This is a genomic window from Cognatiyoonia koreensis (assembly GCF_900109295.1).
GTDB lineage: Bacteria > Pseudomonadota > Alphaproteobacteria > Rhodobacterales > Rhodobacteraceae > Cognatiyoonia > Cognatiyoonia koreensis.
The window spans coordinates 969334-1027004 of record NZ_FOIZ01000002.1; the positions used below are offsets into that span (position 1 = coordinate 969334).

The following is a 57671-nucleotide window of genomic DNA, read 5'->3' on the forward strand; positions in this document are numbered from 1 at the left end:
CTTGCGCTGATCGGCTGCCAAATCATCCAAAGGTGCCTACCTAAAAGTCGATGGCGATGCCTTTTTTTTCCCAGTCGCCGTAGCGAACGGGCTCGGGACCATCGCGGCCACCCAATTCTGGTGGCAATTGCATTTCCTTGGCTTTCTTGCGGCGTTCCTCGGCTTCTGCAAGGGCGCGCTGGGCTGCGGCTGGAAGATCGGACTCATTCTGGCTCATGGTTGCGTCCTTGTGGGGCATATCACTCTGATATACCTCCGGGATCGATCCAGACAAGAGTGACACCATGACACAAACCGGGATGCCTGCCCGTCGCGCGGCGCACCAGATGCTGCAGCAGATCACCACTGAAGGGCGATTGCTGTCCGAATTGCTGGGGTCGGGCGTGCTTGATCAACTGGCCCCCGAAGACCGGGCGACCGCGCAACGATTGGTTACCGAAACACTGAGGGGGCTCGATCGGGCAGATCGACTACTCAAGCCGTTCCTGCAAAAGAACCCGCCGATATTCGTGCGCAATGCCCTGCGCCTCGGTGCAATCGAACTCGTCGGCGGGGGTGCGGCCCACGGCGTCGTGAATGCCTATGTCGAAATCGTTGGTCGTAACAAGCGTACGCAGTCCCTGAAGGGTTTGGTGAATGCAGTCTTGCGCAAGGTGGACCCCGCGGCATGGGAACAGCTACCCGTCCCTGTGACTCCGCCGTGGCTACGGCAACCGCTGGTCGCGGCCTGGGGACGCAAGGCGATGAATGGCATCGAAAAGGCTCATTTTGCGGGTGCACCGCTTGATCTGACGGCGAAAGCGGACGCAAAAGCCGTTGCGGCAGCGGTAGACGGCGAGGTTCTGCCGACGGGCAGCGTGCGTGTCGCGGATGCAGGACAAGTATCGAAACTGCCGGGTTTCGTCGAAGGGAATTGGTGGGTGCAGGACGCAGCCGCGGCTTTGCCAGTCAAACTGCTTGGCGATGTGCAAGGTCAGCGCGTGCTTGACCTATGCGCCGCGCCGGGCGGTAAGACGTTGCAACTTGCTGCGGCTGGCGCGGCGATCACCGCAGTCGATCTGTCGCCAACACGCATGGCCCGCGTCGAAGAAAACCTGAAACGGACGGGTCTCAAGGCAGAAACAATCGTGTGCGATGCACGCGCGTTCAAGGCTGATCCATATGACGCTGTGTTGCTGGATGCCCCGTGCTCGGCAACCGGAACGATTCGCCGCCACCCTGATCTGCCGCACGCAAAGGATGGCGCGGAATTCGGCGCGCTGATCGCGCAGCAGGCGATCCTGATCGACCATGCGGTGACATTGGTCAAGCCGGGGGGGCGGCTGGTTTTCTGCACTTGTTCGCTTTTGCCCGACGAAGGCGAAGTGCAGGTCGAAGAGGCACTTGAGCGTCATCCTGAGCTCACCGTGGATCGTGCAGCACTCGCGCGGCCTGGCATCGACCCCGACTGGATAACCGAGGAAGGTGGACTGCGCCTGCGCCCCGATTACTGGGCGGAAGCGGGCGGGATGGACGGGTTCTATATGGCGGTTCTGTCAAAGCCTGCGTGACTTGATCCACCGGTTTGGCTATTCTTCGCGCAACAATAAGCGTGAATCGCGCAGACCCGAGGCAACAGTTTGACCCAATCGCAGACCTGGCGTGCTCGTCGCACGGCCTTTATGCATCGTTATCATGCGCGTCGCGCGGCGCGGGCAAAGCCTGCGACGGGGTTCGTGACTCAGCCCGAACCACGTACGATCGGGCATTTTGCACGTGGGCGACAGTTGATTGCGGGCAATTACTTGTTCGCAGGCACTCTGACAGAGGCAAAAGACGCTTCAATCTGGGAAATCGATCAGTCTTCGCCAATGGTGCGCGAGGAATTGCATGGATGTAACTGGCTGGACGATCTGGCAGCCGTCGGGGACGCCAAGGCGCGGGCCTCCGCGCAGGCTTGGGTGAACGATTGGATTGACCGATATGGCACGGGGACAGGTCCCGGATGGTTGCCGGGCCTGACCGGCCGGCGGTTGATCCGTTGGATCAATCACGGGATCTTCTTGTTGCGGGGGCAGAAAAAAGAACGCTCGGAGGCGTTCTTTCGCTCGCTAGGTCAGCAGACGTTGTTCCTGTCGCGCCGCTGGCGGGTGACACCACCGGGTTTGCCCCGTTTCGAGGCGCTGGCCGGGATGATCTACGCAGGCCTAGCACTGGAAGGAATGCGAGAGCATGTCGCGCCGGCAATGCGTGCACTTGCCGCCGACTGCAGGACAGAGATCGACGCAGATGGCGGCATCGCCACCCGTAATCCCGAAGAGCTTTTGGAGGTAATGACCCTTCTGAATTGGGCGATTGCGGCATTTGCCGAGGCCGGACAACAACCGCCGCCACCAGTTCTGGACGCCATTGATCGCATCGCACCGACCTTGCGTGCACTGCGTCATGCCGATGGCAGTCTGGCGCGCTTTCACGGTGGCGGGCGTGGACTTGATGGGCGTCTGGATCATGCGCTTGCGACATCCAACGTAAAAACACCGCCCGGTGAAGGGCTGCACATGGGCTTTGCCCGCATAAATGCGGGCCGGATGTCGATCATTATCGACGCAGCGCGACCGCCCACTGGCCTGTTCTCTGCAAACGGTCACGCATCGACACTGGCGATGGAACTGACAAGCGGACGCCGCCCGATCATCGTGAATTGCGGGTCCGGGCGCAGTTTTGGACCTGAATGGCGCAGGGCCGGAAGGGCAACACCCAGCCACGCGACGCTCGGGATCGAGGGGTATTCATCCTCACGCCTCGGTCAGGCGTCGGGTGCGCTCAGCAACGGGCCGGAAATACTTGTCGATACGCCAACGCTGGTGCGCTGCGAAACATCCGAATTGCCGGACGGACGGCGGATCGAATTATCGCACAACGGCTTTCAACTGACCCATGGGCTTACGCACGCCCGTATTCTGGATATCGCCCATGACGGGCGCGGCATCGTGGGCGAGGATATGCTGACGACGCTCTCAAGCGATGACCAGCGCCGCTTTGACAGCGCATTGGACCAGTCAAAGCTACAGGGGATTCCCTATGCCGTGCGATTCCACCTGCATCCTGACGTTGATGCGACGGTCGATCTGGGTGGAACAGCGGTATCGCTGGCGCTCAAATCCGGGGAAATCTGGGTGTTTCGCTATGACGGGATCGGCCGTATGGACCTGAAACCGTCGGTTTATCTGGAAAATGGGCGATTAAAGCCGCGTGCGACACGACAGGTGGTTTTATCTGGACGCGCAATGTCCTATGCGACGCGCGTCTGCTGGTCACTGGCCAAGGCGCAGGACACCCCCGACGTTGTCCGCGATCTGGCCCCAAGATGATCGGCGCTATCTTTGGGGGCCAAACATGACCGACCTGCATCCGATCCGCCGCGCACTACTTTCTGTTTCCGACAAGACGGGGTTGATCGACCTCGGTAAGGCGCTTGCCGGGCACGGGGTCGAATTGCTCTCCACCGGCGGCTCTGCAAAGGCGCTGCGCGATGCGGGCCTGGACGTGAAAGATGTGGCCGACGTGACAGGCTTCCCTGAAATGATGGACGGACGTGTAAAAACGTTGCACCCCGTCGTCCACGGCGGGCTACTGGCGCGGCGTGATCTGGATGGCCACGTCGCGGCGATGAAAGAACACAACATCGGCGGAATCGACCTGTTGGTGGTGAACCTGTATCCATTCGAGGAAACCGTCGCGAAAGGTGCGGATTTCGATACCTGCATCGAAAACATCGACATTGGTGGACCCGCGATGATCCGTTCAGCAGCCAAAAATCACGCGTTCGTCAATGTGGTGACAGACGTCGTTGATTACGCGGCTGTGCTTGCGGAAATGGACGCAAATGGTGGGCAGACGACGCTGGGACTGCGTCAACGTCTGGCCCAGACCGCCTATGCCCGCACTGCCGCATATGACACGGCTGTCAGCACATGGATGGCCAAGGCGATTGATACAAGCGAACCACGCCGCAGGTCGTTTGGCGGCACGCTTGCGCAATCGCTCCGCTACGGCGAGAACCCGCATCAGACAGCCAGCTTCTATACAGACGGCACCGAAAGTCCGGGCGTTGCGACGGCTGTGCAACATCAGGGCAAGGAACTGTCCTATAACAACATCAACGACACTGATGCGGCCTTTGAACTGGTCGCCGAATTCGATCCCGCAGACGGGCCTGCAGTTGCGATTATCAAGCACGCAAACCCCTCCGGCGTCGCACGCGGCGCGACATTGCTTGATGCCTACAAGAATGCATTCGACTGTGACCGCACATCTGCGTTTGGCGGGATTGTCGCGCTCAATCAGCCGTTAGACGAAGCCACGGCAAAAGAGATCAGCGGGATATTCACAGAAGTTGTCATCGCCCCCGGTGCGTCCGATGCGGCAAAGTCCGTGTTCGCCGCAAAAAAGAACCTGCGTCTGTTGACGACAGACGGATTGCCCGACCCGAAAGCGGGCGGGCTGACGTATCGGCAGGTCGCTGGCGGGATGCTGGTGCAGGACAAGGACGTCGGATTTGTCGGACTGGACGATCTGAAAGTCGTGACCAAAGTCGCACCAACAGATGATCAGATGGCTGACCTGTTGTTCGCTTGGAAGGTCGCCAAGCACGTCAAATCAAACGCGATTGTCTACGTGAAGGACAAGGCGACGGTTGGTGTCGGTGCGGGACAGATGTCGCGACTTGATAGTGCGTTGATCGCCGCAAAAAAGGCAGAGCGCATGGCCGAAGCGATGGACCTGCCAGAACCCCTGACCAAAGGGTCAGCGGTCGCGTCCGACGCGTTCTTTCCATTCGCTGACGGATTGCTGGAAGCGGTCGCCGCTGGTGCAACCTGTGTCATCCAACCCGGTGGGTCTATGCGCGATGACGAGGTGATCGCAGCAGCAGACGACGCTGGAATTGCGATGGTCTTCACCGGCATGCGTCACTTTCGGCATTAAGGAAAAATGATGCGCATAGTCTTCTGGACAGGGTTTTGGGTATTTCTGGCCGATCAGATCACCAAGTTCTTCGTGCTCTACTGGATCAAACTGCCAGAACTCCCAGGAGAGCGTCTAGACGTCTTTCCGCCTTTCTTGGTTTTGAAAATGGCACGCAACCGCGGTGTCAACTTCGGGCTTTTTGCCGACTATGACATGCGCTGGGTACTGATCGCTGTCGCGTTCCTGATCTGCGGCGGTGTGCTGTGGTGGCTGCATAAATCCGGGGGAACAAAATGGACCTACATCGCCGCTGGTGTCTTAATCGGTGGCGCGCTTGGCAATGTTGTGGACCGGCTGCTTTACGGGTGGGTGGCGGATTTCCTGAACATGTCGTGCTGTGGCATCCATAACCCCTATGCGTTCAACATCGCTGACATAGCGATTTTTGCCGGGGCGGTGCTGCTGGCATTTCTGCCCGAACCAAAGACACCAAAGCGCCCCAAGAAAAAGGCGGCGTGACGAAGCAGTCGGGTTGAGCTACACAAACCTGCGAGACGACGAAGGAAACGCGATGCGTGGCATAGTTTTGATTGGTGCAGCCCTTGCCCTCGCGGCATGCTCCGGCGGTGGTGGATTGCGGGACCTGCGGACAGACACAGGTGGGCCCGATGAATTCTCGGTCGTGCCCGGTGCGCCGCTCGAATTGCCTGAAACGCTGACATTGCCACCGCCAACACCGGGCGGAACAAACCGAACAGATGCAGCACCCAAAGCTGCCGCGATCGCAGCACTCGGCGGGTCACCGGCGGCGGCATTTGCAGGTGGAATTCCAGCAAACGATCAGGCGCTTGTCGCGCATGCAGGCCGCAATGGGCTGCAAAGCGATATTCGCGCAGTTCTGGCAACAGAAGACGCGGCATTCCGCGCGCGCCGTGCGCGTCTGAATACATTCAACTTGCTTGGGACGGATCAGTATTTCCGGGCCTATGCGCGCCAGTCACTTGATGCTTATGCCGAATTGAACAGATTCCGCGCAGCCGGCGTGCAAACCCCAACTGCGCCGCCCCGCTAGGGATGGGCTTCCGCGTAAGCTATATCATCACACCGATACAGCCACGCGATGTCGTCGCACCGCTGGGCTTTCGCATCGGGGTCGAAACGGATGCATTGCCCTACGACGAATGGTGGGTCGGCACGCTGAAATCCAACGGCATGACAGTTCTCTGGTCAGAGGCCGAAGAATTCGCTGCATCAGTAAAGTCCGAACTTGCCGCAATGTCCAAGACCGCACCCGTTTACGCCTGCACCGTCAATGAAACGGTCATGTCCTCCGACGCTTCTTGCTATCAAGGCGGGCACAAGGTTTGGCAGGTGACCTGGCATGGCGAAGACGGGATCAACAAGGAAAACCTTGTGGCGACTGGTGCGCTACCAGATGGCTTCAGCGAAATCCGGGATCGCTTGACGGCTCGTCAGGACGCAGAACAGGACGCTGTTGATCATATGTTCGAAATTCCCTTGGAAGCAGTCGCTTCGATTGCCGGGTTCCGGCACGACAATGATCTTACCAACGGCACCTTTGCCCGGTTCTTCCGTATCACGACGGCAGATGATGTTAAGACAATGAAACCTGTAAAACGTAGCCTTCTTGCAAAGATCTTCGGGCGCTGACGCCATCTCACATCCGCGTATGGCCGCTTGAAGCTGCGCACGGGTGACGTAAGTAGACACTGAACGAAACAGCTGGAAGTCTGATTTATGCGATTGATTGCTGCGGCACTGGCTTTGGTTCTGTCCACGATGGCAGCCAAGGCTGAAGAGGTTACCACATTCACGCTTGATAACGGGATGGAAGTCGTCGTTATCGAAGACCATCGTGCGCCTGTCGTGGTGCATATGGTCTGGTACCGGATAGGGTCAGCAGATGAACCGGTCGGTGCATCGGGTGTTGCGCATTTCTTGGAACATCTGCTGTTCAAGGCAACAGACAAGCTGGAATCTGGTGAATTTTCAGCAGTTGTCGCGGCCAACGGTGGATCAGACAACGCCTTTACCAGCTATGACTACACCGCCTATTTCCAACGCGTTGCAGCCGACCGGCTGGAATTGATGATGGATATGGAATCCAATCGGATGAATAACCTGCGGATCACTGCGGCAGACATCGAAACCGAACGCAATGTCGTGCTCGAAGAACGCAACCAGCGCACGGAAAACAACCCTAACGCACTTGCGCGCGAGCAGTTCGCAGCCGCGCTTTATCAAAACCACCGCTATGGCGTTCCGATCATCGGCTGGAAGCACGAGATGGAACAACTCGAACTGGAAGACGCGCTGGACTTCTACGACCTTTATTATTCGCCCAACAACGCCATTCTTGTGGTCGCTGGCGATGTCGACCCCAACGAGGTCAAAGCACTGGCCGAGCAGTACTACGGTGTGATCCCGGCCGAACCGGAACTGCCCGATCGGATCCGCCCCGAAGAACCGCCGCAGCGGGCCGAACGGCGGATCACCTATGTCGATCCGCGCGTCTCGCAACCGTATGTGACGCGATCCTATCTCGCGCCCGAACGTGACGCTGGTGCGCAGGAAGAAGCCGCCGCGCTGGTCTATCTGGCCGAACTTTTGGGCGGGTCACCATTCACATCCGCGCTGGGCATGGCCCTGCAATTTGACACGCAAACCGCCGTCTACACGAATGCGGGTTATTCCGGCAGTTCGCTGGATGACACGTCATTCGGTATCACGGTCGCCCCATCCGAAGGCGTCACGTTGTCAGAGGCAGAGGCCGCGATGGATCAGGTAATCGCGGACTTCATCGAAGCGCCGATAGAGGCCGACAGGCTTGAACGCATCCGTGCGCAAGTCCGTGCCTCTGAAATCTATGCCAAGGACGACGTGTCGGGTCTGGCGCGGCGCTATGGCGCGGGGCTGACCCAAGGGCTGACCATCGAAGATATTCAGGCATGGCCAGACATCCTCCAACAAGTGACCGAAGAAGACATCAAAGCCGTCGCAGCTAAAGTGCTGAACCGCGACCAGTCCGTGACCGGTTGGGTCGTTGCCAGTGAAGAGTATGCAAAGTGATGAAACGTCTTGTCCTGACCTTATGGTTCGTCGTTATCGGTTCCGTCGCTTTTGCAGAAATCGACATCAAGACGATCACATCTGACGGCGGCATCGACGCATGGCTTGTCGAAGAACCTTCGATCCCATTCGTCGCGCTTGAAATCCGTATTCGCGGCGGCACGTCCCTTGATGCACCGGACAAGCGCGGCGCGACAAACCTGATGATGGCACTGATCGAAGAAGGTGCCGGTGATATGAACGCCCAGGAATACCAGACGAAACTGGAAAGCCTCGCGGCCAGTTTTTCCTTCAGAGCCTATGACGACAGCCTGTCGATTTCCGCGCAGTTCCTCACCGAAAACCGTGACGAAGCTCTTGCGCTCCTGCGCGAGGCGCTGGTGAACCCGCGGTTTGATCAGGATGCTATCGATCGCGTCCGCGCTCAGGTCATTGCCGGTATCGCAAGTGACGCCAAGAACCCCAATCGGATTGCAGGTGCCACACTGAATGCGGCCGCTTTCGGTGACCATCCCTATGGGACAAACCCGGACGGCACCGTTGAAAGCGTAGGGGCGTTGACGCGCGACGATCTGATCGCCGCCCATCAGGCGACGATGACCAAGGACCGCGTTTACGTGGGGGCCGTCGGTGATATCACCGCTGCAGAACTGGGTCCGATCCTTGACACGCTGCTCGGCGACCTTCCCGAAAACGGCCCGGATTTCCCTGCTGACGTGCCATTCGGTCTCGAAGGCGGCGTCACCATCGTCGATTACGAAACGCCGCAATCGGTCGCCCTTTTCGGTCACGAAGGAATCAAGCGCGACGATGAGGATTTCTTCGCCGCCTACATCATCAACGAAGCTTTGGGCGCTGGTGGATTTGAAAGCCGTCTCATGGAAGAGGTGCGCGAAAAGCGCGGTCTGACGTACGGCATCAGCACGTTCCTCGTACCGAAATTCCATGCGGAAATGTATCTGGGGCAAGTTGCGTCTTCCAACGATACGATCGCACAAGCTATCGAGGTCACGCGCGCTGAATGGGCCCGTATGGCCGAGCACGGCATGACGCAGGAAGAACTCGACAGCGTCAAAACCTATCTGACAGGGGAATACCCGCTGCGCTTTGACGGGAACTCCGAAATCGCGTCAATCCTCGTTGGCATGCAGATGACGGATCTGCCACCTGACTATGTCGTCAACCGAAATGACTACATCGAGGCGGTCACACTGGAAGACGTGAATCGCGTTGCTGCAGAACTGCTGCGGCCGGAAGACCTCCATTTCGTTGTCGTCGGGCAGCCGGTAGGGCTGGAAGCGACTGAATAACCGCCGCTTTTCCACTCTCGCAGAATCGGAACAGGACATGCTACACCTTGTGGCATGTCCTTTGCTGACCCCCAGATAAAGCCCCAACCTGTCATCCGACAGCTTGATGAAGCCGCCATCAACCGCATCGCTGCGGGCGAGGTCGTCGAGCGTCCGGCATCCGCCGTCAAGGAACTGGTGGAAAACGCTGTTGATGCAGGCGCGACCAGGATCGAGGTTGTCATCGCTGACGGGGGAAAAACCCTGATCCGCGTGACCGACAATGGATGTGGCATCGCGTCGAATGATCTGCCGCTCGCCCTTTCCCGCCACGCGACATCGAAAATCGACGGGTCGGACCTTCTGAATATCCACTCCTTCGGTTTTCGGGGGGAGGCACTTCCGTCGCTCGGCGCTGTTGGTCGCCTGACGATCACAAGCCGCGCGCAAGGGCAGGACGCCGCCGTCATATCGGTAGATGGCGGCAGGATGTCCGCTGTCAAACCTGCCGCTGTGACTGCTGGCACAATCGTCGAGCTACGTGATCTGTTCTATGCGACACCGGCGCGATTGAAATTCCTGCGCACCGACAGGGCTGAAAATCAGGCGATTACGGATGTGGTCAAACGGCTGTCAATGGCAGAACCGTTCGTGACATTTATCCTGCGCGATGTCTCGGGCGGGGACAGTCGCACCGTTTTCCGCACAGACAGTGAAACTGGAGATCTGTTCGACGCCCTGCACGGGCGTTTGCGTTCAGTCTTGGGCCGTGATTTTGCAGAGAACGCGCTGGCAATCGATGCAGAGCGTGACGGGTTCCACCTGACCGGCTATGCCGCGTTGCCGACCTATTCCCGTGGTGCCGCCGTTGCGCAGTTCCTTTTCGTAAACGGCAGGCCGGTCCGTGACCGCATGCTTCTTGGCGCTTTGCGCGCTGCTTACATGGATGTTCTGTCGCGGGATCGGCATCCGGTGGCGGCACTGTTCGTGGATTGCGAACCGGAACTGGTCGACGTGAACGTGCACCCGGCTAAATCAGAGGTGCGGTTTCGCGATCCCGGGGCGGTGCGCGGCCTGATCGTCTCGGGCTTGCGACATGCCTTGGCGGGGGCAGGGCACCGTGCGTCAACAACCGTGGCAGGAGCAACGTTGGGCGCGATGCAGCCCGCACAGACGGAACCACGCATTTATCAGATGGACCGGCCAGCACCCAGCTTTACCGCCCGCTCTATGACCTTCCAGTCCGGTTTCGCAGAAGCACCTTCGGCGCGGATCGAACCGGTGGTCGAAGACGACGTTGACCAACTCCCGCTTGGCGCGGCCCGCGCACAGGTCCATGAAAACTATATCATTGCCCAGACCGAAACGGGCATCGTCATAGTCGACCAGCACGCCGCGCACGAGCGCTTGGTCTATGAGAAACTGAAAGCACAAATGGCCGACAACGGTGTGGCAGCGCAGGCGCTTCTCATACCCGAAATCGTGGATCTGGACGCCGCAGAAGCTGCCGATCTATTGGCGCTTTCGGCAGAGCTTTCACAACTCGGGCTGACAATCGAACCATTTGGTGGCGGGTCGATCGCGGTCCGCGAAACCCCCGCTATTCTAGGCGAAGTGAATGCAGAAGCGATGATCCGGGACATTCTGGATGAATTGGCTGACCAAGGCGACAGCGCCAGCGTCAAAACCAAGATTGAGGCCATCCTATCGCGTGTCGCCTGTCACGGGTCGATCCGGTCGGGCCGCCGTATGCAGGGCGCTGAAATGAACGCGCTGTTGCGCGAAATGGAAGCGACGCCCCTGTCGGGGCAGTGCAATCACGGTCGACCCACCTATGTCGAATTGAAACTGTCAGATATCGAAAGGCTCTTCGGGCGCACATGATCCAGATCGGTGACCAGTCCTTTGACCAAACCACAGTCATCATCGCCGCGATTTTGGCGGCGATCATAATTCTGTTCATGGTGCTCTTGATCATGGTTGTGCGTCGCGCTGGTCAATCCGCAGAAGCAGTCAACTATGTTGCCGGGCAGGTAGGGCGACTGGCGCAAGACGTGCAGGTTCTGGGGCAAGGGCAGAACCAGCTTGCTGGCAATATCCAGACAGTCAGCGACGCGCAGGCCAACGCGCAGGTGCGTGTCATCCAGACGATGGAAACGCGGCTTGCCGAAGTGCAGGCGCAGATGGCGGACCGATTGGCCGACAACGCAGTCAAATCCGCGCGTTCCCTGTCCGACTTGCAAGAGCGGATGAAGGAAACGTTGACCGGCAGTTCTGAAAAAACGACGAAAAGCCTGACAGAATTGCAAGAACGGCTCGCGACGATAGACAAGGCACAAACCAACATCGAAAAGCTCTCAGGCGACGTTTTATCGTTGCAAGACATCCTGTCCAACAAGCAACGGCGCGGGATGTTCGGGGAAATCCAGCTGACGGATATCGTTGGCAAGGCTCTGCCCAGCGACAGTTTTGCATTGCAGGCCACGCTTTCAAATGGAAAGCGGGCCGATTGCCTTGTCCATTTGCCCAACCCTCCTGGTCCGATCGTAATCGACGCGAAATTCCCGTTCGAGGCATACGAGGCGCTTGCGGCAGCCGAAACACCGGATGCGCAGAAGGCCGCCCTGCGCAATCTCGGGTCAGCGGTACGAGTCCACATCAAGGCGATATCCGAGAAGTACATTATCGAGGGTGAAACAGCGGACGGCGCAATCATGTTCTTGCCGTCAGAGGCGGTCTATGCGGAACTGCATGCGCGCCTACCGGAAGTCGTGCGCGAAGGCTTCGCCGCCCGCGTGTGGATCGTGTCGCCCACGACCTGTATGGCAACGCTGAACACGATGCGCGCCATTCTGAAAGATGCGCGTATGCGCGAACAGACCGGGGAGATCCGAAAGGCGCTTCGCATGCTGCATCGCGACGTCGAGATCATTGGCGAAAAGGCGGGAAAGCTCGAAACGCATCTGCGGCAGGCGGGCGAAGATGTTTCCGGTGTTCTGACGGCGGCAACGCGGGCCGGCAAGCGAGCAGACCGGCTGGACAACTTCGACTTCGAAGAATTGTCACCAACGTCAGATGATAAGGTCGTTCCCCTTGCGCAACCAAAACCCTAAGGGCAAAGTCCCACGAAATAGTTTAAAGGTAATTCAGATGCAGAAGCCTGTTTTGTGCGCTTTGGCTCTTTCCGGATTGGCCGCCTGCTTTGGTGAACCACTGACCTGGAAGCAGAACCCGGTCGTCGTCCAGCGCTTCTATGCCGAACAGTTTCAGGATCAGCCATTTGACGTCGGACCGGTTTCAGTTCTTTCGGAAGAGCGTGGAAAGCTGCGGACCTACCTGCTCACGCCATGCCGAAATGGCACACGTGTTTGCGGCGCGCACGTTGGATCCGTATCCAAGACGCCTGATTTTACAATTGTTTCAGGGGCCTATCCTGGACGTACTTTCTACCTCTCGCCGGGTGGTGATGGCTATTTGCTCGTGAACGGGCGCACCATCTCGCTTGCGTGGAACGAATAATTCAACGACCGGGGTGATGGCATCGTGCCATGGGCCCTCTTTCCCGATTGTGACGGCAATCGCGCCGTGTTTTTTGCTTTTTTATGACCACAGAGATTACGAGTGACAGAGTTTACGGAAACCGCAAGAGACGTGTCTGAACAGTTATTGGAACGATCTGGGACAGCAATGCTTTCGGGTGAATTTGAGGAGTTTTTGAGCTGCTTCGAGTTGCCGAACGAAATCCATACCTTTGACGGGTCGCAAATACTCAAGACGATAGAAGACGTGCGTAGGGTCTATGACAAGGTGCGCTCGTTTTACGTGCTGGAAAACGTCACTGACCTTGTGCGCCGTTGTGTCGAAGCAGAGTTTCAGGATGAAACCACAGTTTCTGCCGTCCATGAATCCCGACTTCTAAGCGGTGACCGTCAGATCAACGAACCCTTCGCGGTCTTTTCTATTATCAAGTTCACAGTGGGCGGCTGGAAACTGGTGCGCAGTGACTATGCGGTTGATCATCCACCGGCACTAATCGCCGCACTGTGTCAGCGTTAAACACCCGCTCACACAAAAAAGGCCCGCAATGCGGGCCTTTATTGACCAGTAACCGACCCACTAAATCCGCATGAATTTCTGCGCGATTCTGGGCAGCAAGCTGTTGAACTGCAGTGGCGCATCAGTCGCGGCAAGGCAGATGCAATCCACACCTTCAGCAGCGACGGGCGTGTGAACCAGATCTTCGTTTGCAACTTCGATATCGCCTGCAGCGAAATAATCGTCATCGTCAGCAAATGCACCCTGCAGAACCAACGTCAGTTCGGTGCCATTGTGGCCGTGATCCGGCATTGCCGCGCCTGCAGGGATCTTCAACAACCGTACAGTTGCACGATCCGATGTCTTAAGGATCATCTGGCTGACCCCGCCACCAACCTTGCGCCATTTCACAGCGTCAATGTCGCCTGAAACATAGTCACGCAGTGGCGATGGAAACACACCGCTCTTAACAGCAAGCGAGTTCAAAGGCTCCTCGGCAGGCGCATCGGAAATCAGTGCCATCGTTGCCGCGAGGCTGTTTTCAGCCATTTCGACCGCGTCTGTTTTCATCATCACTTCACCGCCCACAGCATCGTACTCTGCCAAGGCAGCGCGGCAGGTGTCGCACATGGAAATGTGCGAAGCGACGACGACATTGAACGCCTCTGGCAGCGTTCCGGCGGAGTAACCCATGAGAAGATCATTGGTGAGGTGATGTTTGATATTCTTTGTCATTGTACCGTTCATGTCATCGCGTGGCGCAAGCGTTCCAGCGCCAGCCTAATTCTAGATTTAATGGTCCCGAGCGGAAGTCCAGTTTCCGTAGCAATTTCAGAGTGCGACAAATCGCCAAAATAGGCCTTTTCGATCAGGATCCTTTGTTTCTCCGGGAGCGAGGCCAAGGCTGCGCCCAAACGTTCTGTATCTTCTGCCAAGGCCATAACGTCGGCTTGGTCTGGTTCGGCTTCCGGTCCCCAAGGCAATTCCTCGGGTTCCGGCCTGCGGTCCTTGCGTAGAAAATCGATGCGCCGGTTTCGGGCGATCGTAAATATCCACGTCGACACGCTTGCCTTTGCAGGATCAAACAAGTGTGCCTTCCGCCACAGCGTTGCCATGACATCTTGGGCGCATTCTTCAGCGACATCGTGCGCAGCGCCCGACTTCATCAGAAACGACTTCACGCGCGGCGCGAAATAGCCAAACAACTCTGCAAAAGCAGCCTTGTCTTGCTGGTCGCGCACCGCCTGCATCTGGGCAATCCAGAGCAACCGCTGGTTCATTTTTGCGTCCGTCATGTCTCCCGCTTTCAAAGAGCAGCGCTTTGCCCTTGTGTGACCCGTATTGGGGGGTAGCACAACATCCTTGGCATCGGCTGTGATCTCTTCTGAGGCCGTAAACATATGAAATTTACGCAGGTCTTCGCCGGTTGGATCAAAACTTTTTTCAAGAATTATGCATCCGGCTTTCTTCTTCGCCGTATCAAGCATAACAACGACTTGCTGGTGATGGGGAAGACAATAAATGCCATTCGAAACAGGAACAGCAGCGCCGCGCTCGGTGGCTGTGATCGGGGCAGGCATATCAGGCATGGGGGCCGCCCATCTTCTGGCAAAGGACCACCGGGTCGTTCTGTTCGAAGCTGAAAAGCGTCTGGGAGGGCATGCACGTACCAAAATGGCCGGTCCGAACCGGGATGTACCTGTTGATACAGGGTTTATCGTCTTCAACTATGCCAACTACCCGAACCTGACGGCACTGTTCGAGCATCTTGATGTGCCAGTGACCGAAAGCAACATGAGCTTTGGAACCTCCTTCGATGGCGGTCGCTTGGAATATGCGCTTACCAGCGTCGGCTCCTTATTCGCGCAAAAGCGAAACCTCGCGAACCCGAAATTTTTGCGCATGGTTCGTGACATTTTTCATTTTAACAAGCACGGTCTTGCGGCAAGCCAGGAAGACGGTCTGACAATCCGCGGACTTCTCGAGAAGCTTGGTCTGTCTCAGTTTTTCGCCGATCACTACCTGTTGCCGTTCTCTGGGGCGATCTGGTCGACGCCAAAAGAAAAGATCATGGATTTCCCGGCGCACGCGCTGATGAAATTCTTCGACAATCACGCGCTGCTTGGGGCAACCGGCCAGCATCAATGGTATACTGTTAAAGGTGGTTCCTCAGAATACGTCACGCGGCTGGGTGCCGATATGTTCAAGCGTGGCGTCGATATGCGGTTGGGTGCCGCGATCGACGGAGTGCGCCGCACGCCCTTGGGGGTAGAGGTCAAGGCACGCGGTGGCAACTGGGAACAGTTCGACGAAGTTGTCTTCGCGACCCACTCAGACACGACGCTCGCGCTTTTGTCCGATGCCACTGCCCAAGAAAAAGCGACACTCGGTGCCATTCGGTATCAGCCCAACAAGATCGTGCTTCATTCAGACACATCTGTGATGCCGAAACGTAAGCCTGTTTGGGCTTCATGGGTCTACACCGAAGCGGCAGGCAAGACCTGCGACCAGATCGACCTAACCTATTGGATGAATTCTCTGCAAAGCTGGCTGACTGACCGTGACTACATGGTCACGCTGAACACGACACGCGACATCGACCCCAAATTGATCTGGGACGAGGTGTCTCTCGCCCATCCGGTTTACGACAACGCCGCACTCGCTGCACAAGAACAGGCAGCGATAATGAACGGGTCCAATCGAACATGGTTCTGCGGGGCCTGGATGAAGAACGGCTTTCATGAAGACGGGCTTGCCTCTGCCTATGATGTCGTTCACGCGCTCAACGCTGTCGAGCGCCTGAAAGTCGCGGCCGAGTGAGTACTGTCGATCATATCAGCGGCGAGACGTATCACGGGCGCCGCGGCGCAGTGAAGAATGCCTTCCGCTACTCTATCGACTACGTCTTGCTGGATGCAGATGCGGATTTGGAAACGCCAACATTGTTCGGGCGCAACAAGGGCGCGCTGATGTCTGTGCAGAACAGCGACCATGGCGGTCCGCCCAAACATGGCCGCGGTGCAGCTTGGGTGCGGGACGTACTGAAAGCGCATCAATTGCATCTTGCTGGCCGCATTGATTTGCTGGCCCAACCGCGTGTGCTGGGCCATGTCTTCAATCCGGTGTCTTTCTGGCTTTGTCATGACAAGGCAGGCGTTCTACGTGCGGTCATCGCCGAAGTGACGAACACGTTCGGCGACCGCCATTCGTATTTGTGCCATCACGAGGACCTGCGTGAAATCACGAAGACCGAAACCCTTGCCGCGCAGAAAATCATGCATGTTTCACCTTTTCAGCCAATAGATGGCGGATATGTATTCAGATTTGATATCTCGGCCGAACGGGTTCACATCATCATAGACTACGCGCGCGGCAGTGGCGGCGTCATCGCCACCTTGAAGGGCGACCGTAAACCGATCAGCAATCGGTCGATCATCACCGCGGCGTTTCGTCGGCCTTTCGGGTCGCGCCGTGTTCTGACGCTCATCCACTGGCAGGCAATCAAACTTTGGTGGAAAGGTGCGACGTTCCGCAGTCAACCCACGCCGCCAAAGCAAGAGGTCACCCGGTGAGCGCGCTGCGCGACCGACTGCCCGCCTACAGCCTGTTTGCCGCCATTATCTCAGCCGCCGGGCTGCCGATCTATATCTACGCACCGAAGTATTACGCCGATACTTACGGCGTCAGCCTGACGGCACTTGGCACGTTGCTTTTCGTGCTGCGTTTGTTTGATGTCGTGCAGGATCCCTTACTTGGGTGGATCAGCGAACGGTTGCGGCATGGCAAGGCGCTCTGGGTCAGTCTGGGTGCTGTTTTGCTCGCCGCTTCAATGTTCGGTCTGTTCGGCATTGCGCCCCCGATCAGTCCGTTCTGGTGGTTCGCTATTACGATCACTGGTCTTTTCAGCGCATTCAGCTTCCTGACGATCAATTTCTACGCGCAAGGTATCAGCAAGGTCGGCGATGACGACTCCGGACATATCAGGCTGGCTGCATGGCGGGAAACCGGCGCACTTCTGGGGGTGTGTATCGCAGCTGTCGCGCCGACGCTGCTGATGGATGCCACAGACGACCCTTTTGCCGTTTTCGCACTCGGATTCGTCGCGGTGACTGCGCTTGCTACGCTCTACATGTGGCCGGAATGGAAGGGTCGGACAGAAACAGAGCCTTCGCACATTAAAGAAATCCTCAGCGACACATTGGCGCGGCGCCTGCTGATCCTGGCACTTGTGAATGCGACGCCCCTTGCTGTTTCGTCGACGCTGTTTCTCTTCTTTGTCGAAAGCCGATTGGGCGCAAGCGGTTGGGAAGGCCCGCTTTTAGTATTGTTCTTTCTTGCCGCCGCGCTCTCTGCTCCGCTGTGGTCGGCCATATCAAAGCGCATTGGCGCAAAGAGAACACTCTTGACCGCCATGGTGCTTGCCGTGGCGTCATTCGGGTACACACTGACATTAGGGGTCGGGGATGAAATCCAATTCGCGGTTATCTGCGTACTATCAGGAGCAACCATCGGAGCAGACCTGACACTACTGCCCGCGATGTTTGCGCGACGGATGTCCAAAGTATCGCCCAATGGCGGTCAGGGTTTTGGACTTTGGTCATTGGTCAGCAAGTTCACACTGGCCTTTGCGGCGGCGATCTTGCTGCCGCTTCTGGAGAACGCGGGTTTCCGTGCGGGCGCGACCGATTTGCCCGACGAGGCCCTGACGATGTTGACGGTGCTTTACGCCTTGGTGCCGTGTTTATTGAAACTGGTGGCAATTGCTTTGCTGGCCGCCACCAAACTGGAGGATTAAACGCCATGTCGTTTCTTCCCTACGTTCTGATCGGCATGGCGCTTGCGTTCATCGCGGTAATTATGAAGTCGCGCTATGTTTCTTTCTGGGGTCAGTCCATCAGCGATTATCCAGAGGGACCTCAGTTCGATATCCGTGAACGGTTCAACGGCGCAATCCAATGCGAAGGCGTAATCTATGGCCCCACAGGCCGGGTATCATCACGCTTCGTCGCTGAATTTGACGCCGTGTGGAAAGGCAACGTGTGTGTTATGAAAGAGATCTTTCATTACGACAGTGGCAATGTGCAAAATCGTGAATGGAAATTCACCCTTGGCAATGACGGCAAGTTCAATGCAGAGGCTCCGGATGTCATCGGTACCGGTCTGGGCGAACAAAAAGGCTCCGCCGTTCTGCTTAATTACCGCATCAAACTGACCGAAGAGGCGGGCGGCCACGAACTTGATGTCACCGACTGGATGTATCTGATGCAGAATGGTTCGATCATGAATCGTAGCCAATTCCGCAAGTTCGGGTTCAAAGTCGCCGAATTGGTCGCCACAATGCGACCCAAAGAAATATCCTACGCAGGAGAATGATGTGACGCAGTGGCAGGGAAAACGGTATTGGCTCGTGGGTGCAAGCGAAGGGTTGGGACGCGAGGTCGCATTCTGTCTCTCGCGGGCAGGGGCCGAGGTCATCGTTTCAGCCCGTTCCGAAGACCGTTTGAAATCTCTTGTGGAAGAATTGCCAGGAAAGGCATCCTACAAGACGCTTGATGTCATCGATCGCGAGGCCGTTGAAAAGGTCGCTGAAGAAATCGGCGACATTGACGGGTTGGTGTATCTGGCCGGTGTCTATTGGCCGATGAAGGCGCAGGAGTGGGACAACGAAAAAGCTGATATGATGGCGCAGGTGAACTACCTTGGCGCGTCACGCTGCGTCGGGGCTGTCATTGGCCGTATGATCGAGCGTGGCGAAGGCCACATCGTCCTGACTGGTTCATTGTCCGGTTTCCGCGGTTTGCCGGGCGCAATCGGATATTCCGCTTCCAAAGCCGGACTCATGGCGCTTGCAGAATCCATGCAAGCCGATCTGCGCACGTCGCCGATCAAGGTCCAAATCGTCAATCCCGGTTTCATCAAAACCCGCCTGACCGATAAGAACGATTTCAAAATGCCGTTCATCATGGAACCTGAAGAAGCGGCAAAAGAAGTCTTCGAGCACATGAACGACGACACTTTCAAGAAAAGCTTCCCAATGGTCTTCTCTTGGGTCTTCCGCTTGTCGCAGTTCTTGCCGGACTGGATGTATTTCCGGATCTTCGGGTCCAAATAGCGTCGATATACGGTGTTTATCCGGTCTTGTGGACGCCCCGCGTGACAAAGCATGGGCTGGGCGGCCTCATTGACTGAATCAGATAATGGCGCGGCCTGATGCAACGCTGATTTAGGGTTGCCTGCGCGTTGAATGCGGTCAGGTGTCGCAACGAAAAACGCATGCTCCTCCCCAAACCCATGGCGCGCTTGACAGCATTCGCACTGCCTGACCGCAACTGACTTGCGCCAGATCAAAGCGGCCTGACTTCGAATCCCGCACGTTCTTCCAAGATAGAGGGAGAGTGCCATGCTACCGATTTCACCATCGCAGATCGCAGAGGTCATCATACTGGCCCGCGACATGGGCCGCAGCGAAGCAGAATTCGATGGGTTCGTCTGCCGGTTGGCGCAGGATGAACAAGCCGGATTGGTCGCCGTTTTCTGGATTGGACGGGGCAGCTTCGACGTTGACGATCTGGAACTGGCGATTGAAACCGCAGCAAGCGAGGCGACGATCCCGACAGAAGAATACCTCAAAGGCTCACCCCATCTCGCCGACCACCTCGAAGCGGGCTTGGACGCTTTAGGTATCGACGCCACGGACGTCGAAGATGATCTCTACCGTCGCGCCTAGTCTGTCAAGGCGGCGGTTGCGCGTTTGAACACCTCCAATGCGCGGCCCCATACGCCGGACTCAATGCGGTCCAGCGTCATCAAATGCGGCAGCAACTGCGCGGCATAATCTTCGCTGCTTTCGACTGGTAGCATCGACGGCAGATTATCAATCGCCGTGACGTCAAGCGGCGGATTGTCATGAACCCGCAGCGCCGGAGCGTCCCAAGTCGTTGTGCGGTCATAGACCTTGATCGGTGAAAAGTCGCTGTCAGGATCACAGGCGATATCACCGATCACCGTCAGCCGCCTGTCAGCGATTTTCGCGCTTTGGGGCACAAACACAGGGGTACCGGGACGCGCGAGGATACAGTTGAAAAAGATGTCATGCCCAAGGATTTCCGGAAACGGGCCGCCATGCGCCGTTTCATTCATATCCCATTTCGTCGTCGCGACACCCATCTCGCGGCAAAGATCGGCCGCACCGGTGCCGACACGACCCAAAGCCCCAATGATCAGTGCAGTCGGTCGGTTCGTGCCTGCCTGCACCAGCTTCGTTTGCAGATCTGCAATCAAGTGGCCCGCGCTGGGATAGGTTCCAACAGGTCCGGCGATTTTGCCTTGTTGCTGTGCCACCCAGCATTGGATCGCAACAGCAGCACCCGCAAAGCCGGCCCAATACCCGAATGCAGCGACACGTCGCCCGTCCGCGTCCACCAGATACTCAAGATCGAAAAGCGTCCCACCGCCTGCGCAAAAGCGCTTCAAAAGAACCTGACCAGAAGGTTGCCCCTTATAGGCATGACCAAAAAGAATATGGCGATGGGCCAATGGCATACCGTCATCGGGAAGCTCTTTGAGTCCGAATATAATGGCGTCCGCAGGGGCAGTTGGCCAGCTTCCCTCAGCCGCTGTCGCACACCCGACTGCCGCGTAATCGGCCAGCGGGATACACCGCTGACGGCTATCCTCCACTGTAACTTCAAATCCTGCCGCGATCATCTGGGCCGCACCCTGCGGCGTGATCCCGACACGTTCTTCATTCGCGCGCGGTTCGGCCCTGACCCAAAGGTGTGTCATAGCATCCCCGCGTCTTTGACCCACTGGACCGAGTCGCGTGTGGTCATCATGGCAAAATAAACGGCCAGTTTCGGAAAGTCGGCAATGTTGACCCCGTCGCCCTCCAGCCAAGTCAGGACCACGTAAAGATAGGCGTCAGCGGCTGTCAGGCTTTCACCGGTGGCAAATGGAACAAAGGCCAATGTGTCCTCAAGATATTGCGCGCATTCGGCCATCGTTTCAGGCACTTTCGCCCTCATATCGGCAAAGCTGCTGTCTTCGTTCGCCCACCGGCTGCCGCGCATTTTGTGCGCGTGGGCGACATGCATGGTGGACGCCAGATAATACATCAGCTCGCGCATCCGGGCGGCGCGAAACGGATCGCCTGGCACAAGCGCGGGGGCAGCAAATTCCAGGATAGCACCCGTTTCGGTCAGGATGCCTTGCGGGGTTTCCAGTGCCGGAACGCGGCCTTTCGGATTAACTGCGTGATAGGCCTCTTGTGTTTGTTCCGCCTTGGCAAAATCGACCTTGATCGGCTCAAAGTCCCTCCCGGCTTCTTTCAGCCCAATGGCGACGGCGACAGATATGGTGTTCGGTGCATAGTGCAGTTTGAGCATCAGTAGTTCGTCCGCGCAGCCAGCCGATCTGAATGATCCAGATGCGGGGCGCTGTTGAAGGTTGCAAGGATCGGTCCGTGGGGCGTCACATGGATACGATGGACCGAAGTGTTCAGGATCGGCAGCGCAATATGCGCCATGCGCGGGATATCAAGGCCAAGCAAATGGGAAACCGCCCGTGCGATGATCCCGCCCGACGTCACACAAAGGACCCGCTTTCCAGGTTGCGCGGCAAGGTTAAGAACCTCTTCTACCCGGTCGCAGAAATCCTCAAACGTTTCATTGCCCTTGATCCGACCCTCCTGCCAGGCATGCAGGGTCGCCGGGAAATGCACTGCAAAGTCCTCCGGTCCGGTGCGGGGAATTTCTGGGTGCAATGCGTCCATTTCCGCGATGAGGTCGTAATAAGTGATCTCATTCAGGCGCGCGTCGATGATCGGGTCAGCATATCCCAGACCGACCGCCGTTTCGCGCTGTCGCCGCAGCGTCCCGGCATAGACCGCATCAAACGGTCCGTCATGGGCGGCCATCCACTCGCCAAGCCATTTGGCCTGCGTGTGCCCCAGCTCTGTCAGCTGGTCGTAATCCTCTTCGTTGTCGGCCGCAGAATTGGCCTGCCCGTGCCGGACTAATGTGATCTCGCCCATGGTCTCTCCTGTTCGCGTCACAGGGGTAGGCCGTGGGCGCACAGGAGGCAAGCGACCGCACCGCTTCAGACCGGCTTTTTATGAAAAGAAGCACGCGCGGAACTCTTGTTAACGGACCATTCATCATGGATAGTAAGGGTAAGAGCAGAAAACTAAAAAAACCGACAGGACCATCCCATGCGCGCTGCCACGCTGCTTGCCGAAGTGTTTGGATTCGACGCTTTCCGGCCTGGGCAGGAAGAAATTGTCGATGCGGTCACGCAGGGGCGCAACACGCTTGCCATCATGCCGACCGGCGGCGGGAAATCCCTGTGTTTCCAGCTTCCGGCACTTTGCAGGGGTGGCGTCACCGTTGTCATTTCTCCGCTCATTGCATTGATGCGCGATCAGGTGCGCGGCCTGCGCGAGGCAGGGGTCTGCGCCGGGGCGCTGACCTCTGGCAATACAGAAGAAGAGACAGACCAGGTCTGGGCTGATCTGACGGCGGGCAATATGAAACTGCTTTACATGGCACCCGAACGGCTTGCCTCTGGCGGTACGCAACGGATGCTGATGGAGGCGGGCGTCAGCCTGATCGCCGTGGACGAGGCGCATTGCGTCAGCCAGTGGGGGCACGACTTCCGCCCTGATTACCTGCGGATCGGCGAATTGCGTCGCGCGCTTGATGTCCCACTCGCGGCATTCACAGCCACCGCAGATGCCGAAACGCGCGAAGAGATTGCGCAAAAGCTGTTCGACGGTGTTCAACCCGAAACATTTCTGCGCGGTTTTGACCGGCCGAATATCCATCTGGCGTTTTCGGTCAAGGACGGACCGCGCCAGCAGATCCTTGCATTTGCCGCCGCCCGGAAAGGACAATCCGGGATCGTCTATTGCGGCACACGGGCCAAGACGCAGACACTTGCGCAGGCCCTGCGCGAAGCCGGACACACGGCCTGCCACTATCACGGCGGCATGGAAGCGGACGACCGGCGCGAGGTTGAACGGCGTTTCCAGCAAGAAGACGGTTTGATTGTTGTTGCGACAATCGCTTTTGGCATGGGCATCGACAAACCGGACATCCGCTGGGTCGCACATGCGGACCTGCCCAAGTCGATCGAGGCGTACTATCAGGAAATCGGGCGGGCAGGACGTGACGGTGCACCTGCGGAAACGCTCACCCTCTTTGGGCCCGACGACATCCGTTATCGCCGCCAGCAAATTGACGAAGGGCTGGCCCCGCCCGAACGCCGTGCCGCCGATCATGGGCGACTGAACGCGTTGCTTGGCCTGGCAGAAGCTTTGAAATGCCGACGTCAGAATCTGTTGGGATACTTCGGGGAAGACCCGCAACCCTGCGGCAACTGTGACCTCTGCGACAAACCGGCAGAGGTATTTGACGGCACGACACCCGTCCGTATGGCGCTGTCGGCGGCGTTGCGTACAGGCGAATGGTTCGGCGCTGGGCATCTGATCGACATTCTGCGCGGTGTGGACACTCCCAAAGTGCAGGAACGCGGACATGCAGACCTGCCAACCTTCGGGGTTGGCAAGGAATACGACAAGCGGCAATGGCAGGCGATCTTTCGGCAGATGATGGGGCACGATCTTTTGCGACCCGATCCAGAACGCCACGGTGCGCTGCGCATGACGGACAAGGCCCGCCCGATCCTGCGGGACGAAGCGACAATCGAATTGCGCCGCGACACGATCCGCGCTGCAAAAGGTGACGGTCCCAAAGTGCGCCAGATGGTTAGCGAAGAAGATGCGCCATTGCTTTCGGCCCTCAAAGCCAAACGCCGCTATCTCGCTGAACAGGCAGGCGTTCCGGCCTACATCATCTTCAACGATCGCACCCTGATCGAAATGGCTGAAAGCAAACCTGCGAACCTTGACGCGATGGCGCGTGTGGGTGGCGTCGGTGCGAAAAAGCTTGAAAGCTACGGCCGCGCATTCCTCGAAGTCATCAGCGGCGCGCAGGACGAACTGCACCCGGTCCGGCGCAAGCTGGCTGGCCGCAACGAAGGCGACGTCTACGACCGGCTACTTGCAGTTCAGACTGAACTGCAGCGCGGTCCACACGGCGCCGACAAACCGATGAGCATGTCGGCATCCATGCTGGCCAAGGTGGCGCAACTGCGCAGCGCAGACCGCACGCACCTCGAACGTTTGATCGGTGAAAAATATGCCGAACGGTTTGGGGATGCTTTTCTGGAAGTACTCGAAGGCGTGTAACGGGCGCATTTCGCCCGCTTGCTTTCCCGCTGTCCGGCCTATGTGTTACACCGCGCCGCAAAGGAGTTCCGCCCATGCTGACCGTTATTTCGCCTGCCAAATCTCTGGATATGTCGCCCGTTTCCGTGGCCCCGACACAGCCGGAATTTCAGGCAGATGCAGTGCGGTTGTCGAAAACGGCACGAAACCTTACCCTGACCGATCTGAAAGGATTGATGAGCATTTCAGACGATCTCGCACGCCTAAATCGCGACCGGTTCAAGGCCTTCTCAGCCGAACCCGCAGCAGAAACAACAAAGCCAGCGGCACTAGCCTTCAATGGCGATACGTACCAAGGGCTCGAAGCCAAAACGCTGAACGCTGATGATCTGGCATGGGCGCAGGTTCACCTGCGCATCCTGTCGGGGCTCTACGGGCTTTTGCGCCCGCTCGACGCGATCCAACCCTACCGTCTTGAAATGGGCAGCCGCTTGAAGACGCGCCGTGGCAAATCACTCTATGACTACTGGGGCGATACCATTGCCAAGGCGCTGAATGCGCAGGCAGAGGCGGCCGGAACCGACACGTTGATCAACTGCGCATCGCAGGAATACTTTGGCGCGGCGGATCGCAAGGCCCTGAAACTCAAGGTCATCACGCCGCAATTCATGGAAATCAAGGACGACCGCCCGCGGATCGTCAGCTTCTTTGCCAAACGGGCGCGGGGCGCAATGGCGCGCTACATCATTGAAAACCGCATAACCGATGTTGCTGACATCAAAGGTTTCAATACGGGCGGTTACACCTTTGACGGTGATCTCAGCGATGAAAACGGCTGGGTGTTTCTGCGCGATTATCCCGAATCTCAGGCTGCCTAGGTCTGGTAAACCTGACCTAGAAGACAGTTGAAGGAATCCGGACGCCGTGGCACGCTCAAGATGCATTTCAGCATCGGAGTTTTCGCATGGCTTTTCGCACAATTGGCCTTTTGGCGCTTGGTCTTTCATTTCTAGCAGGGGCCGTCAGCGCGGATGGGCCGGTGCCGGAAAAGCGGACGCTCTACGAACGTAACCTCGACTTTGTCGGCAGCGACATTTCCAGCATTTTCGACACGACATTGCAGGCTTGCGAGGCAGCATGTCTGAACGACGCATCCTGCCAGGCATTTACCTTCAACACGCGGTCCAATTCCTGTTTTCCGAAAAGCAGCGTCACTGATGTATCGGTTTATGAAGGTGCTGTTTCGGGCCGCATCTACAAGACCGACCTAGCCGTTCTGGCGAATTTGGATGCGCGGGTCAGCGAACTGGCATTTCTGCAGCCTGGCGACTTCGAACGCGCCCAGGCACAGGTCGCACGTGTGACATCCGGCTTCCGCGATGTGCCACTTGCGGTGCGGCAGGCGCAGATTGTTCTGGCCGAAACCGATGCGTCGGCCGACTGGGCAAGTTTTTCGCGTCTTGCGCGCAATCCGAATAACAGGATCAGCGGTCAGGCGCTGGCGGCCTCTGTGAACGCATATCTTCGCGCATTGACAGACGACGACCGTCGTCAGGCCCTGATCGAAATCGCCTACAATCTTGAACGCAGTGATCGCGGGCGTACCATGATCCCGGCCCTGCGGGCCGCACAGGAAATCCGATTTGAACGCAACACCGAGGTCGACCTTGAAGATGCCATCGGCAAGTATGGTTTCCGCGTCTCGAATACGCAGGTCGATGCCGACAGCGCGTCCCCGCGCATCTGTGCCGAATTCAACGAAGAACTGATCCAGGCGGGGTTCGACTATACGCCATTTGTGCAACTGCCAGACCCTGCGATGGTCGTGTCAGTCAGCGATGGCCAGCTTTGTCTTGAAGGCGTCGAACACGGCAACCGCTACCGTATCGTGCTGCGTGAAGGATTGCCGTCGGTGAACGGCGAAACGCTGTCACGCCAAACGGAGCTTACACTCTACGTCCGTGACCGCAGTGCCGCTGTGCGCTTTCCAAGCCGGGCTTACGTGCTGCCCCGCGTCGGTGACATTGCTATCCCGGTCGAGACTGTGAACCTGTCCGAAATCGACGTTTCCCTCCGCCGCATCGATGATCGCAACATCATACGGACGATGCAGGACGGCTATCTGAACCGCCCGCTCTACGAATATTCGCAAGACCGCATCTCGAACGAAATCGGTGCCGACGTCTGGGAAGGAACAGCGCAGGTCGTTCAGGATCTGAACCGCGATGTAACAACGCGTATTCCCATGGCCGACGTGCTGCGCGGCGAACCGGCCGGGCTCTATGTTCTTTCTGCCGAAATTCCGGGTGCTGACCCTTATGACAATCCGCCTGCTACACAGTGGTTCGTTCTCTCCGACCTTGGCGTCGCCACCTACCTTGGCACCGATGGCCTGACGGCAGTCGTGCGCGGGCTCGGTGATGGTCAAGCCAAGCAAGGGGTAGAAGTCGAACTGCTCTCGCGCGCCAATGCCGTGCTTGGCACAGCAATGACAAACGCCGAAGGCGTCGCGTATTTCGAAGCAGGGCTGACACGTGGTCTGGGTGGCAACGCACCGGCGCTGGTGAATGTGCGCCAAGGCGAAGACTTTGCGTTCCTGTCGCTGACAGACCCCGCATTTGATCTGTCCGATCGTGGTGTCGAAGGGCGCGAACCGTCCCCGCCGATCGACGTCTTTCTAGCCACCGATCGCGGGGCCTACCGCGCCGGTGAAACGATCCATGTAACCGCCCTGATGCGGGATCCGACCACGCAGGCAGTGCCCGGCGTGCCGCTGACAGCAATCCTGACACGTCCTGATGGCGTCGAATATGCCCGCACCACATCCACGGCAGACATGTCAGGCGGTCACGTCTTCGCGATGCCTGTTGCCGGCACGGCTCCGCGCGGCACTTGGCGCATCGCTGTACTGGCCGATGTAGAAGGCGAAACGCTCGCCAGCACAGAGGTGCTGGTCGAAGACTTCTTGCCGGAACGCATTGATTTTGAAATGACACTGCCCGAGGACATCCGCGTCGGTGACACGCCCGACTTGCGCATTGATGCAAAATATCTCTTCGGACCGCCTGCCGGGGATTTGGGTATCGAAGGCGAAGTGCTTTTGCGCGCTGCTCCCAGCCTCGAAGGCTTTGAAGGCTATGAATTTGGCCGATACGACGTACCCGTCGATGGCAGTGTCCGTTATCTCGACGGCGGGACAACTGCGGCGGATGGATCGGCGATCCTTTCGGTGAACATGCCCGAAACGACTGCTGCCCAACCCTTGGAGATGCGTGTAACGGCACGGGTGACCGAAGGGTCGGGCCGCCCTATCGAACGGCAGGAAACCGTACCGGTCATGCCGAACCAGACGATGATCGGGATCAAACCACTGTTCGACGGGACTTTGCCGGAAAACGACGAAGCTCGCTTTCATGTGCTTGCACTGACGCCCGATCTTGAACTGGTGCCGCTTGAAATTCAATGGACCGTGAACAAGGTGCGCACCCGCTATCAATGGTATTCATACGGTGGCGACTGGAACTGGGAGCCGACAACAGAACGCACACAGGTTGCGACCGGTCGGGCAACGCTTGGCGACGCGCCACTCGAGATTGGTGCAGTGGTTGACTGGGGCCGCCACGAGATCATGATCGAAACGCTTGATGCAGACTATCGCGTCGCCGCGACAGATTTCTACGCCGGTTGGTACGCGCCAGCCAGCGCGGGTGACACGCCGGACGTGCTGCAGGCGTCACTCGACGCTGAAAGCTATGCCATCGGGGATACAGCCCGGTTCCGGATCGTACCGCGCTATGCCGGAACGGCTGTGGTCAGCGTCATGGGGGATGGGCTGATCTCGATGCAGACTGCTGAGGTCGTTGAAGGCGAAAATATCATTGATCTGACCGTGACCGAAGAATGGGGGGCAGGGGCTTATGTCACGGCATCAGTCATCCGCCCGATGGATGTGGACGCCGGGCGCAATCCTGCGCGCGCGCTGGGCCTTGGCTATGCGCAGGTTGATCCGGGGAACAAGGCGCTGGACGTCAGCGTGTTGGCACCGGACATCATGGAACCGCGCGGGGACATGAACGTATCGTTAATCGTGGACGGCATCACCGAAGGTGAAAGTGCCTATGTGACGCTTGCCGCGGTCGATCTTGGCATCCTGAATATCACCGGCTTCAACTCGCCTGATCCCAAGGACCATTACTTCGGTCAACGCAAACTTGGCGTGGAGATGCGTGACGTCTATGGCAGGCTGATCGACGGGCTGAACGGAACGCTGGGCACTGTGCGCTCCGGCGGAGATGCGCAGGCCCAGATGGGAACGCAAAGCCCGCCCCCGACAGAGGAACTGGTCACCTTCTTTCAGGGTCCGGTGGAGGTTGGTGCAGACGGGCGGGTTGATCTCAGCTTTGAAATGCCAGCTTTCAACGGAACAATCCGATTGATGGCAGTCGCATGGTCCCAAACGGGCGTCGGCAACGCCGAACACGATGTCATCGTGCGCGATCCGGTAGTGGTCACAGCCAGCGTGCCGCGCTTCATGGCCCCCGGTGATCAAAGCCGGATGCTGATTGAAATCGTGCACACCGACGGGCCTGCAGGCGAAATGGGGCTGAACGTGTCAGCCAGCGGTCTGGGCCTTGCATCGCAACTGCCCGCGACCTTCACGCTCGCACCGGAAGGCAAGCAGGTCTTCGATGTGGCTTTTGCTGCCTTCGATCCGGGGGTGCACGAAATCTCGGTATCCGTGACGACGCCGGACGGCCGCGTTTTGGATAAGACACTGATTGTGCCTGTCGTGTTCAACGATCCAGAAGTCAGCCAGATCAGCCGCTTCAGCCTTGATCCGGGTCAGACGTTCACTTTCGATGACAATGCGTTTGCTGGGATGCAGGCGGGGACAGGTTCGGCGACACTGGCCGTCGGACCTTTGGCTCGGCTAGACGCGCCCGGTCTGCTGAACGCACTGGACCGTTATCCCTACGGCTGCACCGAACAGATCACGTCCCGCGCGATGCCGTTGCTCTACCTCGATAACGTCGCAAACATGATGGGCCTTTCGTCGCGCAATAACGTGGATGAACGGATCGGGACAGCGATCAGCGAAGTGCTGTCAAACCAATCCGCGAACGGCGCTTTCGGTCTATGGAGCCCGTCTTCGGGTGATCTCTGGCTTGATGCCTACGTCACGGACTTCCTGTCCCGCGCGCGTCAGAATGGCCACGCTGTCCCGGATATAGCCTTCCGCAATGCGGTCGATAACCTGCGCAATGCCGTGAACTACTATCCCGACTTCGACCGAGGCGGTGGTGATCTGGCCTATGCGTTGATGGTGCTTGCGCGCGAAAGTGCTGCAAATACAGGCGATCTGCGCTATTACGCCGACCAGAAGTCAGAGTCATTCAGCACGCCGGTCGCGCTCGCCCAATTGGGTGCTGCACTGGCGTTCTACGGTGACCAGCCCCGCGCAGATGCACTGTTCAACCGGGCCGCAAACCGCATCGTCGAACGTTACAACACAGTAGAAAGGGCGACCTGGCGCATCGATTATGGCAGCAACCGCCGCGATACGGCAGCCGTGCTGACATTGGCGGTCGAGGCCGGAAGCAACGCAGTTGACCGCGAACAGATGGTGACCCGTCTGCGCAGTCACGGCAATCGCGTCTCCACGCAGGAAGCAACTTGGACACTTCTGGCCGTTAACGCCCTGACACGGGATGCCAGCGCATCCGGCATCATGGTGGATGGGCAAGCGCCCGATGGTCCGATCGTGCGCGCGCGCGATGCGGGCGACGGGACACAACCAGTTCTGATCCGCAACGATGGCGCATCAGCGACAGAGGTGACAGTGACGACCTTCGGCGTACCGGACGTGCCGGAACCTGCTGGCGGCAATGGCTACAGGATCGAAAGGGTTTACTACAATCTGGATGGGGAACAGATCGACCTGAACGACATCGGGGTCGGCGACCGGATGGTAACAGTCCTGACAGTCATCCCGTTCGGCGAACAAGAAGCCCGGCTGATGATCAACGATCCGCTTCCTGCCGGGTTCGAAATCGACAACCCGAACCTCTTGCAGGGCGGTGATGTCGGCGGGTTGGACTGGCTTGAATCAGCGCGTCACGAAAATGCGGAATTCAGGTCTGACCGGTTCCTCGCCGCGGTCGACTGGCGCAGCGACGACAGCTTCCAGCTTGGCTATATCGTACGGGCGATTTCGCCCGGCACATTCCACCATCCGGCAGCGTCGGTCGAAGACATGTATCGCCCTGAAATGCGGGCCAATACAGATCCCGGCCGCGTGATCATAAACGAGTGACGCGGCTCGTCTTCACCCTTGCGATCGGCCTTTGGCTAATCGGGATCGGACGGGACAGTTTGGACCGCTGGGTCGACACGACCGTCCTGCCGCCGCTGACAGTCGAAGTCAGCGCAGAGGTGCTTGACCGCAACGGTGATCTCCTGCGTGCCTACACCGTCGCAGATGGTCGCTGGCGGATGACACTCGGGCTTGATGCTGTCGATCCAGACTATCTGGCAATGCTGGTCCGCTATGAAGACAAGCGGTTCTATGACCATAACGGCGTAGATATGATCGCGATGCTGCGCAGTGCGGGTCTTGCGCTGAAACATGGTGAAATCGTATCCGGCGGCTCGACCCTGACGATGCAGGTCGCGCGCTTGCTCGAAGACGGACCGACAGGCCAGTGGCGCGGCAAACTGCGTCAGATCAGAGTCGCCTTGGCGTTGGAACGGCAACTTTCCAAAGACGAAATCCTCACGCTCTATCTGAATCGCGCGCCTTTTGGCGGGAATATCGAAGGGGTGCGCGCGGCATCGTACGCCTATTTCAACCGGCCGCCGCGTCGTCTGACACCGGCGCAATCCGCTTTGCTGGTCGCCCTGCCGCAATCGCCCGAAGTACGCCGGCCCGATCGGAATCCCGCAGCCGCGACAACGGCGCGTAACCGCGTTCTGGCACGCATGCTGGCGGAAGGTGTGATCGATGCGTCTACGCAAGAGGCCGCCAGCCGTCATGCAGTCGCGGCCACCAGACACGCATTTCCCGCGATTGCCCCGCATCTCGCGGATCGGGCCATGGCTGAAGCACCGCATCAAACGCACCATGATCTGACGCTGGATCGCCGGCTTCAACTCGCGCTTGAAATCCTTGCTGCGCAGGCGACATCAGGCCGGTCCGACAGGCTTCAAGTGGCAATTGTCGTAGCCGATCACAAGACCGGCGAGATGCTGGCAAGCGTCGGCTCTGCTGCATATCGCGCCGATGGGCGGGCTGGTTTCATTGATCTGACCCGCGCCGTGCGCTCTCCGGGTTCGACACTCAAACCGGTCGTGTATGGGCTTGGGTTCGAACAGGGCATGATCCACCCCGAAACGTTGATCCTTGACCGCCCGACTGTTTTTGACGGTTACGCCCCGCAGAATTTCGACGGTCTCTATCGCGGAGAACTTCGCGTGCGCACGGCCTTGCAATTGTCGCTGAACATCCCCGTGGTCAGCGTGACCGAGGCACTGGGCCCGCACCACTTGATCGCAGGATTGCGCCGTGCAGGTGCCGACCCGCAGGTGCCGGGCGGTGCGCCCGGACTCGCGGTGGCGCTGGGCGGGGTTGGCCTGACACTGAATGACCTTGTCCAGGTCTACGGCGGCATCGCAAACGAAGGCGTCGCGATGGACCTGCGCTGGCGCGAGAGCCCGACCGCAGGATTTGCCCCGCAACAGATCATGGGCGATGTCGCGGCATGGCAAGTCGCAGATATATTGCGCAATGTCCCCCGACCTGTCGGCGTGCAAGGCAGCGGGATCGCTTTCAAGACAGGCACGTCATATGGGCACCGCGACGCGTGGTCGATCGGATTTGACGGGCAACATGTGATTGGTGTCTGGATGGGGCGGGCTGACGGCACGCCCGTGCCGGGAGCATTCGGCGGCGACCTCGCCGCGCCTGTGATGTTCGCGGCCTTCGCGCGGGTTGCACCCGAAATCACTCCAATCGGCGCGCCGCCCCCGGCGACGCTGCTGTTGCCGACAGCGCAATTGCCACTGCCGCTCCAGCAATTTCGTGGACGTCATGTGATTGAACCCGGCGGCGGACCAGAAATCGCCTTCCCGCCTGACGGGGCGGTGATCGAAGGGGTCGATCTGCTGGCAAAGGTCCGTGACGGCGTCGGCCCGTTCACATGGCTGGCTAACGGGACACCCGTGGCAACAACGCGCCACCGCGAACTGGTGATCCACGATCTGGGTCGCGGCTTTTCTGCCCTGACGGTGATCGACGCCCAAGGGCGGACCGACCGGACGCAGGTACAGCTCCGTTAGGTCACAGCCGCTCGATGGCCAGCGCAATCCCCTGACCGCCACCGATGCACATCGTAATCAGGGCTTTGCGTCCGTTGATGCGCTCCAGCTCATACATCGCCTTGACGGTGATGATTGCGCCAGTGGCACCCACCGGATGCCCCAACGCAATCGCACCGCCGTTCGGATTGACCTTCGCGGGATCGAAATGCAGTTCCTTGCTGACGGCAAGCGCCTGCGCGGCAAAGGCTTCGTTACTTTCAATCACATCAAAATCATCCGCCTTCAGGCCGGTCCGCGCCAGCAGGTTCTGAACGGCAGGCACGGGCCCGATGCCCATGACCTCTGGCCGCACACCGGCATGGGCATAGCCCAGAATACGGAAGGCAGGACTCAATTCGGCTTTCTCGGCGGCGTCCGCGCGTGCGAGCGTAATCGCGGCAGCACCGTCATTCAGGCCAGAGGCATTTCCGGCCGTGACCGTCCCGTCTTTCTCAAACACGGCGCGCAGCTTGGCAAGGCTTTCGCTGGAAGAGGGTTTGGGATGCTCGTCAGTGTCGAACGCGACCATTTCGCGTTTGACCCGCACATCGACTGGCGTGATCTGATCCTTGAAATATCCGCTGGCAATGGCTTTGGCCGCACGGTTCTGGCTTTCCAGCGCAAACGCATCTTGTTCGTCGCGGCTGATTCCGTGTTCGCGGGCGACGTTCTCAGCGGTAACACCCATGTGACCCGTGCCAAACGGGCAGTTCAGCGCCCCAAGCATCATGTCCTGCGTTTTGACGTCACCCATCTTGGCCCCCCAACGCTGATCGCTGATGATGTAGGGTGATCGCGACATGTTCTCCGATCCGCCAGCTAGCCCGAAATCGGCATCCCCCAGCATCAGCGACTGCGCGACAGACACAATGGCCTGCACACCAGATCCGCAAAGGCGGTTCACATTCATTGCCGGTGTGCTTTCGGGAATGCCCGCTTCCATTGCAGCCACGCGGCTGACGTACATATCGCGCGGCTCGGTATTGATGACGTGGCCAAAGGCAACGTGGCCGATCTGTGCGCCTTCCAGCCCTGCACGATCCAGTGCCGCCTTGGCGACGGTCGCCCCGAGTGTGATCGGCGTCGTCCCGGCAAGGGATCCACCAAAAGTGCCAATAGCGGTGCGCGCGCCGGAAAGGATTACGATGTCTGTCATGGATGCCTCCTCTGTTGCGTGGCAGCTTATCGCGCGGCCCACGACGTGTCAGGAAAACGTCAGGTCACGGTCTTTGTCGAACATCTCTGGTTTCCCTTTCGCCCGTACGGTTTAAGTCCAGCAACAGGCGAGGGATCACATGCTGTTGGAAGCGACAAACATTCACAAGACATACCAGACCGCGGACGGCCCGTTCGAGGTCTTGCGCGGGATTGATCTGACACTGGACAGGGGCCAAACGCTCGCGCTGACGGGCGAGTCGGGCAGCGGGAAAAGCACCTTGCTGCATTTGATCGGTGGGCTGGACGTCCCAGACCAAGGCAAAATCATGATCGACGGGCAGGACATCGCCGCGATGGATGACACAGCACGGGCACGCGTGCGGCGTGGCGCGGTGGGGGTCGTCTTCCAGCAATTCAACCTGATCCCCAGCCTGCGTGTTGCCGACAATATCTCGTTTCAGGCAAGGCTCGCAGACCAACACGATCCCGCATGGGTCACAACGCTGGCAGACCGCATGGGGCTGACGGCCCAAATGCGCAAATATCCCGAACAGCTGTCGGGCGGACAGCAGCAGCGTGTTGCCATCGCCCGCACACTTGCGCCAAAGCCCAAGCTGGTGCTGGCGGATGAACCGACGGGCAATCTGGACGAAGCAACAGCCGAAACCGTGCTGGATCTGATGCTGGAGCTTGTCACGGAAACGCGCGCCGGGCTGCTGATGGTCACCCATTCGGACAGGCTTGCCGCGCGCATGGAATCGCGACTGCATCTTGCCGCAGGGCGCGTTGCATGACGCGAACGGCGCTTTCCGCCCTGTTGTCGCATTGGTGGCGCAACCCGCTCCAGCTTTTCACGCTGCTGACCGGACTGGCACTCGCGACTGCACTGTGGTCCGGTGTGCAGGCCGTAAATGCCGAAGCGCGGGCAAGCTATGACGCAGCGGCGGCAACCTTGGGCGAAGGCCAGTTCGACCAATTGCAATCCTCTACAGACCGACCCATCGCGCAGGATACCTATATCGCACTGCGCCGCGCAGGCTGGCTGGTTTCACCGGTGATCGAAGGACGGCTCGCCGGTCAGCGTGTCGTCGGGCTTGACCCCCTGACCGCGCCGGGCGGTCTGGGTCCTGTGCAGGTTGACGGCGATGTCGGGGCGTTTGTAGCGGGGCGAATCCAGATCTTCGGAACAGCCGCAGCGCTTGATGCCATCAGGCCAGAGGTGCAAGCAGACCTCGTGCTCGCACCCGACGTTGCACCCGGAACGGTCATTATGGACATCGGTGGGGCGCAAACACTTTTGAACAGACCGGGGGAACTCGACAGACTGATCGTCGCCCCGGCGCAACCGCTGGGCCGGCCCGCATTGGCCGAAGTCGCACCCGATCTGTCGCGACAGTCGGCGCAAGGGGGGGCGGACATCGGGCGGCTGACGGACAGCTTCCACCTCAACCTCACCGCATTTGGGCTGCTCTCTTTTGCTGTCGGTATTTTCATCGTGAATGGGGCAATCGGTCTGGCATTTGAACAGCGTCGCCCGGTTGTGCGGACATTGCGCGCGCTCGGCCTGCCGTTACCATCGCTAATGGTGCTGATGGCGATAGAACTGGCGATATTCGCAATCGTCGCAGGGATCATTGGCGTCTTTCTGGGGTATGTGATCGCCTCGCTCTTGCTGCCGGATGTCGCTGCAACACTGCGTGGGCTCTACGGAGCAGAGGTTGCAGGCACACTGCAACTACGCCCCAGTTGGTGGCTTTCAGGTCTGGCCATCGCGCTGGGCGGCACGGCTATGGCGTCGGCTGGTGCGTTCTGGAAACTCTCGCGGATGCCCTTGCTTGCAGCGGCACAAAAGCGCGCGCTTGCCATGGCGGCAGGGAAAGGTGCGATCATTCAAGCGGTCGCTGCAACCATCCTGCTGGGCATTGCGCTGGTTCTGGCCTTCACAGCGCAAAGCCTTGCCGCGGGTTTTGCATTTCTCGGAGCGTTGCTGATCGGTGCGGCTCTGGCGCTGCCGTTCCTGCTGGATCGCATTTTGGCAGGGGCGCAGTCTTTTGCACACGCGGTCGTGCCGCAATGGTTCTGGGCGGATACGCGCCAGCAGCTTCCGGGCCTCTCGCTTGCGCTGATGGCCTTGTTGCTGGCAATGGCAGCGAATGTCGGTGTGTCGACGATGGTGTCCAGCTTCAGGCTGACGTTCGTAGGCTTCCTCGATCAACGTCTTTCGTCAGAACTATACCTGACGGCAGATGACGCAGCCCACGCCGAAGAACTCCTCGCCTATGTGACGCCGCGGGTTGACGCAGTCCTGCCGATCCTGTCGCAGAACACCGAAATCGCCGGGTTTCCGACAGAACTGTTTGGCGCACGCGATCATGCGACATATCGCAACAACTGGGCCTTGCTGACGGCAGCATCGAACCCGTGGGACGCGCTGGCCGGGGGCGAGGGGATCCTGATCAACGAACAACTCGCCCGCCGTGCCAATTTGAACGTGGGAGAATCCATTCCCCTCGCAGGGCGCGATTTCGAAATCGTGGGCACTTACGGCGATTATGGCAATCCAATCGGACAGGCCATCATCACGCTCGATGTGTTTCAGACCCTGTTTCCCGATCGCGTCGCGACGAATTTCGGCCTGCGCATGGATCAATCAGAGGTGCCGCAATTGGTTGCGGATATGGAAGCCGATCTTGGATTGCCGCCCGCCAATACAATCAATCAGGCGGGGATAAAGGCGTTCTCGCTCGACGTGTTTGAACGGACCTTCACGGTGACGACCGCGCTTAATATCCTGACACTCGCGGTCGCCGGCTTTGCGATCTTGATGAGCCTGCTGACTCTTGCAACCATGCGCGTGCCGCAACTTGCGCCGGCTTGGGCCGTCGGCATGACACGGCGCAAACTCGGCCAGTTGGAACTTGTGCGGGCCGTTGTCCTTGCCGTCTTGACCGCCGTGCTTGCGTTGCCGCTCGGCCTCGCACTCGCTTGGGCCTTGCTTGCCATTGTGAATGTGGCGGCGTTCGGGTGGCAACTGCCCATGTATCTTTTCCCGATGGACTATCTGCGTTTGGGACTTTTCGCCCTGCTTGCGGCCGCGATTGCCGCGATCTGGCCCGCGTTACGGCTCTCGCGCACACCGCCCGCAGACTTGCTCAAGGTGTTTTCCAATGAACGCTAAACCATTTCTTGCATCGGTCTTTAGTGTGCTTCTGACCTTCTGGATTGCCAGTACTGTTGCGGCACAAGGGTTTGCCGGGCTTGGCACGCAGGCGGACGAAGGGTTCGCTGTGCCAGAACGTGGATACGTGTTCGACTTCCCAACTGATCACGGACCCCACCCGGATTTCCGGATCGAATGGTGGTATCTGACGGCCAATCTCAAAGACGCGAACGGCACCGACTACGGGTTGCAATGGACCCTCTTCCGCTCAGCCCTCGCGCCCGAAGAAGGCGCAGGCTGGAGCGCCCCACAGCTATGGATGGGGCACGCCGCCGTCACCACGCCAGAGCGGCATTTCGTGACCGAAAGACTGGCGCGGGGCGGGATCGGACAGGCGGGTGTCACGGCAGACCCGTTTTCTGCGTGGATCGACGACTGGGAGCTTACCGGCGACTGGGCGGACACACTGTCAATGACGGCAAGCGGCCCAGACTTTGCCTACGACATGATCTTGAAACAAACCGGGCCACAGATCTTCCACGGTGACAGCGGCTATTCTGTCAAATCGGCAGGCGGGCAGGCGTCATATTACTATTCCTATCCCTTTCTCGAAGTGACAGGGACACTGACACTGCCGACGGGGGATGTTCCCGTGACAGGGCAAGCCTGGCTGGATCGCGAATGGTCATCGCAACCGCTGTCTGACGATCAGACAGGCTGGGACTGGTTTTCGCTGTCCTTCGATGACGGAACCAAGATGATGGGGTTCCTGCTGCGCCAGACGGACGGAAACGCTTACACGTCTGCCACGTGGATCACGCCGGATGGCGCGACCATCGCCTATCCCGACGGCGCGTTTCAGGCCGAGGTGCTGGAAACCAGCGACGTTGATGGGCGTACCGTCCCGACGCGGTGGCAGGTGACGCTCGCAGATAAGAACGTCGACGTGACAGTGACCGCGATCAACCCCGATGCGTGGATGGCGACCTCCGTGCCATACTGGGAAGGGCCGATCACCATCGAAGGCAGCCACAACGGCCGCGGATATCTGGAGATGACAGGCTATGAGTGACTGGTTCAAAACGCTTGACGGGATCCATGACCGTATCTGGCAGACGCTTGGGCGCGGTGTTGCAGATCGAAAGCATGTGGCGCGCACGCCGACATTCACCACGGTGCGGGACGGCAAACCCGAAGCCCGCACCATTGTGCTGCGCGCGGCCGATCCGAAAACCCACGCGCTCGATGTTCACACCGATCTTGGAACAGCAAAGGTCGCAAGCTTGCGGCAATCGCCACACGCGACATTCCACATCTGGGACCAGAAACAGCGGCTTCAGATCAGATTGCTGACGACCGTGGACATCCTGACCGGTGACGCCGTGGCAGACATCTGGGCGAACGTCCCCGATCCAGCGCGCGAGGTTTACGGCACACGGCCCTCGCCCGGAACGGTCATCCCGGACGCGCTTGACTATAAAAAGCCTGCAGACTTCGAAAGCTTCGCGGTGCTGCGGTGCGCAATCTCAGAGATCGACGCGCTCCACCTAGGCGACGAATACAGGCGCGCCGCATTCGCACGCTCGCGTGATTGGCAGGGGCAGTGGCTAGCGCCCTGACGTGCCGGTTGCTAGAACGCGGATATGCATTCCAGAATTCCTCTCACCCGTGATCTTGTTCTTGTTGGCGGTGGCCATACCCACGCACTCATTCTGCGCAAATGGGGAATGAACCCGCTGCCGGGGGTACGGCTGACAGTGATCAACCCTGGCGCGACAGCGCCATATTCGGGGATGCTGCCGGGTTTCGTCGCGGGGCACTACACCCGCGCAGAGCTTGATATCGATCTTGTGCAGCTGGCACGATTTGCAGAAGCAAGGATCATCAACGGTGCGGTGAATGGCATCGACCTGAAAGCAAAGACAATCAGTGTGCCAGGGCGACCTCCCATCTCGTATGATGTGGCAGCGATCGACATCGGGATCACATCTGAAATGCCAAAGTTGCCGGGTTTTGCAGAATATGGCGTGCCTGCAAAACCGCTCGGGGTTTTTGCATCGCGCTGGGACAGCTTTCGCAGCACGGCATCCGATCCGCATGTTGCGGTGATCGGCGGCGGGGTTGCCGGTGCGGAACTCGCGATGGCCATGGCCCACGCGCTACGCGCGCGCGGACAAACGCCCGACATCCATCTGCTGGATCGGGGCAAGGTTCTGGCCGTTCTTGGGGACACCGCACGGCAAAAAATGAAAAGCGCTTTGGCCGCCAACGGCGTCACGATCCACGAAGACGCCAGCGCAGTCGCGGTGCATTCGGATGGTGTTGAATGCGAAGGCGGAACAGTGGTCCCGTCCGACTTCACAGTCGGTGCTGCAGGGGCGAAACCGCATGACTGGCAGTCGGATATCGGTCTGCAAATGCACGAGGGCTTCATCTGGACGGACGCACACCTGCAAACCAGTGATCCCGCGATCTTTGCGGTCGGTGATTGTGCGCATTTCAGCGCTGATCCACGGCCCAAGGCGGGGGTCTACGCGGTGCGGCAGGCTCCGGTCCACTTTGATAACTTGCGGGCGGCTTTGTCGGGGGGAACGCTGCGCAGCTACAAGCCGCAAAAGGACTACCTCAAGCTGATTTCCTTGGGCGACAAAAAGGCCCTCGCCGAAAAATTCGGCACGGCGATGGCCGGCGGATTGTTGTGGAAATGGAAAGACCACATCGACCGCAAGTTCATGAACCAGTTTGAAAACCTTCAGATGATGGATCAGCCTGATCTGCCGCTGACCATTGCCGACGGGGTCAGGGACGCGCTGGGCGACAAGCCGATGTGCGGCGGATGCGGGGCAAAGGTCGGGCGGACAGCATTGCGGTCTGCACTCAAATCCTTGCCCGATCACAGTCGTGACGATGTTGTCACCGTTACCGGTGACGACGCCGCCCTCTTGCGTATGGGAAGCATCGGGCAGGTCATCAGTACCGATCATCTGCGCAGTTTCACCAATGATCCAGTGATGATGGCGCGGATCGCGGCAGTTCATGCACTTGGTGATATCTGGGCGATGGGGGCAAAACCGCAAGCCGCGACGGCAACAATCATCCTGCCGCGCACGTCGCCGGAACTACAACAGCGTATGCTGGATGAAATCATGGCGGCCGCAGCAGAAATCATGGGCAAGGCTGGTGCGGCAATTGTTGGCGGGCACACATCGCTGGGCGATGAAATGACCATCGGTTTCACCGTCACTGGCCTTTGCGACAAGCCGATCACCATAGCAGGTGGCAAAGCGGGGAATGCGCTGATCCTCACCAAACCGCTTGGGTCTGGCGTCATCATGGCGGCTGAAATGGCGGGTAAGGCGGCAGGCGCAGATGTGATTGGCGCGCTGGAAACGATGTGCGCCGATCAGGCTAAGGCCTCCGAAATCCTGACAGAGGCCCATGCCATGACGGATGTGACGGGGTTCGGACTTGCGGGCCATCTTGCCGGACTTTGCGAGGCTTCGAATGCCGGTGCGGTGGTCGCTCTAGGTGATGTGCCACTGATGCAGGGTGCGCGCGCTTTGTCAGAAGACGGCATCAAATCCACGCTCTATGGCGACAATCGCAGCGGCGCGGGCAGTATATTCGGGGCCGATGGGCCTGTCGCCGACCTGCTCTTTGATCCGCAAACAGCGGGCGGTTTGTTGGCATCGGTTCCGGCGGAACGATCGCAGCAGATTTTGGCGCGCTTGAAAAAGGCGGGCTATGAGGACGCAGCAATCATCGGACACCTGACCGAACAGACAGGCACAATCAAAGTGCAGTGATTTGCGCAGCGATCAGATCAGCGACACGGTTCAGACCATCCTCGTCCAGCGTATCTGCATGAACCGCTGAAATCACGGAACGCGCATCAATCCGGCGCGATTTGGCATAGGCAGGGTCATAGTGATCGGCCATCAAGGCAGCAGCCAGCCCCGTGTAATCGCCCGCATCCTGAAGTGCCTGCCAGCGGTCGACGACTGCATGACCACGCATATGGCGTAATCCGGCCAAACGGTCCCGCACAGTAAGCGGATCGCGCAAAATATCGTCATAGGCAGTCGCCAGATAGACCGCACGTACCTCTGGACTTGCAGTCAGGTCAATGCGCGACGCGCCCAACATGACAGACCAAAGACTTGGCGGCAGGTTCAGACGGCCGATCTTGCTGCTTTCGGCCTCGACGATTGTGACGCGGTTCGGATCAAGATCATGCAATGCAACCGCAAGGGACGTCTCGAACGCGCGTTGCGACGGCTGGCCACCGGGCAAGGCACCCAGCAGTGATCCGCGATGTCGCGCCAGCCCTTCAAGGTCCAGCGTCTGCACGCCGCGTTCAGCCAAGCGTGGCAAGAGTGCAGTTTTGGCGGTGCCGGTATATCCGTCCAGCAGAATAAAGCGATGCGGCAGCGGTGCGTCGTAAAGGCTGTTTTTCACGATCCTGCGAAACGTCTGATAGCCGCCTGCGACAGTCTGCGCACGCCAACCCACTTCTTTGAGAAGCATCGAAAAGACACCCGACCGTTGCCCGCCGCGCCAGCAATAGACAAGCGGTTGCCAACCGCCATCGTAGTCTTTCAGCGGGCCAGCGATATGCCGCGCCACATTATTCAACACCAGCGACGCACCGATCTTGCGCGCCTTGAAGGGAGAGATCTGCTTATAGATCGTACCGACTTCCGCGCGTTCGTCATTGGACAGAGACGGGAGGTTAATGGCACCGGGTATGTGGTCCTCAGCAAATTCCGTCGGTGAACGAACGTCGATCACGGTGTCAAACCCGTGGTTCAAAATATCGGAAAACGCGGAAAAGGTCAGAGCCATGCTGTCTCTTAGACCCAAGCATCCGGAATGCCCAGACCAGAGGTGGATACGCACCAGTCATCGCAAATAGCGTGATGACCGGCTCGATTTAAATTCTGCGTGACCTTGGGGCGCATCGCACGCCCCAAGGTCTGGAAAGGGCGCTAGCGTACGTCGAATGTAAGCGGTTTGACTTGGGTGAACTTGCCGGTTGCAATCAACGCATCAAGCGCCTTTGCAGGCACCGGTTCGTCAACGTAAAGCAACGCAATCGCCTCGCCCTTGGCCTCTTTCCGGCCGAGGGTAAAGTTCGCGATGTTCACGCCATTGTCACCCATGGTCTGACCCAGCGCACCGATGATGCCGGGTACGTCCTCGTTCGTGGTATAGACCATGTGTTCCCCGATCTCGGCGTCTATATTGATGCCCTTGATCTGGATAAAGCGCGGCTTGCCGTCGCTGAACACGGTCCCTGCAACCGAACGTTCGCGCTTGCCGGTGACGACGGTGACCTTGATGTAACCGTCAAACGTGCCCGACTGATCCTGTTTGGTGGTCGACACCTGGATGCCACGCTCTTTCGCGATGACGGGGGCGGACACCATATTCGTGTCGGGGTTCACCTTCTTCATGATGCCCGCGATAGTTGCCGCGGTCAGCGCTTCAAGGTTCATGGAAGACGCTTCACCGTCATAAAGAATGTTGATCGCCTTGATCGGTTCATCCGTCATCTGGCCGGTAAAGTTGCCAAGATGTCCGGCAAGCTCGATCCAGGGTCCCATGACCTTGGCTTCCTCTGCGGTCACGGACGGCATGTTCAGCGCGTTCGACACGGCACCCGTCAGCAGATAATCGGACATCTGTTCGGCAACCTGCAAAGCGACATTCTCCTGTGCCTCGGTGGTTGCAGCCCCAAGGTGCGGGGTCACTACGACATTTGGCAGATTGAACAGTGGTGAATCGGTTGCCGGTTCCACGGCAAAGACATCAAATGCGGCACCTGCCACATGACCCGACTTCAGCGCCTCTGCCAGTGCCTCTTCATCGACAAGCCCGCCACGGGCGCAGTTGATGATCCGCACACCTTTCTTCATCTTTGCGATGTTCTCACGCGACAGGATATTCGCGGTCTGGTCCGTAAACGGGACGTGCAAGGTAATGAAATCCGCATGGGCCAGCAATTCGGCCAGATCGACCTTCTTGACGCCCATCTTCTCGGCTTTCTCTTCGCCAAGGAACGGATCATAGGCCAAGACCTTCATCTTCAGGCCGCGCGCACGATCGCAAACGATACCACCGATATTGCCTGCGCCAATCACACCAAGCGTCTTGCCGGTCAGCTCGACGCCCATGAATTTCGATTTTTCCCACTTGCCCGCATGGGTAGAGGTGCTGGCCTCGGGAATCTGTCGCGCGACGGCGAACATCATCGCGATGGCATGTTCAGCTGTCGTGATCATGTTTCCGAACGGGGTGTTCATGACAATGATACCGGCCTTGCTTGCCGCTTCCTTGTCGATGTTATCGGTGCCGATCCCGGCGCGGCCGATCACCTTGAGGTTTTTTGCGGCCTCGATGATCTTTGCGGTTGCCTTGGTCGCGGACCGGATCGCCAACCCGTCATAGTCGCCAATGACCTTCAGCAAGGCGTCCTTGTCCTTGCCGAGGTCCGGTTTGAAATCGACGTCGATGCCGCGGTCCTTGAAGATCTGCACAGCAGCGTCAGAGAGTTTGTCAGAGATGAGTACTTTGGGAGCCATGAAAGTGGTCCTTTATGAGGTGGGACATGGGGCACGCCCCATGTGAAATGTGAAACAGAGAGGTCGGGATCAGGCGTTGATTTCGGCTTCGAACGCCCAGGCAAGCCATGGCAGCATGGCTTCGATGTCGGACGTTTCGACCGTTGCACCGCACCAGATCCGCAAACCGGCAGGCGCGTCACGATAGGCTCCGACGTCAAGTGCGACGTTCTCCGCTTCCAGCCGCTTTGCAACAGCTTTGGCAAAAGCCGCACCGTCGGTGATCCTGTCATCGGTGAACTTCAGGCACACGGATGTATTGGACCGCGTGGCAGGATCGACGGCCAGATTGTCGATCCAGTCATGTGCAGCGCAAAAGTTGAAAATCGCCCGCGCGTTGGCATTGGCACGGTGCATCAGCGCATCAAGACCGCCAATGGATTTACCCCATTTCAGCGCAAGCAAATAATCCTCGACCGCAAGCATCGACGGCGTATTGATCGTTTCGCCCTTGAAAATACCTTCAATCAGCTTGCCGCCTTTGGTCAGGCGGAAGATTTTCGGCAGTGGCCACGCCGGGGTGTAGCTTTCCAGCCTTTCAACCGCACGCGGACTCAGGATCAGCATCCCGTGGGCTGCTTCGCCGCCCATCACCTTCTGCCAGGAGAATGTCGTCACATCCAGTTTGTCCCACGGCAAATCCTGCGCAAAGGCGGCAGAGGTCGCATCGCACAGCGTCAGACCGGCACGATCGCTCGGGATCGCATCCCCATTCGGCATACGCACACCCGACGTCGTGCCATTCCACGTAAAGCAGACGTCATTGTCATAATTCAGCGCGGCCATATCGACGATTTCGCCATAGTCTGCGGTATGTGTCGTCGCCGCGATCTTCAGTTGCTTGACGACATCCGTGACCCAACCGGCCCCAAAGGATTCCCAAGCGACCATTTCCGCAGGGCGTTCGCCCAGCAAGGACCACATCGCCATTTCGAACGCACCGGTGTCAGAGGCCGGTACGATTCCGATCCGGTAATCGGCAGGAACGCGCAGGATTTCACGGGTCAGCTCGATGGCTTCGGCCAGCTTTGATTTACCAATCGCCGCACGGTGCGACCGGCCTAAAGGCGCGTCGGACAATTTTTCAAGGCTGAATACGGGGGGTTTGGCACAGGGGCCGGACGAAAACCGCGGATTTGCCGGCCGCGATGCCGGTTTGGTCGTAACCATTGCTGGTATCCTCACAGATATATGCCCTTCGTTGGGGAAGGGTGTCCCACGGATGCTGCTATTGCACCGGCAGACCTTTCACAAGCGCCGAAATGAAGCTAGACCGCCGCAACACCCTCTTTTCGCGACACGTTTTTCGCCAATAGGAAACTTCCGATGTTCGTCACGACCCTTCTCACATCACCGATGAACCCAACGCTGGACCCGGCACTGGTCGAGGCGCTGCGCAATGCGTGGGGCGGTGGCGATGTGGTTTGGCTGGCCCCCGACGAAGCCGCCGAATTCCAACACGAACGCGCGCCCGACAACGCCGCAGAGGTCTGGCGCAGCTGTCAGGAACAGAATGTCGATCTTGTGACGCAAACGCTTGCGACGCGTCGCAAGAAAATGCTGATCGCGGATATGGACAGCACCATGATCCAGCAGGAATGCATCGATGAACTCGCGGACGAGGCCGGGGTGGGTGCCCGTGTGGCGGACATCACCGCGCGCGCCATGAATGGCGAACTTGATTTCGAAGGGGCAATCGACGAACGTGTCGGCCTGCTGGCAGGACTGCCGGAAACGGTGATTGACCACGTCTTGCGCACGCGGATCACCTATATGCCGGGCGGTCTGACATTGACGCGCACCATGAAGGCACGCGGTGACTATGCGGCATTGGTGTCGGGCGGTTTTACCGCATTCACGTCCCAAGTCGCCGCCGACCTTCACTTTGATGAAAACCGCGCCAACACGCTCGAAATCGTGGATGGTAAACTGACAGGGCGCGTTGTGCGTCCCATTCTGGGGCAGAATGCCAAGCTCGAAGCACTCCAAGACATCACCGCGCGGCTTGGGATCACACCGGATCAGGCGATCGCGGTCGGTGACGGGATGAATGATTTGCTGATGCTCAAGGCCGCAGGTACGGGCGTCGCACTACATGGCAAACCGGCCTTGCAGGAAAAGGTCGACGTGCGGATCAACTTCGGCGACCTGACCGCACTGCTTTACATTCAGGGCTACGCAAAGTCAGAGTTCATCCTATGAAAAAACCCGCGACCATTGCCGCCCACGCCGGCGGCGCAATCGACCGACAAAGCGCTGGTGTCGTCCCCCCGATCCAGACGTCAACGACATTCCTGCGTGACGCAGACTACGGGCTGATCCGGCCCGACAATATTTACGCACGCGACGACAGCGACACGGTACGCCACGCAGAACACCTGCTGGCGCAACTTGAAGGCGCACAGGACGCGTTGCTCTTCCCTTCGGGCATGGCCGCGATTGCGGCACTGTTCCGGACGCTGCCAAACGATGCCAGCGTCGTGGTACAAAGCGGGATCTATTGGGGCACGACAAAATGGGTGCGGGATTTCTGCGAACGCCGCGAAATCACGCTGACCGAAACCGACGCGAGCGATCCGGCAGCACTGCAAGCAGCCTGCGAAGCGCATAAGCCAGCACTGGTCTTCATCGAAACGCCGTCCAACCCCTGGCTGAAAACGACCGATATCGCGGCCTCTGCCGAGATTGCGCACCAGGTGGGGGCGAAACTGGCGGTCGATGCAACTGCGGCAACGCCCGTGCTGATGCAGCCTTTGGCGCTGGGGGCCGATATCGTGATGCATTCGGCCACCAAAGGGATCAATGGTCACTCTGACGTGCTGGCAGGGGTGCTTGCGACGCGGGCGGTCGACGATCCGGTCTGGCACGCAATCAAGACCGACCGCCACGATGCAGGTGCAGTGATCGGCGCATTCGAAGCTTGGCTGCTGATCCGTGGTATCAGAACGCTGCCGTTGCGGGTCGAACGCATGTCGGAAAATGCGCTGGCGCTGGTCAAGCACCTGAGGAAACACCCGCAGATCGCCGATGTTTACTATCCGGGGCTTGCCGAACATCCAGGCCACGATGTGGCCCACCGACAAATGTCAGGGGGCTATGGCCCACTGCTGTCCGTACTGGTCCAGGGCGGTGCGCCCGAGGCGCTGAAGGTCGTCGGTAAGCTGCAGCTTTTCATGCGGGCCACATCGCTGGGCGGCGTGGAAAGCTTGGTGGAACACCGGCATACGATCGAACCGCACACCGGCATTCCGGAAAACCTGATCCGCGTCTCGGTCGGGATCGAGGATATCGGCGACCTGATCGCCGATTGGGATCAGGCGCTCAGTTAGGATTCAGTCGGACCACCAGCGTCTTTCCATCCCGGAAAGCCACCGATGTTCGTCACATTGGTAAAACCCATTTCTGTCATCGTTTTGCCAGCAAGTGCAGCCTGTCCGCCGGCACCGCAAACCAGATAGTAAGGGGCGGACTTGTCCTTGAAGATTGGATTGAACAGGTCTTCCATCGCGGGATCGGCATTGAATTCGATCATGCCACGCGGAACGCGGTTGGCACCTTTGATCGTGCCGCTTTCGGCGATGTCGGCACTGTCGCGCACATCGATGAAGGTGCCTTCGCCCTCGGCGTGAATCGCTATGGCATCCGCGCTGTCCATCGTTGGCACGGCTTCGTTCGCGGCTTCCATATAGTCTTTGGCAGTTTTCATCGGATGACCCTTGTTTGAATGATTAGAGCATTGAGCAGGATTGGCAGCCGACTGTCCAGATGTTTCGCTGACTTCGCACCGAAAACAGCGTAGACTTGCCTTATTTAGGAGAACGAAGATGGCTGAATTTACTGTCAATACGCACCGCCGTGACCCCTACAAGAATTTCAAGTTTCGCGTTCAATGGGATGGCCGGTATATCGCGGGTGTTTCCAAATGCAGCGGATTGCGCCGCACGACTGAAACGGTGGCATTCCGTGACGGTGGCGCGCCAAACCTGCCGGGATTCGGGCCGGGGAAAACGCAATTCGAACCGATTACACTGGAACGGGGGATAACCCATGATCCGGCATTCGAAGATTGGGCAAATGAGGTGTTCAATATTCAGGGCGATGCGGCGATGTCGCTCCGGAATCTGCGCAAGGACGTGCGGATCGAAATCTACAACCTTGCCGGGCAACTGGTGCTTGCCTATCACGTCTTCCGCTGCTGGGTTTCAGAATATCAGGCGCTGCCAGAGTTGGACGCACTTGGGGAATCAATGACCGCGTTCGAGCGGATCGTTCTGCAGCATGAAGGCTGGCAAAGGGACAAAGACGTCCGGGAACCCGAAGAGACATAAAAAAAGCCCGCGCACAAGGCGCGGGCCAGTCCAACAGGGAGGTGGTGATAAAAACCCGATCACCAGCGGGTTCATCCTTGGTCTAGATCGCTGCGGGGAGGCAGGCGTTGATCCAGATCAAGCAACTAGTCTGTAACCGCCAGATTCGGTCACAAGAAGGCGGGCATTGGACGGATCTGGTTCAATTTTTTGGCGAAGACGATAAATGTGTGTCTCCAGCGTGTGCGTGGTGACACCCGCATTATAGCCCCAGACCTCGTGCAGCAGGACGTCGCGAGCAACAACGCCTTCGGTTGCGCGATACAGAAACTTGAGGATGTTGGTCTCTTTTTCCGTCAGACGCACCTTTTTGTCGTCCTCGGTCACCAGCATCTTCTGGGCAGGCTTGAACGTGTATGGCCCAAGCTGGAAAACGGCGTCTTCGGATTGCTCATGCGTGCGCAACTGGCTGCGAATGCGCGCCAGCAGCACTGGAAACTTGAACGGCTTGGACACATAGTCATTCGCGCCCGCATCAAGGCCGTAAATCGTATCTGCATCAGAATCCTGTGCGGTCAGCATCACGATCGGGCATTTCACGCCTTGCTTGCGCATCAGGCGGCAAAGTTCGCGGCCATCCGTATCGGGCAGGCCGACGTCAAGGATCATCAGGTCGTAAAGCTGTTCCTTGGCCTTTGTCATCGCTTCCGCGCCGTCGGCGGCTTCGAAAACGTCAAAGTCCTCGGTCATCAAAAGCTGTTCACCCAGCGCTTCACGCAGGTCGTCGTCGTCATCGACAAGCAGGATTTTCTTGAGCTGAGCCATCTTGGCCTCCATTCGTGTGTAGGTTAGAAAATGTGTCCGGCAGGGCGTTTCGACAAGGATTTGCATCACTGTTTCACACGGACGTGTGAGAATGGCGGCAAATGTTTCAATTTCTCACGGCAGGGGCTATGGCTTGGCTTGGAAATGAAAGAAACGCCGATGTCATTTGCGCCAGATGTTACAGAACGGATCGCCCGTGCGCGGGCCGATCTGCGCATGGGCGTTCCTGTTGTGCTGTCCGAAGGGCTGGTCGTGCTGGCCGTCGAAACGCTGAATGCTGCGCGTTTCGCCCAATTGCGCACATTGGGCGGCGCGCCGGTTCTTACAGTGACGGGGTGGCGGGCAAAGACGCTGAAGGCGCGCGCCTATGACGGGGACTTGGCGCGGATCATCGTGCCTGACGAGGTGCATTTACCATGGGTGCAATCCATCGCGGACCCGGCGGACGATCTGAACCACCCGATGAAAGGGCCGCTGCAAACACTTCGCGATGGGGCGGCAGGACCGTACCGCGCGGCAATTGCACTTGCCAAGGCAGCCCGGCTTTTGCCAGCGGCGCTATGTGCCGAAATCGACGATCCGGCAGATTTCGCAACGCGGCATAATCTGACGATGATCAGCGGGTCCTCTGTGACAAAGGCCGCGCTAAGCGAAATGCACCGTGTCATCAGCGCGCGCCTGCCGCTTGCTGTGTCGGATGTCGGGCGGCTGCATATCTTTCGGCCCGAAGATGGCGCGGAAGAACATTACGCGATTGAAATCGGGCATCCCGACCGTAGTGCGCCGGTCCTGTCGCGGCTGCATTCAGCCTGCTTCACAGGAGATTTGCTGGGATCGCTAAAATGCGACTGCGGCCCACAACTGCGCGGCGCGCTTGCCCAGATGGGCGAAGCGGGGGCAGGTGTGTTGCTTTATCTCAATCAGGAAGGGCGCGGAATCGGTCTGGCCAACAAGATGCGCGCCTATGCATTGCAGGATCAGGGGTTCGATACGGTCGAAGCGAACCACCGGCTCGGGTTCGAGGACGATGAGCGCGATTTCCGCATCGGCGCGGAAATTCTGCGCAAGATGGGGTTTAATGCCGTCCGGCTAATGACGAATAATCCCGCAAAGATCGCCAAAATGGAAAGCTGCGGCATCACCGTCAGCGAACGTGTTCCGCTTCAGGTCGGCGGCAACGCCCACAACGCGGCCTATCTTGCGACAAAGGCCGAAAAGTCGGGGCATCTGCTTTGAGTGTCGCTGCCTCCGGCGGAAGTTTGATTGGACAAAGAAAGAGGACGTGCGGCGCATGACACCGGCAGACCTTGTGCTGACACCGACGCATCTGCGGTTTTGGGGCAGGCGCTTTCCCTGCACGATCGGGCGGGGTGGTCTGACCAACCGCAAGGCCGAAGGCGACGGTGCGACGCCGCGTGGGGTGCACCGGATTGTCGGTATGCTTTACCGGCCTGACAGGATGGCACGTCCGAGCGACTGGGCGCTGCCGATCAAACCGGGCGATCTGTGGTCCGATGATGTGAAAGACCCCGACTACAACATGATGGTGCGCGCGCCGCATCCTTTCGGCCACGAGGACCTGCGCCGGGCCGATCCGATGTATGATCTTGTCATCCTGACCGATTGGAACTGGCCCTATCCGGTTAAGGGGCGTGGGTCGGCGATCTTTATCCACCAATGGCGCGGCCCTGGCCGGCCCACAACAGGATGCATCGCGTTTCGCCGTGATCACCTGCAATGGATGGCACGAAGAATTCAGCACCGATCACGACTTGTTATCGCATAACGTCTGGACCTCGTGTCTGTATCAAGGCACACGAGGAAAGGCACGACCCATGAAACACCAAGGCCCCTTTATGACCCCGGACGACATCGCCGATTTGCCCTACCGCCCCTGCGTCGGGGTCATGCTGGCCAATACACGCGGGCATATCTTTGTCGGCCAACGCAAAGACCGTGACACGGACGCCTGGCAAATGCCACAAGGCGGCGTGGATGCCGGCGAAAAGACGCTTGATGCCGCCCTGCGGGAGTTGTGGGAAGAAACCGGCGTGACCGAAAAACTGGTCACGCTGGAAGCAGAAGCCCCCGAGCTGATCCGCTATGACCTGCCACACGACATCGTGCCGAAGATCTGGAAAGGCCGCTACCGCGGTCAGGAACAGAAATGGTTCCTGTTCCGCTTTCACGGATCCGACGACCAGATCAATATCGAAACGGAACATCCCGAATTCACACAGTGGAAATGGATGCCCAAGGATGAACTGGTCAGCAACATCGTGCCATTCAAACGCGAAGTTTACGAAAAGGTGCTCGCGGCATTTAACGGCAAGCTATGATCACCGCATGACCCGCATTGCGATCATCCTTGTGCTGACAGTGCTCTGGGCCGGGCAGGCTGCGGCGCTGAGTTGTCTGCGTCCCGATCCGGTGCGGTCTTTTCAACAGTTCAAGGACGCCCCCGAGGCCTATCATATCCTGTATGGAACGCTGTCCTTTGACGAAAACCTGATGCCGCAAGGCGTCGTGAATGAAGAACGCAATCCGCCACCTGTTACAGCGCAGTTCGTCGGCAAGGGCCTGACGAGTGAAGGCTTCAGCGTCGATCTTGACCGCGCTATAACGCTTCAGCCGATCTGCGCGGGGCCGTGGTGCGGCAGCATCGCATCAGATGTGCCCTATCTGATGTTTGCGCAAGTCGAAGGGCCTGCAATCACGCTGGCCATTCCGGCGTGTGGCGGGACTGCATTTGCTGATCCGACCGTCGCCGATCTGGACCAGATGACCCGCTGTCTGACAGGCGGCTCCTGCAGCCCGGAACCCTGAATCCCGGCTGACGATCATCTGCAGATGAGGTATATCTGACGGATGAACAACTTTCGGGTCAAAACATGACGCCAACGTTTGCGCCTGATGTAAAGGCCGTATTCGATGCCGCTTGCCCAGACGACAGGGCAGGGATGCTGGCGTTGCGGCAACTGGTTTTCGAGGTCGCGGACCAAACGCCGGAAGCAGGCAAGATCGTGGAAGTTCTGCGGTGGGGGCAGCCAAGTTACATCACGCCAGATACCAAATCCGGCACGACAATCCGGATCGCCGAGGTGGAAGCAGGCGGCTTCGGGCTTTTTGCGCACTGCCAAACCACAGTGATCTCTGACTACGCGACACATTTCCCAGGGCAGGACAGGATCGACGGCAACCGCGGCATCCTGTTTGCGGGTAAGGACCAGATTGATCCGGCACGCCATGGGCTGCTGATCAGATCGGCACTGACTTACCATCTGAAAAAAGAGAATTAGCGCCTACTTGCGGCGGCGTTTCACCTTGCGGGCGATTTTCGCCGATTTCTTTTTTGCGGCCCCGACCTTGCGGCGGGGCGGTTTACCGCGCCCTTTCGCAGGACCCTTTGGCATCAGGCGTTCATCAAGGCGGATAAGCTCTGCCGTCAGACCACCGGTGACCGGAGTGACCTCGGCCAGTTTCACCGTGACGCGCTGCCCCAGCCCGATAACAGTCCCCGTGTCAGCCCCCATCAGCGTCTGTGTGTCCGCATCATAGTGGAAATACTCCGCCCCCAATGTGCGGATCGGAATCATCGCATCGGCACCGGTTTCATCCAGCTTCACAAAGACACCGAACTTGGCGATCCCGCTGATGCGCCCGGTCATTTCTGTTCCGACACGATCCGCCAGAAACGCGGACAGGTAGCGATCGGTCGTGTCGCGCTCTGCCATCATCGAGCGGCGTTCGGTGTCGCTGATCAGCTTGCCGGTATCTTCCAGATGTTCAACATCCCACGGCGACAGGCCATCCTTGCCCCAGCCATGCGCCGAAATCAGCGCGCGATGCACGATCAGATCGGAATAGCGGCGGATCGGCGACGTGAAATGCGCATAAGCGCGCAGGGCCAGCCCGAAATGTCCGAAATTCTCGTGGTGGTAATAGGCCTGCGTCATCGACCGCAGGGTGTTGAGATTGATTAATTCGGCCTGATCGGTGTCCTTTGCCTGCGCCAGCAAACGGTTTAGATGTGAGGTCTTCAGCACCTGCCCCTTGGCAAGCTGCAGACCGGATGCATCGGCCACATCGCGCAGCGCGTCCAGTTTTTCCGGCGTCGGTTCCTCGTGGACGCGGAACAGCAGTGGTGACTTTTTGGCAATCAAGGTCTCGGCGGCGGCAACATTGGCCAGCACCATGAATTCCTCGATCAGCCGGTGGGCGTCGAGCCGTTCCTTGAAATTGACGGATGTGACGGTGCCGTCATCGCCAAGCACGATCTGGCGCTCCGGCAGGTCAAGCTCAAGCGGCTGTCGCACCGCCCGCGCCTTTTTCAGCGCCTCATAAGCGGCGTAAAGCGGGCGCAGCACGTCCTCCAGCAACGGCTCTGTTTTCTCATTGGGCTGCCCGACAATCGCGGCCTGCACCTCTTCATAGTTGAATGACGCGGACGACCGCATCAGGGCGCGATGGAATTCGTGGCTGACCTTGTTGCCGTTCCCGTCAATGCGCATCGACACGGCAAGGCAGGCGCGATCGACGTTTTCATGCAGGGAACATAGATCACCCGACAGCGTATCGGGCAGCATCGGCACAACACGATCAGGGAAATAGGTGGAATTGCCGCGCTTGCGGGCTTCATGGTCAAGCGGGCTGTTGGGGCGGACGTAATGGGCGACGTCAGCAATCGCGACCCAGATCGTGAACCCGTCGTCATGGGCCTGAACGTAACATGCATCGTCGCGGTCGCGCGCATCCCAAGGGTCGATCGTGACCAACGGCAGATCACGCAGATCCGTCCGCTTGCCCAATGTGGCAGGCTTGGCGGCATCCGCTTCAGCAACGACGTCGTCGGGGAAATGATCGGGAATGCCATGCTGGTGAATGGCGATCAGGCTGACGGCCTTGGGTTGGCTTGGATCACCCAAGCGGTTGACGATGCGGGCCTTGGGCAGACCCATCCGTCCTTTGGGACCAGCCTGCTCAACCTCGACAAGTTCGCCGTCCTTCGCCCCACCAGTTGCACCGGCGGGAACGATCCATTCCTTGTCGCTGCCCTTGTCGATGGGCAGGATACGCCCGCCTTCGGAACCGGCGCGGAAAATGCCAATGATGCGCAAAGGGTTCGCCCCGATCCGGCGGATCATGCGGGCGTGATAAGGGTGATCGTCCTTCGGGGTCTGCGTCAGACGGCCCAGAACACGGTCGCCCGGACCAAGCGCGGGATCACCGTTGCGCAAGGACAATAGAACAGTCGGCTCCACACCTTCGCCGTTCCACTCCATTGGCTTGGCGATCAGGTCGCCATCCGCATCGGGGCCAACAATCTCCAGCACGCCGACAGGGGGCAGGGTCTCCGGGTCGCGATAACTGCTGCGGCGCTTTTGCAGCTGGCCGTCAGCCTCCATCTCCTTGAGGATCCGCTTAAGGTCGATGCGCTGTGCACCCTTGATGCCGAACGCGCGCGCGATATCGCGTTTCGCGGTGCGCGCCGGATTGTCGGCGATGAAATCAAGGATGTCCTGTTTGGAAGGGATCTGTGCCATATCGCTGGCCTATCATGCAGACAGCAAATGTCGAGAGGGCGCGCACCGCAAATGCGGCAATACCCAATTAGCGGGAGGTGTCTGCAAAGTAGTCCGACAGGATGCGGGCATAGATCGCCTTGAGCTGGATAATATCCTTGACCGGCACCCGCTCATCGACCTGATGCATGGTTTTCCCTACCAGCCCGAACTCGACCACAGGGCAGTGATCCTTGACAAAACGGGCATCCGACGTGCCACCAGAGGTGGACAACGCAGGTACCTGTCCGGTCTCCGCCTGCACGGCCTTGCCGATCAGATCGGACAGCGGACCGGGTGGCGTGACAAAGCTTTCGCCGGATACTTTGACACGCAACGCGATGTCGATACCGGTGGCCGCAGCGACTTTGTTCGCCTCATCCTGCAGCCACGCGGTCAGGCCGTCGCCCGAATGCAGGTCGTTAAAGCGGATATTCACCGTGGCCGTGCATTGCGCAGGAATGACGTTGGTCGCCGGATTACCGGTGTCCACCGTCACGATCGCCAGCGACGAAGGGTCGAAATGATCGGTCCCGTCGTCCAGCGTATACGACCCCAGAACATTCATCAGCCGCGCCATCGCATGCAGCGGGTTCTTGGCACGATGCGGATAGGCGGAATGACCCTGCACGCCGGTAAAGGTGAACCAGACGGTCAGCGAACCGCGCCGCCCGATCTTCATGGCCTCGCCCATATGGTTCGGGCTTGTTGGCTCCCCGACAAGGCAGTCGGTCATGCGCTCGTTGTTTTCAGCCATCCAGTCAAGCAGTGCTGTGGTGCCATCCAGCGCATCGGCTTCCTCGTCACCGGTTATCGCGAGCACGACCGCGCCGTCCGGCGGGGTGGCACGTACGAAATCGACAGCTGCTGCGGCAAAGGCCGCGACACCCGATTTCATGTCGGTCGAACCGCGCCCGTACAGAAAGCCATCTTTGATCGCGGCCCCAAATGGATCGACGGTCCAGTCCTTGATGTTGCCCACGGGTACGACATCGGTATGGCCATTGAAACCAAACGTACGGTTGGCTCCTTTTCGGCCCCAACGGGCGTAAAGGTTGGCAATGCCGTTGCGATCGACGCGGGTGCATTCAAAATCGGCACCCGACAACAGCTTTTCCAGCAAAACCAGTGCCCCGCCTTCGGCTGGGGTGACGGATTCGCAACGCACCAGATCGGCGGTCAGGGCGACGGGGTCAATCGGTGTCATGAACGAATCTCCATTAGGCGAGGCCAGACCGGCGACGGGGAAAAACCAATCTGCAGGCAAAGTGGCGCATAACCGTCAGCCCCACGACACGCTGATAGGTGCTTGCCCCGCAACACATTAGGCCTCGTCGAAAAAAGGGGTCATCTGGGCAATGATGACGCTGTTCTCGACAAGGGCGCGCTGCATCAGAGCCTCTTCCTCGTCGCTGATATCATGACCTTCGGCACGACGTTCTTCCAGCGTGCCATAGCCCGACACATCAAGCGGGGACAAATCGGCCTGCTTCAGTATCGCGACGGTCTCGCGGACAGCCTCCGCTTCGTCCACACCACTAGCATAACACATCAGGGCACCGCCGGTTGACCCCTCCGGCAGTCCGTCATTCTCGTTGCGGCCGACTTCGACCAGCAGCGTGTAAACCTGTTGTTTGCGCGGTGTCTTCGCCATCGGCCCGTCCTTGTTCTGCGCGCCGTGGATGCGGCGTCAGGACCGGCAAGTCAAGCTAGCTCGACAAACGGCGATAGGCCGCAATCAGGGCGGCCGCCCCTGCAGCACCGACAATCAACTGCGGCAGCCATGAACGTTCGGCATAGATCCCGAACCAGCCAAGGATCATGTTCAACAGACCTGCACCGACGATCCCCAGAATGATATTCAGGATCAGGCCGGTGTCGGCTTTCATGAAGATGCTGGCGAGCCATCCGGCCAGTCCACCCACGATCAGGCTTCCAAAAAATCCGATACCCATGTCAGTCTCCTCTGTTTCAGCGTCACCCTAACATGTGAACGGCGAAAGAAGATGTTTCAAGCGTCAGTGTTCTTTTCGATCCAGCGCGACTTTGCGGCCCAAAGCGCCGAAAGGATCAGAAACACCTGCGATGGAATGAAGAATAGCACAACGATCAACGCAATGGTCAGTCCGACAGCAGGCTCGTTCGCGCGAAACCACGCAGCAAACGGGCCCCAGGCGATCAGAACCGCAAGAACGACAGAAAGAAGATCAGCCAGAACAAGGCCCCATGCACCGACGAAAGACGGGCGCACGCCTGCCGCGATCCGCCGTTTCGCGATGCTGCGGGACAAAAGCATCAATAGCGCCTGCGCGACCGCGCGGCCCAGCGGCAGGCATTGATCAAAACGCCTGCAGGAAAGATCACGTAGAGAACGAACAGGAAAAAACCACTCGCCTGATCGCTCGGCTGTCCGGCATAGATCAGCGTCATGATCGGATCAAACAAAAGCGCAAGCAAAGTGGTCACGACAACAATATCCAGAACCACAAGCGACCACGCCGCTGCAGGCGACGGCCGTCTGTCGGCCGCGACCCGGTTCCTGCCGATCACGGCCGAAAAGAACATCAGTCGCGCAGCAACTCGTTGATACCGGTCTTGGAGCGCGTGCGCTCGTCAACACGCTTCACAATGACAGCGCAATAAAGGTTCACATCGTTCTTGGACGGCATCGACCCGGCGACAACAACAGAATAGGGCGGCACCTCGCCATACATGACTTCACCGGTTTCGCGATCCACGATCTTGGTGGACTGGCCAATAAAGACACCCATACCAAGAACGGATCCTTCGCGGACGATGCAGCCTTCAACAACTTCGGAACGCGCGCCGATAAAGCAGTTGTCCTCGATAATGGTCGGTCCCGCTTGCATCGGCTCCAGCACGCCACCGATCCCGACGCCGCCGGACAGATGCACGTTCTTGCCGATCTGGGCGCAGGACCCGACGGTCGCCCATGTGTCGACCATCGTGCCTTCATCGACATAGGCACCAAGGTTCACGAATGATGGCATCAGCACGACGCCGGGGGCGATATAGGCAGACTTGCGCACGACGCAGTTCGGAACGGCACGAAACCCGGCCGCTTTCCACTGGTCGG

General features: G+C 58.8%; 55 protein-coding genes (2 of these 55 only partly in view). 36 read left to right on the forward strand and 19 right to left on the reverse strand.

Going from position 1 to position 57671, the window contains the following annotated elements; genetic code table 11:
• Positions 1-10, forward strand: the end of a protein-coding gene (locus BMY44_RS16285; protein ID WP_089996949.1) for a dihydrodipicolinate reductase. 353 nt of this gene lie to the left of the window's left edge; 10 of the gene's 363 nt are visible here — the last part of the coding sequence; its start codon lies off the left edge, out of view; it ends in the stop codon at positions 8-10.
• Between the two features lie 30 nt (positions 11-40).
• Here BMY44_RS16285 and BMY44_RS16290 read toward each other — a convergent pair whose 3' ends face one another.
• On the reverse strand, positions 41-217 hold the full coding sequence (locus BMY44_RS16290) for a DUF1674 domain-containing protein (protein ID WP_242650584.1): 177 nt from the start codon (positions 215-217) through the stop codon (positions 41-43).
• Between the two features lie 67 nt (positions 218-284).
• Here BMY44_RS16290 and BMY44_RS16295 point away from each other — a divergent pair, with 67 nt between their 5' ends.
• From BMY44_RS16295 to BMY44_RS16350, 12 genes are all read left to right on the forward strand, one after another.
• Positions 285-1550: an RsmB/NOP family class I SAM-dependent RNA methyltransferase gene (locus tag BMY44_RS16295; protein ID WP_089996950.1), complete on the forward strand. Its 1266-nt coding sequence runs from the start codon at positions 285-287 to the stop codon at positions 1548-1550.
• 111 nt (positions 1551-1661) lie between these two features.
• On the forward strand, positions 1662-3350 hold the full coding sequence (locus tag BMY44_RS16300) for a heparinase II/III family protein (protein WP_089996951.1): 1689 nt from the start codon (positions 1662-1664) through the stop codon (positions 3348-3350).
• Between the two features lie 25 nt (positions 3351-3375).
• Positions 3376-4965: a bifunctional phosphoribosylaminoimidazolecarboxamide formyltransferase/IMP cyclohydrolase gene (gene purH / locus BMY44_RS16305; RefSeq protein WP_089997221.1), complete on the forward strand. Its 1590-nt coding sequence runs from the start codon at positions 3376-3378 to the stop codon at positions 4963-4965.
• A 9-nt stretch (positions 4966-4974) separates the two neighbouring features.
• Positions 4975-5466 (forward strand): signal peptidase II, encoded by a 492-nt coding sequence (gene lspA, locus BMY44_RS16310; protein WP_089997222.1) that lies wholly within the window; start codon positions 4975-4977, stop codon positions 5464-5466.
• Positions 5467-5518: 52 nt separating this feature from the next.
• Complete coding sequence (locus BMY44_RS16315; protein WP_089996952.1) at positions 5519-6019, forward strand: DUF3035 domain-containing protein; 501 nt, start codon at positions 5519-5521, stop codon at positions 6017-6019.
• A 2-nt stretch (positions 6020-6021) separates the two neighbouring features.
• Positions 6022-6618 carry a hypothetical protein gene (locus tag BMY44_RS16320; RefSeq protein ID WP_089996953.1) on the forward strand — a complete coding sequence of 199 codons (597 nt, stop codon included), beginning with the start codon at positions 6022-6024 and terminating at the stop codon, positions 6616-6618.
• Positions 6619-6705: 87 nt separating this feature from the next.
• A complete protein-coding gene (locus BMY44_RS16325) occupies positions 6706-8037 on the forward strand; it encodes a M16 family metallopeptidase (RefSeq protein WP_089996954.1) in 1332 nt (443 codons plus the stop codon).
• The gene (locus BMY44_RS16330; RefSeq protein ID WP_089996955.1) at positions 8037-9347 is read left to right on the forward strand and encodes a M16 family metallopeptidase; all 1311 of its coding nucleotides are present in this window, start codon (positions 8037-8039) and stop codon (positions 9345-9347) included. The genes BMY44_RS16325 and BMY44_RS16330 overlap by 1 nt, the downstream gene beginning before the upstream one ends.
• Before the next feature lie 54 nt (positions 9348-9401).
• A complete protein-coding gene (mutL, locus tag BMY44_RS16335; protein ID WP_089996956.1) occupies positions 9402-11210 on the forward strand; it encodes a DNA mismatch repair endonuclease MutL in 1809 nt (602 codons plus the stop codon).
• Positions 11207-12439: a DNA recombination protein RmuC gene (locus BMY44_RS16340; RefSeq protein ID WP_089996957.1), complete on the forward strand. Its 1233-nt coding sequence runs from the start codon at positions 11207-11209 to the stop codon at positions 12437-12439. Before mutL ends, BMY44_RS16340 begins: the two co-directional genes overlap by 4 nt.
• Positions 12440-12476: 37 nt before the next feature.
• Complete coding sequence (locus tag BMY44_RS16345; RefSeq protein ID WP_089996958.1) at positions 12477-12845, forward strand: hypothetical protein; 369 nt, start codon at positions 12477-12479, stop codon at positions 12843-12845.
• Between the two features lie 195 nt (positions 12846-13040).
• Positions 13041-13382, forward strand: coding sequence for a hypothetical protein (locus tag BMY44_RS16350; RefSeq protein WP_131801635.1), 342 nt, complete (start codon positions 13041-13043; stop codon positions 13380-13382).
• Positions 13383-13442: 60 nt separating this feature from the next.
• On the opposite strand, the gene BMY44_RS16355 is transcribed toward BMY44_RS16350, so the two are convergent.
• Together BMY44_RS16355 and BMY44_RS16360 are read right to left on the reverse strand one after the other, a co-directional pair.
• Positions 13443-14096, reverse strand: coding sequence for a ChrR family anti-sigma-E factor (locus BMY44_RS16355; RefSeq protein ID WP_089997223.1), 654 nt, complete (start codon positions 14094-14096; stop codon positions 13443-13445).
• A gap of 8 nt (positions 14097-14104) precedes the next feature.
• On the reverse strand, positions 14105-14656 hold the full coding sequence (locus BMY44_RS16360) for a sigma-70 family RNA polymerase sigma factor (RefSeq protein ID WP_207510568.1): 552 nt from the start codon (positions 14654-14656) through the stop codon (positions 14105-14107).
• A 226-nt stretch (positions 14657-14882) separates the two neighbouring features.
• On the opposite strand from BMY44_RS16360, the gene BMY44_RS16365 reads away from it, so the two are divergent.
• From BMY44_RS16365 to BMY44_RS16390, 6 genes are all read left to right on the forward strand, one after another.
• The gene (locus BMY44_RS16365; protein WP_089996960.1) at positions 14883-16181 is read left to right on the forward strand and encodes an NAD(P)/FAD-dependent oxidoreductase; all 1299 of its coding nucleotides are present in this window, start codon (positions 14883-14885) and stop codon (positions 16179-16181) included.
• Entirely contained in the window at positions 16178-16933 is a 756-nt protein-coding gene (locus BMY44_RS16370) for a DUF1365 domain-containing protein (RefSeq protein ID WP_089996961.1), read from the forward strand. Before BMY44_RS16365 ends, BMY44_RS16370 begins: the two co-directional genes overlap by 4 nt.
• Positions 16930-18156, forward strand: coding sequence for an MFS transporter (locus BMY44_RS16375; protein ID WP_089996962.1), 1227 nt, complete (start codon positions 16930-16932; stop codon positions 18154-18156). Before BMY44_RS16370 ends, BMY44_RS16375 begins: the two co-directional genes overlap by 4 nt.
• A 5-nt stretch (positions 18157-18161) precedes the next feature.
• The gene (locus BMY44_RS16380; RefSeq protein WP_089996963.1) at positions 18162-18734 is read left to right on the forward strand and encodes a DUF3833 family protein; all 573 of its coding nucleotides are present in this window, start codon (positions 18162-18164) and stop codon (positions 18732-18734) included.
• Between the two features lies 1 nt (position 18735).
• Positions 18736-19473: an SDR family NAD(P)-dependent oxidoreductase gene (locus BMY44_RS16385; RefSeq protein WP_089996964.1), complete on the forward strand. Its 738-nt coding sequence runs from the start codon at positions 18736-18738 to the stop codon at positions 19471-19473.
• Positions 19474-19761: 288 nt separating this feature from the next.
• Entirely contained in the window at positions 19762-20088 is a 327-nt protein-coding gene (locus BMY44_RS16390; protein ID WP_089996965.1) for a DUF3775 domain-containing protein, read from the forward strand.
• Here BMY44_RS16390 and BMY44_RS16395 read toward each other — a convergent pair.
• From BMY44_RS16395 to BMY44_RS16405, 3 genes are read right to left on the reverse strand one after another with little or no spacing between them, the layout of a single operon-like run.
• Positions 20085-21146, reverse strand: a complete 1062-nt coding sequence (locus BMY44_RS16395) for a saccharopine dehydrogenase (protein WP_089996966.1) — start codon at positions 21144-21146, stop codon at positions 20085-20087. The two genes, BMY44_RS16390 and BMY44_RS16395, sit on opposite strands and share 4 nt — an antisense overlap.
• Positions 21143-21745 carry a glutathione S-transferase family protein gene (locus BMY44_RS16400; protein ID WP_089996967.1) on the reverse strand — a complete coding sequence of 201 codons (603 nt, stop codon included), beginning with the start codon at positions 21743-21745 and terminating at the stop codon, positions 21143-21145. The genes BMY44_RS16395 and BMY44_RS16400 overlap by 4 nt, the downstream gene beginning before the upstream one ends.
• Positions 21745-22392 carry a histidine phosphatase family protein gene (locus tag BMY44_RS16405; protein WP_089996968.1) on the reverse strand — a complete coding sequence of 216 codons (648 nt, stop codon included), beginning with the start codon at positions 22390-22392 and terminating at the stop codon, positions 21745-21747. The genes BMY44_RS16400 and BMY44_RS16405 overlap by 1 nt, the downstream gene beginning before the upstream one ends.
• Positions 22393-22569: 177 nt before the next feature.
• On the opposite strand from BMY44_RS16405, the gene recQ reads away from it, so the two are divergent.
• The 4 genes from recQ to pbpC all read left to right on the forward strand — a co-directional run bounded on the left by recQ (position 22570) and on the right by pbpC (position 32919).
• The gene (gene recQ / locus BMY44_RS16410) at positions 22570-24606 is read left to right on the forward strand and encodes a DNA helicase RecQ (protein ID WP_089996969.1); all 2037 of its coding nucleotides are present in this window, start codon (positions 22570-22572) and stop codon (positions 24604-24606) included.
• Between the two features lie 74 nt (positions 24607-24680).
• The gene (gene yaaA, locus BMY44_RS16415) at positions 24681-25463 is read left to right on the forward strand and encodes a peroxide stress protein YaaA (RefSeq protein ID WP_089996970.1); all 783 of its coding nucleotides are present in this window, start codon (positions 24681-24683) and stop codon (positions 25461-25463) included.
• Positions 25464-25549: 86 nt separating this feature from the next.
• Positions 25550-30898 (forward strand): alpha-2-macroglobulin family protein, encoded by a 5349-nt coding sequence (locus tag BMY44_RS16420; RefSeq protein WP_089996971.1) that lies wholly within the window; start codon positions 25550-25552, stop codon positions 30896-30898.
• Positions 30895-32919 (forward strand): penicillin-binding protein 1C, encoded by a 2025-nt coding sequence (gene pbpC, locus BMY44_RS16425; RefSeq protein WP_089996972.1) that lies wholly within the window; start codon positions 30895-30897, stop codon positions 32917-32919. Before BMY44_RS16420 ends, pbpC begins: the two co-directional genes overlap by 4 nt.
• A 1-nt stretch (position 32920) precedes the next feature.
• Here the strand turns inward: pbpC and BMY44_RS16430 are convergent, their stop codons facing one another.
• On the reverse strand, positions 32921-34096 hold the full coding sequence (locus BMY44_RS16430) for an acetyl-CoA C-acyltransferase family protein (protein ID WP_089996973.1): 1176 nt from the start codon (positions 34094-34096) through the stop codon (positions 32921-32923).
• A 139-nt stretch (positions 34097-34235) separates the two neighbouring features.
• Between BMY44_RS16430 and BMY44_RS16435 the strand changes: the two genes are divergently transcribed.
• The 5 genes from BMY44_RS16435 to selD are packed head-to-tail and all read left to right on the forward strand — an operon-like array spanning position 34236 to position 41064.
• Positions 34236-34892, forward strand: coding sequence for an ABC transporter ATP-binding protein (locus BMY44_RS16435; protein WP_089996974.1), 657 nt, complete (start codon positions 34236-34238; stop codon positions 34890-34892).
• Positions 34889-37276, forward strand: a complete 2388-nt coding sequence (locus BMY44_RS16440) for an ABC transporter permease (RefSeq protein WP_089996975.1) — start codon at positions 34889-34891, stop codon at positions 37274-37276. Before BMY44_RS16435 ends, BMY44_RS16440 begins: the two co-directional genes overlap by 4 nt.
• Positions 37266-38330 (forward strand): lipocalin-like domain-containing protein, encoded by a 1065-nt coding sequence (locus tag BMY44_RS16445; protein ID WP_089996976.1) that lies wholly within the window; start codon positions 37266-37268, stop codon positions 38328-38330. Before BMY44_RS16440 ends, BMY44_RS16445 begins: the two co-directional genes overlap by 11 nt.
• Positions 38323-38877: a PNPOx family protein gene (locus BMY44_RS16450; protein ID WP_089996977.1), complete on the forward strand. Its 555-nt coding sequence runs from the start codon at positions 38323-38325 to the stop codon at positions 38875-38877. The genes BMY44_RS16445 and BMY44_RS16450 overlap by 8 nt, the downstream gene beginning before the upstream one ends.
• 24 nt (positions 38878-38901) lie before the next feature.
• On the forward strand, positions 38902-41064 hold the full coding sequence (gene selD, locus BMY44_RS16455; protein ID WP_089996978.1) for a selenide, water dikinase SelD: 2163 nt from the start codon (positions 38902-38904) through the stop codon (positions 41062-41064).
• Here selD and mnmH read toward each other — a convergent pair.
• The 3 genes from mnmH to BMY44_RS16470 all read right to left on the reverse strand — a co-directional run bounded on the left by mnmH (position 41051) and on the right by BMY44_RS16470 (position 45051).
• Positions 41051-42103 carry a tRNA 2-selenouridine(34) synthase MnmH gene (gene mnmH, locus BMY44_RS16460; protein ID WP_089996979.1) on the reverse strand — a complete coding sequence of 351 codons (1053 nt, stop codon included), beginning with the start codon at positions 42101-42103 and terminating at the stop codon, positions 41051-41053. The genes selD and mnmH overlap by 14 nt on opposite strands.
• Before the next feature lie 143 nt (positions 42104-42246).
• Entirely contained in the window at positions 42247-43842 is a 1596-nt protein-coding gene (serA, locus tag BMY44_RS16465; protein WP_089996980.1) for a phosphoglycerate dehydrogenase, read from the reverse strand.
• Between the two features lie 69 nt (positions 43843-43911).
• A complete protein-coding gene (locus BMY44_RS16470) occupies positions 43912-45051 on the reverse strand; it encodes a phosphoserine transaminase (protein ID WP_089996981.1) in 1140 nt (379 codons plus the stop codon).
• A 156-nt stretch (positions 45052-45207) separates the two neighbouring features.
• On the opposite strand from BMY44_RS16470, the gene serB reads away from it, so the two are divergent.
• Positions 45208-46083: a phosphoserine phosphatase SerB gene (serB, locus tag BMY44_RS16475; RefSeq protein WP_089996982.1), complete on the forward strand. Its 876-nt coding sequence runs from the start codon at positions 45208-45210 to the stop codon at positions 46081-46083.
• Complete coding sequence (locus BMY44_RS16480; protein WP_089996983.1) at positions 46080-47210, forward strand: trans-sulfuration enzyme family protein; 1131 nt, start codon at positions 46080-46082, stop codon at positions 47208-47210. The genes serB and BMY44_RS16480 overlap by 4 nt, the downstream gene beginning before the upstream one ends.
• Here the strand turns inward: BMY44_RS16480 and BMY44_RS16485 are convergent.
• A complete protein-coding gene (locus BMY44_RS16485; protein ID WP_089996984.1) occupies positions 47207-47587 on the reverse strand; it encodes a rhodanese-like domain-containing protein in 381 nt (126 codons plus the stop codon). The two genes, BMY44_RS16480 and BMY44_RS16485, sit on opposite strands and share 4 nt — an antisense overlap.
• 118 nt (positions 47588-47705) lie before the next feature.
• On the opposite strand from BMY44_RS16485, the gene BMY44_RS16490 reads away from it, so the two are divergent.
• Positions 47706-48209 carry a phage tail protein gene (locus tag BMY44_RS16490; RefSeq protein WP_089996985.1) on the forward strand — a complete coding sequence of 168 codons (504 nt, stop codon included), beginning with the start codon at positions 47706-47708 and terminating at the stop codon, positions 48207-48209.
• A gap of 117 nt (positions 48210-48326) precedes the next feature.
• Here the strand turns inward: BMY44_RS16490 and BMY44_RS16495 are convergent, their stop codons facing one another.
• On the reverse strand, positions 48327-49013 hold the full coding sequence (locus BMY44_RS16495) for a response regulator transcription factor (RefSeq protein WP_089997225.1): 687 nt from the start codon (positions 49011-49013) through the stop codon (positions 48327-48329).
• A 159-nt stretch (positions 49014-49172) separates the two neighbouring features.
• Between BMY44_RS16495 and ribA the strand changes: the two genes are divergently transcribed.
• From ribA to BMY44_RS16520, 5 genes are all read left to right on the forward strand, one after another.
• On the forward strand, positions 49173-50249 hold the full coding sequence (gene ribA / locus BMY44_RS16500; RefSeq protein ID WP_089997226.1) for a GTP cyclohydrolase II: 1077 nt from the start codon (positions 49173-49175) through the stop codon (positions 50247-50249).
• 55 nt (positions 50250-50304) lie between these two features.
• Positions 50305-50799, forward strand: coding sequence for a L,D-transpeptidase family protein (locus BMY44_RS16505; protein ID WP_089996986.1), 495 nt, complete (start codon positions 50305-50307; stop codon positions 50797-50799).
• A 49-nt stretch (positions 50800-50848) separates the two neighbouring features.
• Positions 50849-51352 (forward strand): RNA pyrophosphohydrolase, encoded by a 504-nt coding sequence (locus BMY44_RS16510; RefSeq protein WP_242650585.1) that lies wholly within the window; start codon positions 50849-50851, stop codon positions 51350-51352.
• A 7-nt stretch (positions 51353-51359) separates the two neighbouring features.
• Positions 51360-51839 (forward strand): hypothetical protein, encoded by a 480-nt coding sequence (locus tag BMY44_RS16515; protein WP_089996987.1) that lies wholly within the window; start codon positions 51360-51362, stop codon positions 51837-51839.
• 65 nt (positions 51840-51904) lie between these two features.
• Positions 51905-52312 carry a DUF1801 domain-containing protein gene (locus BMY44_RS16520; RefSeq protein ID WP_089996988.1) on the forward strand — a complete coding sequence of 136 codons (408 nt, stop codon included), beginning with the start codon at positions 51905-51907 and terminating at the stop codon, positions 52310-52312.
• Positions 52313-52315: 3 nt separating this feature from the next.
• Here the strand turns inward: BMY44_RS16520 and rnr are convergent, their stop codons facing one another.
• The 7 genes from rnr to dapD all read right to left on the reverse strand — a co-directional run.
• Positions 52316-54556, reverse strand: a complete 2241-nt coding sequence (rnr, locus tag BMY44_RS16525; RefSeq protein WP_089996989.1) for a ribonuclease R — start codon at positions 54554-54556, stop codon at positions 52316-52318.
• Between the two features lie 67 nt (positions 54557-54623).
• Positions 54624-55781, reverse strand: coding sequence for a succinyl-diaminopimelate desuccinylase (gene dapE, locus BMY44_RS16530; protein ID WP_089996990.1), 1158 nt, complete (start codon positions 55779-55781; stop codon positions 54624-54626).
• A gap of 117 nt (positions 55782-55898) precedes the next feature.
• Complete coding sequence (locus tag BMY44_RS16535) at positions 55899-56228, reverse strand: hypothetical protein (RefSeq protein ID WP_089996991.1); 330 nt, start codon at positions 56226-56228, stop codon at positions 55899-55901.
• Positions 56229-56283: 55 nt separating this feature from the next.
• Positions 56284-56529 carry a GlsB/YeaQ/YmgE family stress response membrane protein gene (locus BMY44_RS16540; RefSeq protein ID WP_089996992.1) on the reverse strand — a complete coding sequence of 82 codons (246 nt, stop codon included), beginning with the start codon at positions 56527-56529 and terminating at the stop codon, positions 56284-56286.
• Positions 56530-56585: 56 nt separating this feature from the next.
• Positions 56586-56870, reverse strand: a complete 285-nt coding sequence (locus BMY44_RS16545; RefSeq protein ID WP_089996993.1) for a hypothetical protein — start codon at positions 56868-56870, stop codon at positions 56586-56588.
• Positions 56870-57139, reverse strand: a complete 270-nt coding sequence (locus BMY44_RS16550) for a hypothetical protein (RefSeq protein ID WP_089996994.1) — start codon at positions 57137-57139, stop codon at positions 56870-56872. The genes BMY44_RS16545 and BMY44_RS16550 overlap by 1 nt, the downstream gene beginning before the upstream one ends.
• Positions 57139-57671, reverse strand: partial view of a 2,3,4,5-tetrahydropyridine-2,6-dicarboxylate N-succinyltransferase gene (dapD, locus tag BMY44_RS16555; RefSeq protein WP_089996995.1) — the 3' portion only. 295 nt of this gene lie beyond the right edge of the window; 533 of the gene's 828 nt are visible here — the last part of the coding sequence; its start codon lies beyond the right edge, outside the window — the gene reads right to left on this strand; it ends in the stop codon at positions 57139-57141. Before dapD ends, BMY44_RS16550 begins: the two co-directional genes overlap by 1 nt.

Excerpts from the sequence above, each read along its gene's own strand:
- BMY44_RS16290 (WP_242650584.1), bottom strand. The coding sequence starts at position 217 with ATGAGCCAGAATGAGTCCGATCTTCCAGCCGCAGCCCAGCGCGCCCTT.
- BMY44_RS16295 (WP_089996950.1), top strand. The coding sequence starts at position 285 with ATGACACAAACCGGGATGCCTGCCCGTCGCGCGGCGCACCAGATGCTG.
- BMY44_RS16300 (WP_089996951.1), top strand. The coding sequence starts at position 1,662 with ATGCATCGTTATCATGCGCGTCGCGCGGCGCGGGCAAAGCCTGCGACG.
- purH (WP_089997221.1), top strand. The coding sequence starts at position 3,376 with ATGACCGACCTGCATCCGATCCGCCGCGCACTACTTTCTGTTTCCGAC.
- lspA (WP_089997222.1), top strand. The coding sequence starts at position 4,975 with ATGCGCATAGTCTTCTGGACAGGGTTTTGGGTATTTCTGGCCGATCAG.
- BMY44_RS16315 (WP_089996952.1), top strand. The coding sequence starts at position 5,519 with ATGCGTGGCATAGTTTTGATTGGTGCAGCCCTTGCCCTCGCGGCATGC.
- BMY44_RS16320 (WP_089996953.1), top strand. The coding sequence starts at position 6,022 with ATGGGCTTCCGCGTAAGCTATATCATCACACCGATACAGCCACGCGAT.
- BMY44_RS16325 (WP_089996954.1), top strand. The coding sequence starts at position 6,706 with ATGCGATTGATTGCTGCGGCACTGGCTTTGGTTCTGTCCACGATGGCA.
- BMY44_RS16330 (WP_089996955.1), top strand. The coding sequence starts at position 8,037 with ATGAAACGTCTTGTCCTGACCTTATGGTTCGTCGTTATCGGTTCCGTC.
- mutL (WP_089996956.1), top strand. The coding sequence starts at position 9,402 with ATGTCCTTTGCTGACCCCCAGATAAAGCCCCAACCTGTCATCCGACAG.
- BMY44_RS16340 (WP_089996957.1), top strand. The coding sequence starts at position 11,207 with ATGATCCAGATCGGTGACCAGTCCTTTGACCAAACCACAGTCATCATC.
- BMY44_RS16345 (WP_089996958.1), top strand. The coding sequence starts at position 12,477 with ATGCAGAAGCCTGTTTTGTGCGCTTTGGCTCTTTCCGGATTGGCCGCC.
- BMY44_RS16355 (WP_089997223.1), bottom strand. The coding sequence starts at position 14,096 with ATGACAAAGAATATCAAACATCACCTCACCAATGATCTTCTCATGGGT.
- BMY44_RS16360 (WP_207510568.1), bottom strand. The coding sequence starts at position 14,656 with ATGACGGACGCAAAAATGAACCAGCGGTTGCTCTGGATTGCCCAGATG.
- BMY44_RS16365 (WP_089996960.1), top strand. The coding sequence starts at position 14,883 with ATGCCATTCGAAACAGGAACAGCAGCGCCGCGCTCGGTGGCTGTGATC.
- BMY44_RS16380 (WP_089996963.1), top strand. The coding sequence starts at position 18,162 with ATGTCGTTTCTTCCCTACGTTCTGATCGGCATGGCGCTTGCGTTCATC.
- BMY44_RS16390 (WP_089996965.1), top strand. The coding sequence starts at position 19,762 with ATGCTACCGATTTCACCATCGCAGATCGCAGAGGTCATCATACTGGCC.
- BMY44_RS16395 (WP_089996966.1), bottom strand. The coding sequence starts at position 21,146 with ATGACACACCTTTGGGTCAGGGCCGAACCGCGCGCGAATGAAGAACGT.
- BMY44_RS16400 (WP_089996967.1), bottom strand. The coding sequence starts at position 21,745 with ATGCTCAAACTGCACTATGCACCGAACACCATATCTGTCGCCGTCGCC.
- BMY44_RS16405 (WP_089996968.1), bottom strand. The coding sequence starts at position 22,392 with ATGGGCGAGATCACATTAGTCCGGCACGGGCAGGCCAATTCTGCGGCC.
- recQ (WP_089996969.1), top strand. The coding sequence starts at position 22,570 with ATGCGCGCTGCCACGCTGCTTGCCGAAGTGTTTGGATTCGACGCTTTC.
- yaaA (WP_089996970.1), top strand. The coding sequence starts at position 24,681 with ATGCTGACCGTTATTTCGCCTGCCAAATCTCTGGATATGTCGCCCGTT.
- BMY44_RS16420 (WP_089996971.1), top strand. The coding sequence starts at position 25,550 with ATGGCTTTTCGCACAATTGGCCTTTTGGCGCTTGGTCTTTCATTTCTA.
- BMY44_RS16430 (WP_089996973.1), bottom strand. The coding sequence starts at position 34,096 with ATGACAGACATCGTAATCCTTTCCGGCGCGCGCACCGCTATTGGCACT.
- BMY44_RS16435 (WP_089996974.1), top strand. The coding sequence starts at position 34,236 with ATGCTGTTGGAAGCGACAAACATTCACAAGACATACCAGACCGCGGAC.
- BMY44_RS16440 (WP_089996975.1), top strand. The coding sequence starts at position 34,889 with ATGACGCGAACGGCGCTTTCCGCCCTGTTGTCGCATTGGTGGCGCAAC.
- BMY44_RS16445 (WP_089996976.1), top strand. The coding sequence starts at position 37,266 with ATGAACGCTAAACCATTTCTTGCATCGGTCTTTAGTGTGCTTCTGACC.
- BMY44_RS16450 (WP_089996977.1), top strand. The coding sequence starts at position 38,323 with ATGAGTGACTGGTTCAAAACGCTTGACGGGATCCATGACCGTATCTGG.
- selD (WP_089996978.1), top strand. The coding sequence starts at position 38,902 with ATGCATTCCAGAATTCCTCTCACCCGTGATCTTGTTCTTGTTGGCGGT.
- mnmH (WP_089996979.1), bottom strand. The coding sequence starts at position 42,103 with ATGGCTCTGACCTTTTCCGCGTTTTCCGATATTTTGAACCACGGGTTT.
- serA (WP_089996980.1), bottom strand. The coding sequence starts at position 43,842 with ATGGCTCCCAAAGTACTCATCTCTGACAAACTCTCTGACGCTGCTGTG.
- BMY44_RS16470 (WP_089996981.1), bottom strand. The coding sequence starts at position 45,051 with ATGGTTACGACCAAACCGGCATCGCGGCCGGCAAATCCGCGGTTTTCG.
- serB (WP_089996982.1), top strand. The coding sequence starts at position 45,208 with ATGTTCGTCACGACCCTTCTCACATCACCGATGAACCCAACGCTGGAC.
- BMY44_RS16480 (WP_089996983.1), top strand. The coding sequence starts at position 46,080 with ATGAAAAAACCCGCGACCATTGCCGCCCACGCCGGCGGCGCAATCGAC.
- BMY44_RS16485 (WP_089996984.1), bottom strand. The coding sequence starts at position 47,587 with ATGAAAACTGCCAAAGACTATATGGAAGCCGCGAACGAAGCCGTGCCA.
- BMY44_RS16490 (WP_089996985.1), top strand. The coding sequence starts at position 47,706 with ATGGCTGAATTTACTGTCAATACGCACCGCCGTGACCCCTACAAGAAT.
- BMY44_RS16495 (WP_089997225.1), bottom strand. The coding sequence starts at position 49,013 with ATGGCTCAGCTCAAGAAAATCCTGCTTGTCGATGACGACGACGACCTG.
- ribA (WP_089997226.1), top strand. The coding sequence starts at position 49,173 with ATGTCATTTGCGCCAGATGTTACAGAACGGATCGCCCGTGCGCGGGCC.
- BMY44_RS16505 (WP_089996986.1), top strand. The coding sequence starts at position 50,305 with ATGACACCGGCAGACCTTGTGCTGACACCGACGCATCTGCGGTTTTGG.
- BMY44_RS16510 (WP_242650585.1), top strand. The coding sequence starts at position 50,849 with ATGAAACACCAAGGCCCCTTTATGACCCCGGACGACATCGCCGATTTG.
- BMY44_RS16515 (WP_089996987.1), top strand. The coding sequence starts at position 51,360 with ATGACCCGCATTGCGATCATCCTTGTGCTGACAGTGCTCTGGGCCGGG.
- BMY44_RS16520 (WP_089996988.1), top strand. The coding sequence starts at position 51,905 with ATGACGCCAACGTTTGCGCCTGATGTAAAGGCCGTATTCGATGCCGCT.
- rnr (WP_089996989.1), bottom strand. The coding sequence starts at position 54,556 with ATGGCACAGATCCCTTCCAAACAGGACATCCTTGATTTCATCGCCGAC.
- dapE (WP_089996990.1), bottom strand. The coding sequence starts at position 55,781 with ATGACACCGATTGACCCCGTCGCCCTGACCGCCGATCTGGTGCGTTGC.
- BMY44_RS16535 (WP_089996991.1), bottom strand. The coding sequence starts at position 56,228 with ATGGCGAAGACACCGCGCAAACAACAGGTTTACACGCTGCTGGTCGAA.
- BMY44_RS16540 (WP_089996992.1), bottom strand. The coding sequence starts at position 56,529 with ATGGGTATCGGATTTTTTGGAAGCCTGATCGTGGGTGGACTGGCCGGA.
- BMY44_RS16545 (WP_089996993.1), bottom strand. The coding sequence starts at position 56,870 with ATGCTTTTGTCCCGCAGCATCGCGAAACGGCGGATCGCGGCAGGCGTG.
- BMY44_RS16550 (WP_089996994.1), bottom strand. The coding sequence starts at position 57,139 with ATGTTCTTTTCGGCCGTGATCGGCAGGAACCGGGTCGCGGCCGACAGA.